The sequence below is a fragment of the Paenibacillus sp. FSL K6-1318 genome, assembly GCF_037976905.1.
GTDB classification, from domain to species: domain Bacteria; phylum Bacillota; class Bacilli; order Paenibacillales; family Paenibacillaceae; genus Paenibacillus; species Paenibacillus amylolyticus_A.
Genome location: NZ_CP150270.1, coordinates 4,179,430 through 4,237,100 on the forward strand (window position 1 = coordinate 4,179,430; position 57,671 = coordinate 4,237,100).

The 57,671-nt window shown below is 47.1% G+C and carries 65 protein-coding genes (2 of these 65 only partly in view); 2 read left to right on the forward strand and 63 right to left on the reverse strand.

Annotated features, from left to right (window positions below; translation table 11 throughout):
• The 18 genes from NYE45_RS18370 to NYE45_RS18455 form a co-directional block, all read right to left on the reverse strand.
• On the reverse strand, window positions 1-742 hold the start of the coding sequence (locus NYE45_RS18370; RefSeq protein ID WP_264927401.1) for an AAA family ATPase. It extends 761 nt beyond the left edge of the window; 742 of the gene's 1,503 nt are visible here — the first part of the coding sequence; it begins with the start codon at window positions 740-742; its stop codon lies off the left edge, out of view.
• Window positions 735-1,262, reverse strand: coding sequence for a hypothetical protein (locus NYE45_RS18375; protein ID WP_062835160.1), 528 nt, complete (start codon window positions 1,260-1,262; stop codon window positions 735-737). Before NYE45_RS18375 ends, NYE45_RS18370 begins: the two co-directional genes overlap by 8 nt.
• Window positions 1,263-1,684: 422 nt before the next feature.
• Window positions 1,685-2,215 (reverse strand): DUF5590 domain-containing protein, encoded by a 531-nt coding sequence (locus NYE45_RS18380; RefSeq protein ID WP_076331409.1) that lies wholly within the window; start codon window positions 2,213-2,215, stop codon window positions 1,685-1,687.
• A 39-nt stretch (window positions 2,216-2,254) separates the two neighbouring features.
• The gene (locus NYE45_RS18385) at window positions 2,255-3,559 is read right to left on the reverse strand and encodes an amidohydrolase (RefSeq protein ID WP_340013554.1); all 1,305 of its coding nucleotides are present in this window, start codon (window positions 3,557-3,559) and stop codon (window positions 2,255-2,257) included.
• Window positions 3,546-4,199, reverse strand: coding sequence for a redox-sensing transcriptional repressor Rex (locus NYE45_RS18390; RefSeq protein ID WP_062835163.1), 654 nt, complete (start codon window positions 4,197-4,199; stop codon window positions 3,546-3,548). The genes NYE45_RS18385 and NYE45_RS18390 overlap by 14 nt, the downstream gene beginning before the upstream one ends.
• A gap of 218 nt (window positions 4,200-4,417) precedes the next feature.
• A complete protein-coding gene (dinG, locus tag NYE45_RS18395; RefSeq protein WP_340013555.1) occupies window positions 4,418-7,279 on the reverse strand; it encodes an ATP-dependent DNA helicase DinG in 2,862 nt (953 codons plus the stop codon).
• Between the two features lie 142 nt (window positions 7,280-7,421).
• On the reverse strand, window positions 7,422-8,045 hold the full coding sequence (locus NYE45_RS18400; protein WP_340013556.1) for a tetratricopeptide repeat protein: 624 nt from the start codon (window positions 8,043-8,045) through the stop codon (window positions 7,422-7,424).
• Window positions 8,046-8,162: 117 nt separating this feature from the next.
• A complete protein-coding gene (panD, locus tag NYE45_RS18405) occupies window positions 8,163-8,546 on the reverse strand; it encodes an aspartate 1-decarboxylase (protein WP_017687742.1) in 384 nt (127 codons plus the stop codon).
• Window positions 8,539-9,435 (reverse strand): pantoate--beta-alanine ligase, encoded by an 897-nt coding sequence (gene panC, locus NYE45_RS18410; protein WP_340013557.1) that lies wholly within the window; start codon window positions 9,433-9,435, stop codon window positions 8,539-8,541. Before panC ends, panD begins: the two co-directional genes overlap by 8 nt.
• Window positions 9,432-10,310, reverse strand: a complete 879-nt coding sequence (gene panB / locus NYE45_RS18415; RefSeq protein WP_062835166.1) for a 3-methyl-2-oxobutanoate hydroxymethyltransferase — start codon at window positions 10,308-10,310, stop codon at window positions 9,432-9,434. Before panB ends, panC begins: the two co-directional genes overlap by 4 nt.
• Window positions 10,311-10,655: 345 nt before the next feature.
• Window positions 10,656-11,633: a biotin--[acetyl-CoA-carboxylase] ligase gene (locus tag NYE45_RS18420; protein ID WP_340013558.1), complete on the reverse strand. Its 978-nt coding sequence runs from the start codon at window positions 11,631-11,633 to the stop codon at window positions 10,656-10,658.
• The gene (locus NYE45_RS18425) at window positions 11,620-12,918 is read right to left on the reverse strand and encodes a CCA tRNA nucleotidyltransferase (RefSeq protein WP_340013559.1); all 1,299 of its coding nucleotides are present in this window, start codon (window positions 12,916-12,918) and stop codon (window positions 11,620-11,622) included. Before NYE45_RS18425 ends, NYE45_RS18420 begins: the two co-directional genes overlap by 14 nt.
• 63 nt (window positions 12,919-12,981) lie before the next feature.
• Complete coding sequence (gene bshA, locus NYE45_RS18430) at window positions 12,982-14,142, reverse strand: N-acetyl-alpha-D-glucosaminyl L-malate synthase BshA (protein ID WP_340013560.1); 1,161 nt, start codon at window positions 14,140-14,142, stop codon at window positions 12,982-12,984.
• A gap of 100 nt (window positions 14,143-14,242) precedes the next feature.
• A complete protein-coding gene (gene bshB1 / locus NYE45_RS18435) occupies window positions 14,243-14,941 on the reverse strand; it encodes a bacillithiol biosynthesis deacetylase BshB1 (RefSeq protein WP_340013561.1) in 699 nt (232 codons plus the stop codon).
• Complete coding sequence (mgsA, locus tag NYE45_RS18440) at window positions 14,938-15,378, reverse strand: methylglyoxal synthase (protein WP_017687735.1); 441 nt, start codon at window positions 15,376-15,378, stop codon at window positions 14,938-14,940. The genes bshB1 and mgsA overlap by 4 nt, the downstream gene beginning before the upstream one ends.
• 11 nt (window positions 15,379-15,389) lie before the next feature.
• Complete coding sequence (gene dapB, locus NYE45_RS18445; RefSeq protein WP_339166306.1) at window positions 15,390-16,193, reverse strand: 4-hydroxy-tetrahydrodipicolinate reductase; 804 nt, start codon at window positions 16,191-16,193, stop codon at window positions 15,390-15,392.
• 82 nt (window positions 16,194-16,275) lie between these two features.
• A complete protein-coding gene (locus NYE45_RS18450) occupies window positions 16,276-16,800 on the reverse strand; it encodes a tetratricopeptide repeat protein (protein WP_340013562.1) in 525 nt (174 codons plus the stop codon).
• A 50-nt stretch (window positions 16,801-16,850) separates the two neighbouring features.
• Window positions 16,851-17,180: a nucleotide pyrophosphohydrolase gene (locus tag NYE45_RS18455; RefSeq protein WP_017687732.1), complete on the reverse strand. Its 330-nt coding sequence runs from the start codon at window positions 17,178-17,180 to the stop codon at window positions 16,851-16,853.
• Between the two features lie 172 nt (window positions 17,181-17,352).
• Here NYE45_RS18455 and NYE45_RS18460 point away from each other — a divergent pair, with 172 nt between their 5' ends.
• On the forward strand, window positions 17,353-18,222 hold the full coding sequence (locus NYE45_RS18460) for a YitT family protein (protein ID WP_340013563.1): 870 nt from the start codon (window positions 17,353-17,355) through the stop codon (window positions 18,220-18,222).
• Between the two features lie 111 nt (window positions 18,223-18,333).
• On the opposite strand, the gene NYE45_RS18465 is transcribed toward NYE45_RS18460, so the two are convergent.
• From NYE45_RS18465 to mtrB, 32 genes are all read right to left on the reverse strand, one after another.
• Window positions 18,334-19,203 (reverse strand): sporulation protein YpjB, encoded by an 870-nt coding sequence (locus NYE45_RS18465; protein ID WP_340013564.1) that lies wholly within the window; start codon window positions 19,201-19,203, stop codon window positions 18,334-18,336.
• 66 nt (window positions 19,204-19,269) lie between these two features.
• The gene (locus tag NYE45_RS18470) at window positions 19,270-19,896 is read right to left on the reverse strand and encodes a DUF1405 domain-containing protein (protein ID WP_340013565.1); all 627 of its coding nucleotides are present in this window, start codon (window positions 19,894-19,896) and stop codon (window positions 19,270-19,272) included.
• Window positions 19,897-20,006: 110 nt separating this feature from the next.
• Window positions 20,007-20,891, reverse strand: a complete 885-nt coding sequence (locus NYE45_RS18475) for a c-type cytochrome (protein ID WP_340013566.1) — start codon at window positions 20,889-20,891, stop codon at window positions 20,007-20,009.
• A 21-nt stretch (window positions 20,892-20,912) separates the two neighbouring features.
• Window positions 20,913-21,584, reverse strand: coding sequence for a cytochrome b6 (locus tag NYE45_RS18480; RefSeq protein WP_017687726.1), 672 nt, complete (start codon window positions 21,582-21,584; stop codon window positions 20,913-20,915).
• 15 nt (window positions 21,585-21,599) lie between these two features.
• Window positions 21,600-22,142: a ubiquinol-cytochrome c reductase iron-sulfur subunit gene (locus NYE45_RS18485; RefSeq protein ID WP_062835174.1), complete on the reverse strand. Its 543-nt coding sequence runs from the start codon at window positions 22,140-22,142 to the stop codon at window positions 21,600-21,602.
• A gap of 193 nt (window positions 22,143-22,335) precedes the next feature.
• Window positions 22,336-22,758 (reverse strand): DUF2487 family protein, encoded by a 423-nt coding sequence (locus tag NYE45_RS18490; protein WP_340013567.1) that lies wholly within the window; start codon window positions 22,756-22,758, stop codon window positions 22,336-22,338.
• Window positions 22,759-22,910: 152 nt separating this feature from the next.
• Window positions 22,911-23,090 (reverse strand): IDEAL domain-containing protein, encoded by a 180-nt coding sequence (locus NYE45_RS18495; protein WP_017687723.1) that lies wholly within the window; start codon window positions 23,088-23,090, stop codon window positions 22,911-22,913.
• 23 nt (window positions 23,091-23,113) lie between these two features.
• Window positions 23,114-23,620, reverse strand: a complete 507-nt coding sequence (locus tag NYE45_RS18500; RefSeq protein WP_340013568.1) for a gamma carbonic anhydrase family protein — start codon at window positions 23,618-23,620, stop codon at window positions 23,114-23,116.
• A gap of 44 nt (window positions 23,621-23,664) precedes the next feature.
• On the reverse strand, window positions 23,665-24,783 hold the full coding sequence (locus tag NYE45_RS18505) for a hypothetical protein (RefSeq protein ID WP_340013569.1): 1,119 nt from the start codon (window positions 24,781-24,783) through the stop codon (window positions 23,665-23,667).
• Between the two features lie 278 nt (window positions 24,784-25,061).
• Window positions 25,062-25,661 carry a histidine phosphatase family protein gene (locus NYE45_RS18510; protein WP_340017398.1) on the reverse strand — a complete coding sequence of 200 codons (600 nt, stop codon included), beginning with the start codon at window positions 25,659-25,661 and terminating at the stop codon, window positions 25,062-25,064.
• A 43-nt stretch (window positions 25,662-25,704) separates the two neighbouring features.
• Complete coding sequence (locus NYE45_RS18515) at window positions 25,705-26,343, reverse strand: zf-HC2 domain-containing protein (RefSeq protein ID WP_062835179.1); 639 nt, start codon at window positions 26,341-26,343, stop codon at window positions 25,705-25,707.
• Window positions 26,340-26,933: a sigma-70 family RNA polymerase sigma factor gene (locus NYE45_RS18520; protein ID WP_062835180.1), complete on the reverse strand. Its 594-nt coding sequence runs from the start codon at window positions 26,931-26,933 to the stop codon at window positions 26,340-26,342. The genes NYE45_RS18515 and NYE45_RS18520 overlap by 4 nt, the downstream gene beginning before the upstream one ends.
• Before the next feature lie 740 nt (window positions 26,934-27,673).
• Window positions 27,674-28,768, reverse strand: a complete 1,095-nt coding sequence (locus tag NYE45_RS18525) for a prephenate dehydrogenase (RefSeq protein WP_340013570.1) — start codon at window positions 28,766-28,768, stop codon at window positions 27,674-27,676.
• Window positions 28,769-28,794: 26 nt separating this feature from the next.
• Window positions 28,795-29,895 (reverse strand): histidinol-phosphate transaminase, encoded by a 1,101-nt coding sequence (gene hisC, locus NYE45_RS18530; RefSeq protein WP_145148808.1) that lies wholly within the window; start codon window positions 29,893-29,895, stop codon window positions 28,795-28,797.
• An 86-nt stretch (window positions 29,896-29,981) separates the two neighbouring features.
• Complete coding sequence (gene trpA / locus NYE45_RS18535) at window positions 29,982-30,788, reverse strand: tryptophan synthase subunit alpha (RefSeq protein WP_340013571.1); 807 nt, start codon at window positions 30,786-30,788, stop codon at window positions 29,982-29,984.
• Window positions 30,785-31,984: a tryptophan synthase subunit beta gene (trpB, locus tag NYE45_RS18540; protein ID WP_340013572.1), complete on the reverse strand. Its 1,200-nt coding sequence runs from the start codon at window positions 31,982-31,984 to the stop codon at window positions 30,785-30,787. The genes trpA and trpB overlap by 4 nt, the downstream gene beginning before the upstream one ends.
• A complete protein-coding gene (locus tag NYE45_RS18545; protein WP_340013573.1) occupies window positions 31,981-32,682 on the reverse strand; it encodes a phosphoribosylanthranilate isomerase in 702 nt (233 codons plus the stop codon). Before NYE45_RS18545 ends, trpB begins: the two co-directional genes overlap by 4 nt.
• A gap of 35 nt (window positions 32,683-32,717) precedes the next feature.
• A complete protein-coding gene (trpC, locus tag NYE45_RS18550; protein WP_145148812.1) occupies window positions 32,718-33,506 on the reverse strand; it encodes an indole-3-glycerol phosphate synthase TrpC in 789 nt (262 codons plus the stop codon).
• Window positions 33,496-34,536, reverse strand: a complete 1,041-nt coding sequence (trpD, locus tag NYE45_RS18555; RefSeq protein ID WP_153028249.1) for an anthranilate phosphoribosyltransferase — start codon at window positions 34,534-34,536, stop codon at window positions 33,496-33,498. The genes trpC and trpD overlap by 11 nt, the downstream gene beginning before the upstream one ends.
• Window positions 34,537-34,604: 68 nt before the next feature.
• Entirely contained in the window at window positions 34,605-36,173 is a 1,569-nt protein-coding gene (gene trpE / locus NYE45_RS18560; RefSeq protein ID WP_340013574.1) for an anthranilate synthase component I, read from the reverse strand.
• Between the two features lie 698 nt (window positions 36,174-36,871).
• On the reverse strand, window positions 36,872-37,249 hold the full coding sequence (aroH, locus tag NYE45_RS18565) for a chorismate mutase (RefSeq protein WP_047843558.1): 378 nt from the start codon (window positions 37,247-37,249) through the stop codon (window positions 36,872-36,874).
• Between the two features lie 5 nt (window positions 37,250-37,254).
• Window positions 37,255-38,349 (reverse strand): 3-dehydroquinate synthase, encoded by a 1,095-nt coding sequence (aroB, locus tag NYE45_RS18570; protein ID WP_036607679.1) that lies wholly within the window; start codon window positions 38,347-38,349, stop codon window positions 37,255-37,257.
• A gap of 1 nt (window position 38,350) precedes the next feature.
• Window positions 38,351-39,520, reverse strand: a complete 1,170-nt coding sequence (gene aroC, locus NYE45_RS18575; protein WP_062835188.1) for a chorismate synthase — start codon at window positions 39,518-39,520, stop codon at window positions 38,351-38,353.
• 178 nt (window positions 39,521-39,698) lie between these two features.
• Entirely contained in the window at window positions 39,699-40,493 is a 795-nt protein-coding gene (locus NYE45_RS18580; protein WP_340013575.1) for a protein-glutamate O-methyltransferase CheR, read from the reverse strand.
• A gap of 25 nt (window positions 40,494-40,518) precedes the next feature.
• Complete coding sequence (ndk, locus tag NYE45_RS18585; RefSeq protein ID WP_017687704.1) at window positions 40,519-40,962, reverse strand: nucleoside-diphosphate kinase; 444 nt, start codon at window positions 40,960-40,962, stop codon at window positions 40,519-40,521.
• Window positions 40,963-41,116: 154 nt separating this feature from the next.
• Window positions 41,117-42,091, reverse strand: coding sequence for a polyprenyl synthetase family protein (locus NYE45_RS18590; protein ID WP_017687703.1), 975 nt, complete (start codon window positions 42,089-42,091; stop codon window positions 41,117-41,119).
• 343 nt (window positions 42,092-42,434) lie between these two features.
• Window positions 42,435-43,055: a flavin prenyltransferase UbiX gene (locus NYE45_RS18595; protein WP_339782981.1), complete on the reverse strand. Its 621-nt coding sequence runs from the start codon at window positions 43,053-43,055 to the stop codon at window positions 42,435-42,437.
• The gene (locus NYE45_RS18600; protein ID WP_340013576.1) at window positions 43,056-43,922 is read right to left on the reverse strand and encodes a UbiA-like polyprenyltransferase; all 867 of its coding nucleotides are present in this window, start codon (window positions 43,920-43,922) and stop codon (window positions 43,056-43,058) included. It abuts the gene before it with no gap.
• Window positions 43,915-44,643 carry a demethylmenaquinone methyltransferase gene (locus NYE45_RS18605; RefSeq protein WP_062835194.1) on the reverse strand — a complete coding sequence of 243 codons (729 nt, stop codon included), beginning with the start codon at window positions 44,641-44,643 and terminating at the stop codon, window positions 43,915-43,917. The genes NYE45_RS18600 and NYE45_RS18605 overlap by 8 nt, the downstream gene beginning before the upstream one ends.
• A gap of 15 nt (window positions 44,644-44,658) precedes the next feature.
• Window positions 44,659-45,522: a heptaprenyl diphosphate synthase component 1 gene (locus NYE45_RS18610; RefSeq protein WP_062835195.1), complete on the reverse strand. Its 864-nt coding sequence runs from the start codon at window positions 45,520-45,522 to the stop codon at window positions 44,659-44,661.
• A 101-nt stretch (window positions 45,523-45,623) separates the two neighbouring features.
• The gene (locus NYE45_RS18615; RefSeq protein WP_169482451.1) at window positions 45,624-46,175 is read right to left on the reverse strand and encodes a hypothetical protein; all 552 of its coding nucleotides are present in this window, start codon (window positions 46,173-46,175) and stop codon (window positions 45,624-45,626) included.
• A gap of 121 nt (window positions 46,176-46,296) precedes the next feature.
• On the reverse strand, window positions 46,297-46,518 hold the full coding sequence (gene mtrB, locus NYE45_RS18620) for a trp RNA-binding attenuation protein MtrB (RefSeq protein WP_017687697.1): 222 nt from the start codon (window positions 46,516-46,518) through the stop codon (window positions 46,297-46,299).
• 147 nt (window positions 46,519-46,665) lie between these two features.
• Here mtrB and NYE45_RS18625 point away from each other — a divergent pair, with 147 nt between their 5' ends.
• Complete coding sequence (locus NYE45_RS18625; protein WP_167350886.1) at window positions 46,666-46,827, forward strand: hypothetical protein; 162 nt, start codon at window positions 46,666-46,668, stop codon at window positions 46,825-46,827.
• Between the two features lie 66 nt (window positions 46,828-46,893).
• Here the strand turns inward: NYE45_RS18625 and NYE45_RS18630 are convergent, their stop codons facing one another.
• The 13 genes from NYE45_RS18630 to der form a co-directional block, all read right to left on the reverse strand.
• Window positions 46,894-47,166: an HU family DNA-binding protein gene (locus NYE45_RS18630; protein WP_024630670.1), complete on the reverse strand. Its 273-nt coding sequence runs from the start codon at window positions 47,164-47,166 to the stop codon at window positions 46,894-46,896.
• A 217-nt stretch (window positions 47,167-47,383) separates the two neighbouring features.
• Entirely contained in the window at window positions 47,384-48,370 is a 987-nt protein-coding gene (locus tag NYE45_RS18635) for an ABC transporter permease (RefSeq protein ID WP_062835197.1), read from the reverse strand.
• Window positions 48,367-49,884, reverse strand: a complete 1,518-nt coding sequence (locus NYE45_RS18640) for a sugar ABC transporter ATP-binding protein (RefSeq protein ID WP_340013577.1) — start codon at window positions 49,882-49,884, stop codon at window positions 48,367-48,369. The genes NYE45_RS18635 and NYE45_RS18640 overlap by 4 nt, the downstream gene beginning before the upstream one ends.
• 114 nt (window positions 49,885-49,998) lie before the next feature.
• Complete coding sequence (locus tag NYE45_RS18645) at window positions 49,999-51,096, reverse strand: sugar ABC transporter substrate-binding protein (RefSeq protein ID WP_340013578.1); 1,098 nt, start codon at window positions 51,094-51,096, stop codon at window positions 49,999-50,001.
• Between the two features lie 219 nt (window positions 51,097-51,315).
• The gene (gene spoIVA, locus NYE45_RS18650) at window positions 51,316-52,794 is read right to left on the reverse strand and encodes a stage IV sporulation protein A (protein ID WP_036607700.1); all 1,479 of its coding nucleotides are present in this window, start codon (window positions 52,792-52,794) and stop codon (window positions 51,316-51,318) included.
• Window positions 52,795-53,248: 454 nt separating this feature from the next.
• Window positions 53,249-54,028, reverse strand: a complete 780-nt coding sequence (locus NYE45_RS18655; RefSeq protein WP_340013579.1) for a hypothetical protein — start codon at window positions 54,026-54,028, stop codon at window positions 53,249-53,251.
• A gap of 46 nt (window positions 54,029-54,074) precedes the next feature.
• Entirely contained in the window at window positions 54,075-54,425 is a 351-nt protein-coding gene (locus NYE45_RS18660; protein WP_340013580.1) for a 2Fe-2S iron-sulfur cluster-binding protein, read from the reverse strand.
• Window positions 54,426-54,442: 17 nt separating this feature from the next.
• Entirely contained in the window at window positions 54,443-55,060 is a 618-nt protein-coding gene (locus NYE45_RS18665; RefSeq protein ID WP_340013581.1) for a hypothetical protein, read from the reverse strand.
• Between the two features lie 83 nt (window positions 55,061-55,143).
• Window positions 55,144-55,323, reverse strand: coding sequence for a DUF2768 family protein (locus tag NYE45_RS18670; RefSeq protein WP_017687688.1), 180 nt, complete (start codon window positions 55,321-55,323; stop codon window positions 55,144-55,146).
• 173 nt (window positions 55,324-55,496) lie between these two features.
• A complete protein-coding gene (locus tag NYE45_RS18675; RefSeq protein WP_017687687.1) occupies window positions 55,497-55,772 on the reverse strand; it encodes a stage VI sporulation protein F in 276 nt (91 codons plus the stop codon).
• A gap of 103 nt (window positions 55,773-55,875) precedes the next feature.
• Window positions 55,876-56,916, reverse strand: coding sequence for an NAD(P)H-dependent glycerol-3-phosphate dehydrogenase (locus tag NYE45_RS18680; RefSeq protein WP_062835202.1), 1,041 nt, complete (start codon window positions 56,914-56,916; stop codon window positions 55,876-55,878).
• A complete protein-coding gene (gene plsY / locus NYE45_RS18685; protein WP_062835203.1) occupies window positions 56,909-57,532 on the reverse strand; it encodes a glycerol-3-phosphate 1-O-acyltransferase PlsY in 624 nt (207 codons plus the stop codon). The genes NYE45_RS18680 and plsY overlap by 8 nt, the downstream gene beginning before the upstream one ends.
• An 11-nt stretch (window positions 57,533-57,543) precedes the next feature.
• On the reverse strand, window positions 57,544-57,671 hold the 3' portion of the coding sequence (gene der, locus NYE45_RS18690; RefSeq protein WP_062835204.1) for a ribosome biogenesis GTPase Der. It continues 1,195 nt past the right edge of the window; 128 of the gene's 1,323 nt are visible here — the last part of the coding sequence; its start codon lies beyond the right edge, outside the window; the stop codon is at window positions 57,544-57,546.

Genomic DNA, 57,671 nt, shown 5'->3' on the forward strand with positions numbered 1-57,671 from the left:
TATCTGGCAAGTCCACCTGAATATGACGGTCAAAACGTCCTGGACGTGTCAGAGCGCTATCCAGCATTTCTTTGCGGTTCGTTGCAGCGATAACCAAGATTCTTGGCGTATCAGAAGAATAGATTCCGTCCATTTCCGTCAAGAGCTGATTCAACGTCTGATCATACTCGCGCTGTTGACCGCCTTCACGTTTACCCCCAATGACATCGATCTCATCGATAAATATAATGGCATTTTCCTTATTTTCCTTGGTCGCACGGGTTCTCGCGTCCTTGAACAAATCCCGAATTCTGCTGGCACCCACACCAACATACATTTCCACGAACTCACTACCTGATGCTGCTACGAAAACAGAATCCGTGTAATGGGCAGCAGCCTTGGCCATCAACGTTTTCCCAGTCCCTGGAGGGCCCGTCAGCAAGATGCCTTTTAACGGACGAATCCCGAACTTCCGAATTTCTTCATGTTTGATGAGAAAGTCAAGTGCTTCACGCAATTCTTGCTTGGCACTGTCCTGTCCTCCAATTTCTTCAAATGTAAGTTTTGAAGGTCCTTTTTTCTTCCGTTTACGCTCCTGTGCAGCACCTACGGTAATCCCGCCGCGCATTTGCATCATGAACAGCAAAGCTCCGACAAGCACCGCTGCAATCAGAATCGGAACAATATTAACACCAGTAAAAGCAAGGAAAATAATCAACACGGGAAAAAATCCGATGGCAACTTCTTTTGTCCACTTAGGCATTAGGCCACACTCCTATCTGACCGGGCACACGCGGCAGAATAATAAACTTGCTGGCATCTCCGTCTCTGAGACTGACATATACATTGTTGTCATCCATCGCTGTATTTACCTTAATTCCATTGGTCGCCATCTTGGACAGCGTCGGTGTAATCTCGGTGTACTGCTTGTTCTCCATCGCCTGAGCTACGGTAAACATCGCATCCCCCCACCAACTCTCCAGTGCTTCACTGGAATGATCCACGACATCCAACTTAAGTGAACGTGTTCCAATTAGGGTCTGTCCTTCTTTGTGAATATATTGTACCAGTCTGCCCAGATCAACATCCGGTTGCAGATCCAGTTTCAATTGTACGTCATTGCGGTTAATAGTTAATTGAACGTCATTGACTCCATCGTACTGGGTAACCATCTTTTCAATCGGATTCTGCATAGCCACCTGACGATACACAAACCAACCTCCAAACAACACAACGGCTGAAATGACGGCAGTTAAAGCAATAGGCAATACTTTTAGCTTCAAGTGAATTACCCCTCCCAGATATTGGCCTAACCTACTGGCTTATTGGTATAATACGAATATGTGCACATAGACTCCTGCGAAAATTTCGACAGGATTATTTGTTTGAAATGTAACTTTGAGTACATAACTGAGTATATCACATCGTATATACAATTTCGAAGGCGAAAATATGAATAAATTATTAATTTTAACTATTTAAATCTTTTTCATAACTCACTAAACATAGATATTTGTAACTAGATATAGACAAATTGAATCGTTTTGATCTATATCTACCCTTGATTGAAGCAGCTAAAGGTATTATAAAATTGATTAATTTAAATCAAATATGTCTACAGACAACACAAAGAACCGGTTCAGTCGGAAATCCGTCTGCCGGTTCTTTCTAATCATTAATTCATTAGCTAATCACTCTATGTGTTCTAGCTGTTCGGGAGAGTATAGACCAGGTCCACCTGTTCTCCATTGCTAAAACGATAAAAGCGATAGTGGTTATGCGTGCCGTCCTTATAATATACTTGCCACACATATATCCCATTCACAACTCCGGGCATGATTCGCTTAATCTCACCGGCAGGAACTTCAGAACTGAAGCGATTGCGTATTTGCGTTTCGGACATGCCGTTCTGCAGCAGCTCGCTGTGTATAGCGTTTGCCCCTGTAGCAGGTTGATTGTTTGCGTCGAATTTAACCCAGACCATCACATCCTGGTTATCCTTGTTTTTGCCGATCAGGGTCCAGTAGATGTTATCAGAGCCTTCTTTATCTCCCCAGATGTACTTTCGCAATTCATCATAGGATGTAATGCCCAGTTGCTCCTGTGCTGCCTGTATGGCAAGTGCTTCTTCCTTGCGCTGGTCCTGCGTGACATAGACGTAATAACGCTGAAGTCCAAACAGAATCAGAACCAGTGCAAGTAGCGAAATCCATATCCACTTCTTTTTTTTCTTCAAAAGCCGAACTTCCTTTCCCTATGATGCGCTGTGCTGCAATTAACGAGCAAGCAGACCATCAAATGCCAATTGAGACTCACGCAAAATGCGCTCTTCATCCAACGTCAGACATTCGCCATGTTTAATCACTTGTTTTCCATCCACCCATACGTGCTCCACATCTTTGGCAGAAGCCGAGTAGATCGTATGTGAGATCAGGTCTGTATGCGGATAGAAATGTGCCTGTTCAATGTCCAGAGCGATAAAATCAGCCTTCATGCCTACCTTGAGTGCTCCGGTATTATTCAAGAAAATGGATTTGGCGCCATATGACGTTCCAAGCAATAGCGCTTCGCCTGCTGGTACTGCAGTCGGGTCACCGGACACGCCTTTGTGGATCAATGCAGCCAGTCTCATTTCCTCGAACATATCCAGGTTGTTGTTACTTGCCGGTCCGTCTGTTCCGAGTGACACAGTAACTCCTGCTTTCAGCAAATCAGGTACCCGCGCAACACCGGAAGCCAGTTTCAGGTTACTACCCGGGTTATGGGATACAGCGACATCATGACGGGCCAGAATTTCAATCTCTTCGTCATTCAGATGCACCGCATGTGCAACCAGGGATGGACGGGAGAAAAAGCCCAGTTTCTCCAGATGTGCCACAGGACGCAATCCGTAGTCTGTAACGTTCTGCTCGACTTCACGAAGCGTTTCCGACATATGTGTATGAAGGGGAAGGTTTAGATCGTTCGCGACCTGTACAAGCTTCTCTATGTAGTCTGGAGGGCATGTATATGGTGCGTGTGGCGAGATTACGGTTGTAATGCGACCATCGGCCTGTCCATTCCACTCACGTGCAAACGCAGCCGACTCCTCCAGCTTCCGCAATTGTTCTTCTTCCGAACACAAACCAATTACACCGCGTGCCAGTGCTGCTCTAACGCCGGATTGTTCCACAACTTTAGCCACTTGGTCCATGTGATCATACATGTCCAGAAAAGCTGTAGTCCCGCCTTTCAACATTTCAAGCACCGACAGTGAAGTTCCCCAGTATACATCTTCCGAAGTCATTTTCGCTTCCATCGGCCACATTTTTTCCTGCAACCAAACTTGTAACGCAAGATCATCTCCATGACCTCTGAGCAGCGACATCGCTGCATGACCATGCGTATTGATCAGACCCGGCAGGAAGAACAGTCCTTTTCCATCCACTTTGGTACAGTTTTCGTCTCCATCCGGCAATGTCTCACCAATATGCACAATCTTGTCATTATCAACAACCATGTAACCTTGAACGACATTCCATGTTGCGCCTTCATTAACGGCAAATTTGCCGTTGTGAATTACCCATCTATTTGTTGTCATCTTCCTCGTCGTCCTTTCCAGTCTCCAAGTAATAGGCCAAACTAAGCAGATCCGTCGTAAAGTCAGCATGATGAATGCGGATATGCGGCGGTGTTTTTAGAATTGTTGGTGCAAAATTGAGGATCGCTTCAATTCCCGATTCAATAAGCTGATCGGCTACATTTTGGGCTTCCGTATCCGGAACCGTGATAATCCCGATGCGAATGTTATCCGTTTTCACCGCTTCCGTCAATTCATTCATTGGTTTCACTGTCAAACTGTTGATTTGACTTCCAATCTTCGGTCCGTATGCATCGAATACAGCCACAATCTTCATGTTGTCTTTCAGATAAGCGTTGTAGTTGGACAAGGCCTGTCCGAGATTACCCGCTCCCACCAGAGCCACATTAATTTGCTGATCGATTTTGAGGATGTGACGAATTTTCTCGATCAAGTAGGATACATCATACCCGATCCCTTTTCGACCAAAATCACCGAAGTAAGCCAAGTCTTTACGAATTTGGGCCGGATTCAGATCCAGTCTCTGTCCAAGCTCTTGAGAAGACACCGTAGCCACCTCACGCTGATGCAACTCGCTCAAATAACGCAAGTATACAGGCAGACGTCGTACCACCGCTTCCGAAATTTTATCTGATTTCATTCTTGCTCCCCCTTACCAAGCCCACGATAAAATAATAGATGAAAAGATGAGCATTCTGTATAAATTCAAAGATAGAAGTGACTTTTTATACAGAATGCTCCTTGTAATTTAGGTTATAAGTTCTTACGTGCAACTGCTTTATTCGCAAACGGAAAGATCTCATAAAGTTTAACGCCAAACTGTAGCGTCATGCAATGATATAACGAACAAAACAACTATTATTCTTGTTCTTTAGCAGGTTTTTCCAACCATTCGGTAATTCGTGGAACCATTTGCTCTGTGAGCATATGCTCCATTTTGGGACCAGGTAATGAATATAAAAAGAATTTGCCATAGTACGCTTCAATTACGCGTGTATCATAGACAATCACAATTCCTCTGTCCTTCGCGGTACGCACCAATCGGCCAAATCCCTGCTTGAAACGAATGACCGCTTGCGGCACGGACAATTTCATGAACGGATTTTTCTTTTGCTCCTGGAGCAACTCACTCTTGGCTTCCACCAGCGGATGATTCGGTGGCTGGAACGGCAATCTTACAATAGCGAGGCAGGTTAGCGCATCACCCGGGATATCTACACCCTCCCAGAAGCTGCTTGTGCCCAGAAGTACCGTAGCTTTGGCATCCTGGAACCTGCGAGTAAGCTTGGAGCGGCTTCCACTGTCCACGCCTTGCCCCAGCAACGAGATGTCGTTACCAGACAGCGCCTCCTTGAGCGGATCATAGACCTGTCGCAACATCTTGTATGAAGTAAACAGAACCATCATGCGTCCACGGGTGGCAATTGCTGTCTCTGCGAGGGATTGCACCAGCATATTAACAAAGTGCGCATCACCCACACTGCCCTTCACACTCGGGAAATCACGCGGAATCACCAGAAGTGCCTGATCACGATAGTTGAAAGGTGATGGCAGCATCGACGTTAACAGCCGATTATTATCGGCGGCTTCCTGCAAGCCAAGCTGCTCAATCATGAACTGGAATGACTTATCGACAGAGAGCGTAGCCGATGTAAGCACAACGCTTTTCTTTTTGTCAAAAAACAAATCCTTAAGTTGTGCACTGACATCTACAGGTACAGCATACAGCTGAAGCGATTTGCTGCGGAACTGGCCGCTGGCTTCCATCCAGTACACCGTTTTGGCATCATCCATACGCATGAAGAACCGTAGATTCTCCTTCAACGTGGTCAGATCTTTCAGCAATCCTGTGATGTCCGTGATCAGGCTATCCGATTGATAATCATCCTGATCTTCCTTCACCTCAAGCAACAATTTGTCCCCTTTGCGAACCAAATCGCCCAGTGTCACATAGATCTGGTTCTCCAGATCCTGCAACTCCTGCCATTTCGCAGGTTTCTGAGAAGCCTTCAGTCGCAGGGAAAATTGCCCCGTCTCTCCCGGTGAAGCATCACTTCGTTCAGGCAACAGCCCGAACAGGGCATCGCTCATGCGATCCCATAACTCCTTAACCTCAAGAGCGAGTGGGAACATCTGATCCACCATGGAGCCCCATTGCACCGAATTTTCATGCCCGGATAACTGCGAACGAAGCATAGGCAGCTGACCATTACGACTGTCTTTAAACAGACGGGTCAGTGTATGAACCAACGTGAAATATTTCATATGCATTCCAAGATGCTTACCAGCTACATCCTCCAGATGATGGGCCTCATCGATCACCAGACTCTCATAGGCTGGCAGCAGCTGATGTGCTGCTTTGACATCCGTAAATAATTTGGAGTGATTGGTGATTACAATATCAGACAACCCGGCCTCATGTTTGGCACGATGATAGAAACATTTGCGGAACCATGGACAGGATCTTCCCAGACATGACTCGGATTCGCTCTGTACGGTCTCCCAGAAGTCCCCACCGCGTCCGCTAAGGTTAAGTTCCTCATCATCTCCAGTTTCGGTCTGCGTAAGCCAGACGATCATCTGAGCGGCTGTGAAATAATCCTCTTTGGGTGTGGCGAATTCACGTTTATTGATTTTGTGTTCAAATTTGCGCAGGCACAGGTAATGTCCACGTCCTTTGAATACAGCAGCCTTAAACGGAAACGGAACCACTTGGGTCAGCATTGGAATGTCCCGCTCTCTCAATTGCTCCTGCAGATTGATCGTATGCGTACTGACCATGACTTTCTGTTCTTGCTTCACACTTTCGTAAATAGCAGGCAACAGATACCCCAGAGATTTACCGGTACCTGTTCCAGCCTCGATCAAGAGATGCTTCTCTTCGTCCAAAGCCTGCCTTACACTGCTGAACATCTGAGTCTGCGCTTCGCGCTCTTCATAATGATCCAGCGTATCCTTCAGGTTCTCCCGAACCTGGTCCATAAACTGTTCGAAGCTTACACCATCAAGGGGGTTACCCTCCCGTTCATCACGTGGTGCACCAATATCCGTCCAATCACTCACATTGAGAGCAAGCTGACGATAATAGGTATGTCCATCCAGGTCCTGAATCGGCTCTGCTTCCTTCTCACTGCGCATTCCGTCCAAGAACCAACCCAAGTCACTGTCTTCTGGTGCGAACAGGTCACTGAGCCGCTGAATCGTTATGAGCGGTAATTCCTTTAACTCATCCAGACATTTGAGCAACACATAGGCTGTCGCCAGTGCATCACTGTCTGCCTGATGAGGGCGATCATGCTGAAAACCAAATTCTGAAGACACATAACCAAGTTGATAAGAACCAAGTGATGGGAACGTAATCTTCAGAAAATCAATCGTGTCCAGAATACGGCCAGTGAACGGCAAATAACCGCAACGGTCCAGAGCATTCTGTAAAAAGTGAAAATCAAAAGCAACGTTGTGTCCAACAAGAACCACATCGTTAAGCAGCGGAACCATCTCCATCATCATCTCTTCGAGTGAAGGAGCGTCCGCCACATCGGCATCGGTAATACCCGTTAACCCCGAAATAAACGGGGGAATCGGTACACCAGGGTTCACATAAGAACTATATATTTGAGTTATGCTGAAGTCATGATCTATGATGGCAAGTCCGGCCTGTATAATCTCACCGTCGGACTGCGTGCCGGTTGTTTCGAAATCCAATACGGCAAATTTCATTGCAATGTACGGTCCCTTCCATTCCAGTCTATGTTACAGCATAGCAAAAAAAAGGGGATTTGAAAATTAACTGACAAAAAAGCGGTGTTCCCACCGCTATGCCAAAGGAGGGAACACCGTTTTTTTGTCGCCGAATTCCCGCTTAATGAAGGGTTGTCAGCTGATTCGCATATTGCAATTTTCCCCTGTTCAACCTGCAAGCTTCCATGTTGTACAGTGGTTCGGTCAATGTTGGGTCATACTGAAGGGCCTGTGCAAAGAGTGAACATGCAGCTTCCGGATTCGCAAGTTTGGCTTGAATACAGCCCAGAGCGTTACATACAAGCCCTTTTAAGCGAGGTGAACCCTTAAGGTACATGATCTGCTGCAAATGTGTCCCGGCTTCCGCCATTTGTTCCAGATTCAGATATGCGAGCGCCAGGTAAAAACGAGTCAATGCACTCTCCGGATGGTCGGTCACAACCCGGGAGAACTGCATAATCGCCTGCCGATACATCTGTAATTTGAAGTAGCCCTGACCCCGACTGAAATATTCCAGATGGAGTTCAGGCAGAGCGGTAACAGCTTCCTGTTCCGGTTCAAGGGAAGCGGGCTTATCCAACTCCCGCTCCCTTACCTGGCTCATTTTTTCTTCAAACATCAGCCATTCATCCAGCATTCCGTCACTCATCCGCTTAAGCAAGTTCCACTTTTGCAGCAATTCCTGTTTGTTCAGGCCTTCAGCGGAAGGATAGCTCTTGATAATTTCATCTAACATGTCGTTCATTTCTGCGAAAACATGCTGGAACATCGATGCATCCCCACCCTTGAAAAAATGGATTAGTGCAGTGACCTGTACTCATTTTTTGCTTCAAGGGCCGATTTCATTCTCCTTACCATTCGATTACATAATCGTTGCGTGCACTTCCTGCTTCATCGTTTGTACAGGTTTATTCTGTCCATCTACAAATACAACCGTCGGTTTGTGAGTATTTGCCTCTTCTTGAGACATCATGGCGTAAGAAATGATAATGACGTTATCTCCAGGCTGTACCAGACGTGCAGCTGCGCCGTTAAGACAGATGACCCCGCTTCCGCGCGGTCCTGGAATCACATAAGTTTCCAGACGTGCACCGTTGTTGTTGTTCACGATTTGCACTTTCTCGTTTTCCATCAAGTCGGATGTTTCCATCAAGTCTTCATCTATGGTAATGCTACCCACATAGTTCAAGTTGGCTTCCGTTACCGTAGCCCGGTGAATTTTGGATTTCATCAGTGTTCTAAACATGGGACAGTACCTCCGATTTTTGCAACCTAATATTGTCAATCAATCTTGTTTTTCCGAATTTCACCGCAAGTGCGATGAGCAGATCGTCACGTCCTTGAACTTCTTCCTGATCTGCGAGCGGCTCAAGGCTAGGAAAAGCCTGAATCTCGGCATAGTCAATAATGGCAAGCGGTGAGCTTGTAATATGCTCGCGCAAGATGCGACGGATATCTGCGGCTGTAGTAACTACACCTGTATCTGCAGCTTCCTGAGCTGCGCGCAGTGCCTTCGACAGAACCAACGCCTGTGTACGCTGTTCTGCGCTAAGATAGACATTACGTGAACTGAGAGCAAGACCATCCTCTTCCCGAACAATCGGACAAGGCACAATTTCTACAGGCATATTCAAATCATTCACCATCTGTTGAATAACCGCAACCTGCTGAGCGTCTTTCATCCCGAAAAATGCACGCTGTGGTTGTACGATGTTGAAAAGCTTGGAGACTACAGTCGTTACACCGTCAAAATGTCCCGGGCGGGAAGCGCCACACAAGCGCTCCGTCAGTTGTGAGACAGATACTGTCGTTTGCGTTGCCTGTGGATACATCTCTTCAACAGAGGGAATAAATACAATATCTACCCCTTGTGAGCGTGCTGTCTCCACATCCCTGGCTTCATCCCGCGGATAGCTGTCAAAATCTTCATTGGGTCCAAATTGAATCGGATTAACGAATATGCTTAATACCACGATATCGCTCTGTTGTTGGGCTGCTTGCATCAAGCTTGCATGACCGTCATGAAGATAACCCATTGTCGGTACCAGACCTACAACGGACGCATTGGACCGAATCGCTTGACGCATCAAGCTTAGCTCCTGTCTTAACTCTGCGATTGTCCGTAATACTTTCATGAGTTACTTCCCACCTTTTCCTTACGTTGTCCATAAAGTTGATCCAAAACGCCAGCATCCGTAGCATTAAACACGTGCTCTTGGGCCGGGAAAGAACGATCTTTAACTTCCTTCACGTAGGCTTCAATGCTGGTTCTGATTAATGCACCCACATCTCCATAGGTTTTGACAAAACGTTTAGGCGTATACGGAGAAGCATACTGAACCACATCGTGGAACACCAGCACCTGACCGTCACAGCCTCGTCCTGCTCCAATCCCGATGGTAGGGATGGATAGTTCCTCCGAGATCGCCCGAGCGACTTCTTCCGTAACCAGTTCAAGCACTATGCCGAACGCGCCTGCAGCTTCCAAAGCTTTGGCTTCGTCCATCAGACGTTTCGCATCCGCTGCATCCTTGCCCTGAATACGGTAACCACCAATCTGATTAACGGATTGAGGTGTCAGTCCGATATGTCCAAGAACAGGCACACCTGCTTGCACGACTGCTCTAACGGTGTCCGCTATTTCGACTCCGCCTTCCATTTTAACCGCATGGGCATGCCCCTCTTGCATCAGTCGACGTACACCCTTAAGTGTCTCATCCACGCTGCCATGATACGTCATAAAAGGCATGTCAGCCACAATAAATGTCTTCTCAGCCCCACGTACTACGGAACGTGTATGGTACACCATGTCGTCGATGGTCACCGGAAGAGTTGAGTTATAACCGAGCACAACATTGCCGAGTGAATCACCAACCAGGATCAGATCGATACCTGCTTCCTCCGCAAGGAGAGCTGTTGGATAATCGTAAGCCGTAATCATACTGAGCGGCACGCCATCCTGCTTGTATTTTTTCATTTTCACAATATTCATCGCTTGTTTGTTCGCCATTTTCTGTCATGGCTCCTTTCTTCTTTTCAAATAAAACGCAACAAAAAAACCTTTTAGTTTTCCACTAAAAAGTCCCGAAAAGTCAAAAAAGAGTCACTTGCGATCGTCCCTTCTGTCTCGGTCCTCTTCGGCTCAGAGCAGAATCCAACAACTCACTTAAACGTATTTCATTCTTGCACTGCGGTCTGCTTATACGAAACAAATCAAAGCAGAACAAAGGCTACTGTTACGGGAGTGCAATTCGGTCTGCATTAGCCGATATCGCCTCACGAACACAGTATACCAAAGTTCTGCTCAAACTTCACGTCTTATGTTCATTTTACCAGTGAAAATTCGACAAATTGCTTACGATTTCCAGGAAATCTCACCAGAGATGACTAGTGTATGTTCTCCATCGTGCTTTTCAACCACAAGTGCTCCGGAAGGGTCAAGACCGATCGCCGTGCCTTCAATGACACCATGAGGATTCGTCACTGTAATCTCTCGATTCATCGATACGGACAAAGCCTCCCAAAGGGCTGAGATGACGCCGAATCCTTCTTTTTGATACAAAAAATACAACTGTTCCAACTCCGTCAAAATGGCAGCTGTAAGCTTGGTGCGATCAATGGGTTGCCCCGTCTCCATCTTGAGCGAAGTTGCGATTGTAGTCAGATCTTCGGGATAATCCTCAGGATCAAAGTTCACGTCCACACCTATACCCGCAATGCAGTACCTGACTTCATGATCTTCTACTGTGGATTCAAGTAATATGCCACATACCTTGCGTCCATCAATCAACAGATCATTGGGCCATTTGATGCCTGCATCAGCACCTGTACAAGCTCGAACGGCACGACATACAGCCACCCCTGTTAATAAGGTTAATTGCGGCGTATGCTGAAGTGGTACATCAGGACGCAAAAGGATGCTCATCCAGATCCCCTTACCCGGAGGAGAGAACCATTTTCGACCAAAACGTCCCCTCCCTCCGGTTTGTTCTTCTGCAATGACTACAGCGCCTTCGGCCTGCCCCTGCTCAGCTAACTTCAGAACATCCCCTTGCGTAGACAAGGTCGAAGTCAGCAGAACAGCCTTGCGGCCAAATACGGTTGTATCCAGTGCCAATTGGAGGGCCGTAGCATCAATGCTGTCCGGCTTCGTTACGAGACGATACCCTTTGCGAGAGACGGCTTCAAACTCATAACCCATGTCACGCAACTTGTTCACATGTTTCCACACAGCGGTTCGACTAATGGACAGATTACGGCTGATCTCTTCACCCGATACGAATTGTCCTTCTGCATTCAATAACATATGTAACAGATCCTCATGCTTGGTCATCTGCAACCACCCGCTTCACTTCTGCACTTAGCGCTTCATGCTGATTCGCTATCGTTCCAATCGCCGCTTCTCTTAACAAACGTTTCATGAGTTGTCCCAACCATGGTCCGCCTTTACGCTGCACCATCTGCAACACTTGTTCCCCTGTGATATTCAATTCTTTCAAGTCATGCACTGGGATCGATTGACTCCATTCGACAGCAAGGTCTTGAACCAAAACGACCTGTAATTCTGCATGGTCAGGCTGATTGCGCCATCCTGCTGGCAACAGCGATTGTATCCGCAGCCAATCATCCGCAGCCTGAACGCCACAAGCCAGAACAGTAACGATCCAATCAGAACGCAGACTTAGCGTATCTTTCTGCTCCTGAACGGAAGTATGAATCAACTGCTCCACCTGAAGCACCCCTGTTATGCGGGAACGATGTTCATTGGAGAATGTCCACTGACGTAGTAGAACGTCTGCTTCATTCTTGCTATACCCGCCAGCGATCAGGAGGAGTGACCAACGAAGCAATACATGCTCATCTGACAATTGTTCCAGATTGGATAACAACGTCTTGTTGAATCGGCCCGAACTAACCGGGGCTTTGACGTGCGCAAGCGCGTTACTTCTGTATAACAGCTCCAACCCTCTTAAGGGATGCGGTCCCGACATCATTTTTACCATCTCGGTCCGTACTCGTTCCATCGCTATATGTTGAAGCAGGTCTCTCTGTCTTACAAGACCCTTCCACGTATTATGAGCGATTTTGAAATCAAATACCGAAGCAAAGCGAACACAACGAAGCATCCGCAGTGCATCTTCACCAAATCGTTCCACCGCAGAGCCCACACATCTGACTCGCTCTTCCTTAATATCTGTCTGTCCACCGAACGGATCAACGATTGTCCCAGTGACGTCCATGGCAAGAGCGTTCATCGTGAAGTCACGCCGCTGTAAGTCTTCCTTAATATCCTGGACAAATTGAACTGAAGCAGGTCTGCGGTTATCCTGATATTCGGATTCTGTTCGGAACGTGGTCACTTCAAAGTAATACCCGCCTGAACGCACGGTAACCGTCCCGTGTTGCAGACCTGTAGGAATGCAATCGTTGAACAGTTCCATGACTTGCTGAGGAGAAGCGGATGTCGTAATATCCATATCGTCTACAACTCGTCCGAGCAATTCGTCACGCACACAACCGCCTACCCAATATGCCTTGTAGCCATGTTCGTTTAATGTTGTGAGTACGTTCTCACTTTGAATTGCCATTTCACGATCTACCTGTGTCCATTGAACCACTACATATCACCTCTTCTCTTGCCTGTTGTGGTATGCACAGTATGATTTCGCCTAGCAAAACGGTTAACCGCAAACCGGATTCAGATTCGGAACTTCCCTACCCAGCACCCGATAATAAATCTGTTCATATTCATGCCGAATGGCATCATTGCAAAAATCATGATGCGCGCGATGGAGACACGCTTCCCTGAACTCCGCAGCCAAACGATCGTCCGTCAACAAACGGATCGTGTTCTCGGCCATGGATTGTGTATCCCCGATTGCGGATAAGAAACCTGTCTTACCATGCAAGACCAGTTCCGGAATTCCCCCGGCTTGTGAACCGATCGTTGGTACACCGCAAGCCATTGCTTCGAGCGCAACTAGACCGAAACTTTCCTTCTCTGATGGAAGCATCAACACGTCAGCCATGGAGATCACTTGAGCAATGTCATCCTGTTTGCCAAGGAAATGAACTTTATCATTCAAGCCGAGATCATTAATTTTCCACTGCATCTTCGGCAAATCAGGCCCTTCACCGACAAATAACAGTTTGGCTGGAACCTGCTCCTGTACCTGACGGAAGACCTCTACCACATCCTGAGTTCTCTTCACCGGTCGGAAGTTGGAAATATGCATTAATATTTTTTCATCAGGCGCAGCGAAGTCTCTTCGCAGACTGGCAGCATCCCGCGGATAATATATTCGTTTATCAATAAAATTATAGGTTAAATCGATTGGACGCTGAATATCCAGCAGTTCAACCGTTTCCCGAATCAAATCTTGGGATACGGCAGTAACCGCGTCACTTTCATTAATGGCAAGACGGATTAGATCCTTCAGAGATTCATCCTGAGCCAGAACCGTAATATCCGTTCCATGTAACGTGGTGACCACTTTCAGGCCGTCCCCTACCATCTGTTTCGCGAGAAAAGCACATACTGCGTGTGGCACGGCATAGTGAACATGCAGCAGATCCAGCTGCTGTGACTTAGCCACCTGCGCCATCTTCGTTGCCAGTGACAGGTCATACGGTGGGTAACGGAAAACATAATAATCATTTACTTCAACTTCGTGATAGAAAATATTTTTCTGGAACGTACCCAGTCTGAACGGGATACTGTTGGCAATAAAATGAACCTGATGCCCCTGTTCGGCAAGCAATTTGCCCAACTCCGTTGCGACAACGCCAGACCCTCCGAGGGACGGATAACAGGTGATGCCGATTTTTAGCTTTTGATCCATCCGGTGGACGCTCCTTTGATCTCCCGCTTCATGCAGGTTGATGTAATGCAACGGAATAATGAAACGATTCGTCTCATTAACACGTAAAATGTGAAATCGTTTATTGGGCAGCTGCACCAAATTGATGAACAACGTATGGTGTAATTGTAGCAAAACCTTCTGCAAACGGGATGAGACTGCGTTGTCCGAGCAAGGAATCACGGGCTCTTACACGTTCAATATACCCTTGATTCAATGGAGTCGAGACTACACCCTCCCCGAGTTCGAATTGGGAACGATAACAGCGCAATGAAGTTTCCTTTTGCTCATAGTGTTCCGAAATATCCACAATCAAATCCGTAGGTCCAATGTCATTAATAAAGTAAAAATAAAGTTCCTTCACTTGCACGGCAGGCATGTCCGGCATGTAGTTCCGAAGCTTGGCATTAAATACAGCTTCCTGCACAAGCTTACTGCAATTGACATGATCCGGATGACGATCTTCCCAATAGGGTGCAAATACCATCCGAGGAGCATGACGCCGTATTTCAGCTGTTACCGCCTGTACATGTTCAGGAGTAAGGTACAACCCGCGATCAGGAAGACCCAGATTCGTTCGACACGAAAGACCGAGGACGCGGGAGGCTTGCTCCGCTTCCTCGGTTCTGCGCTCTACTGTTCCGTTGGAAGACATCTCAGCACGAGTCAGATCACACACGCCTACTTTCAAGCCGGCTGCGGTATGTTTGGCAATTGTTCCAGCCATACCAATCTCCGCATCGTCCGCATGTGCTCCAAAAATGAGAATATCCAGACTCATTCGGAATCACCCGAATTCAATCCAGCCTCCGGTTTGTATTTATGTACCAGCTCTCTCCAGGCAAAATCGCCACGATCCAGAGCCTTAACCAGAATCTCAGCGGTTGCGATATTCGTGGCAAGTGGAATTCCCTGCACATCACAAAGACGTAACAGCGCATTAATATCCGGCTCGTGAGGTTGTGCCATCAGTGGATCGCGCAGAAAAATAATCAGATCCATCTCATTTTGGGCAACCAAAGCTCCAATCTGCTGATCTCCGCCCAATGGGCCTGATTCGAATCGATGAATCTTCAGAGACGTTCCTTCCATAATACGAAGGCCTGTTGTTCCTGTAGAATACAATTGATGGTCCGTAAATACAGGCTCATATGCCGTCACAAAGTTAACCATCTCTTCTTTTTTGCGATCATGGGCGATAAATGCTATTTTCAACATGACAATCTCCTTTAGTCGATAAAGTGATCAAATCCGTAGATGAGTCCTGTATATTCCATAACCTTTTGTACACCAATTTTAACACCAGGCATATAACCTGCACGTTCATAGGAGTCATGCCGAATTTTGAGCGACTGTCCATAGTCTCCGAAAACAACTTCCTGCTGCGCGAATACACCAGGCAACCGTACACTGTGAATTCGGAATCCGTTGTAATAACCGCCGCGTGATCCTTCAATGGTTTCTTCCTCATTCGGATTACCCTGACGAAGTTCCTCCCGATTGGCAGCAATCAGTTCGGCTGTTTTGATCGCTGTTCCTGAAGGAGCGTCCAGCTTCTGATCTCCGTGATATTCGATGATCTCCACATTTGGCATATGCTTGGCAGCCTGTGCTGCGAATCGCATCATCAAAATGGCACCGATCGAGAAGTTAGGGGCAATAAGCCCACCGATTCCTTTGTCCTTGCACTGCTTGTCCAACTGTTCGATCTGCTCCGGCGTGAAGCCGGTAACACCCATGACAGGTCTGACTCCATGACGGATCGCGATCTCAGTATGTGCAAACGCAAATTGTGGCACTGTAAAATCGACCATAACCTGCGGTTTTGTTTCGGCAAAAGCCATTTCAATATCATCAGTCACCAGTACTCCACACTCTGGCAAACCAACAAGTGTTCCAGCATCCGTGCCCGCTCCGGAGCGGTTAACTGCAGCTGCTAGCTCCAGTTCCGGGTCCTGAAGTACCAATTTCACGACTTCACGGCCCATTCGACCAGCCGCTCCGATCACGGCAACTCTAATTATTTCACTCATCTTGACTGCATCTCCTCGCTATGTTAGATCGTATCGTCGAATCCATTTCAACTTAACTTGGATATCGTTGTGAAATGAATTCTTACTGTATGGATTTCATACGTTGCTTGATTTCCTGTAACATCTGATGCAGTTGCCCGTTCTGCGGGTCCAACAAAATGGCTTCACGTAACGCTTTTATTGCACAATCAAATTCATTCAAGTCACTGTAAGCGAGTGCAAGCATGACATGAGCTTCTACGGAAAGAGGATCCAGTCTGACCGCTTCTTTCAAAAGCGTAGACGCTTCCACATAACGCTCCTGTGTTGCAATACCCGCCTGCTCCAACAGCAACTTGGCTCTGGAAGTCAGTTGTTTCGCTTCCAATGTCTGCAGGTGCAAAATATATTCTTCTGTGCCTGCCGACAATTCAACCGCCTTACGCGCATATTCAAGCGCCGGAACCAGATGTTTGCTACGGGCATGCGTAATGGAACAGCGATAATATAATTCCGCATGTTGCGGATGAGCATGAATGGCTGATTCGAACCAACGAATGGCCTGCTCAAAATCATTTTGCAATATACAGCGATAAGCCTGCTGCATATATTCTTCCGGTTTCATCATCAAGCTGACCCTCCCCGATCGGGTGATGGTACAGCATATGTAATCTACGCCTAATCGGTGTTTTTGGGAGTCCACCGATTGGCATCGCGGGTGTTAAATTTATGCATGACTTTATCGTGCGCCTCAGCCAGATCAATACCCAGCGAGTTTGCAAAACAAATCGTGATAAATAAAATATCTCCAAGCTCAAGCTCAATGGAATTGGCGGCTTCGGAAGACTTCTTCGGCTTCTCACCGAACTCGTGATTCACTTCCCTGGCAAGCTCCCCAACCTCTTCAGACATCCGGGCCAACATGGCCAGAGGACTGAAATAGCCCTCCTTGAACTGGGAGATATACTGATCAACCTCACGCTGCATTTCTGCGATGCTTTTCTCCATGAGAACGGATTCTCCTTTTGAAATGATGTCGTATTTGTTCCTAATAATATCAGTTATTTAGATTCACTTCCACCATCATCAGTGACAAATCATTTTTAAAGAATCAATAAACAGGTATACTAGATGGGAATGATTGCTTCTTCATTCTAATTTATCTACAGTGAGGGATCTTATGAGCACTGCCAAAACCTGGGTTCAAGTCAAACTGGTTCTGCCCATCCTTCTGGGTACAGCCTTATATGCCTTTGGGCTTCTCTATTTCATTATCCCCAATCAACTTATGGAAGGTGGCCTCACAGGGGTTACGGTGCTGATCAATTACGCATTCGGCATCTCACCTTCACTTACGACCCTGATTCTTAACGTTCCTCTCTTTCTGATCGGGCTCAAAATTTTGGGCGGCAGACAGATGATCTATACGGGTATCGGAATTGGGGCATTGACCGTTTTCCTATGGTTATTCGAAAAGTTGATTCATCTGGGCTGGATTGAACCACTACATACTGAAAATGACCTCCTGCTCGCAGCCCTGTATGCAGGTGTTACGCTTGGAGCCGGTCTTGGCATCGTATTCCGTTGGGGCGGCACAACGGGCGGGTCAGACATCATTGCTCGCATTCTTAACCGCAAGTATGGATGGAGTATGGGACGGGTATTGCTGGGCATTGACTTCGTCATTATCGGGCTCTCTCTCATCTACATCCCCAAAGAAAAAATTCTGTATACGCTCGTAGCTGTATTTATCGCTTCCAAAGTTATCGACTTTATTCAAGAAGGTGCATATTCTGCCAGGGCATTTATGATCATCAGTGACCACGCACCTGAGATTGCGGATCAGATCACACGGGATATGGATCGTGGTGTCACCCTCATTCCAGCCATTGGCGCGTACTCCAAACAAACCAAGCACATGGCTTACTGTGTTATTTCCAGGCAAGAGTTCAGGCGATTGCAGACGATTGTACGTTCCATTGATCCCAGAGCTTTTGTCATCATCAGCGATGTTCATGATGTACATGGAGAAGGTTTCAAAGAAAGTTGATGTTACTATACAGAAACTGCAAAAAAACCACTTTTCACATGAAGCCCCGTTAGCGTGGCTGTTTATGTGGAAAGTGGTTTTTTTATATACAACGATCAGGACAATAAGCCATTAGCGCCGAAAAGGAAAAATTCCCTGCTGCTGCGCACGATACTTACGGTATCCGGCGTAACTTAGTGTCGCCACAATGACCGAACTGATGAGCAACCCAGCTGCTCTGCGATCCGGACCCTGTACAAATGGTACGAACGCACTCTCATCCTTCTCCCGACCAAATAACTGGTTCACCAGTTCCTCACCATGGCCCACCATGCTTTTTAACTGAGCCAGATTTGGCTGCTTTGCAGTGGTGAGCCCTTTGGTATGAGATAACCAGGCGTCCATCTGAGCAATTTCATACGGTTCACGGCGAATCATTGCGGCAGGACGAATCGTCTCATAATGCTCCTCCAAAACGGCATAGCGGTTTGCCAGTACGGCCGCAGTTTGACCCTGATTTGTAGCATCGGACAAAGCGTCCAGATCGTTTTTCACGATTTTATAATATTGAAGCCATAAAGGCTTGGTAGGATTGGCAAGACTATCTGCTGCAAGTCTGAGTTTGGCAGAGGACTGCTGAAGAGAAGCATCGTCATTTTTCACCTTCACAACCGCTTGTTTCACTTCAACTATGGTTTCGGACAAGGCATGAATGCCCTCAACTGTCGTTTGTCCCTCAAAGGAGATATGCTCCAGACTTTTACTGATGCGCAGAATGCTTCCTCGTACTTCTTCAATATTATTCTCGAGCGCCTGACGATACAAAACGGCTGCTTCTTCATTCAGTTGTGCAATTGAATTGCTTGTGGACACTTGCTGATCTGAATTCGAATTCAATCCTTCACTTTGCGCGGATACACGATATGCTAAGTTTGTCCAGAGCAGCAGAGCCATGAACGATACCACCAATAAGCCAGTTTTGATCCTGAACGTTCTCTTCATGGACATCCCTCCCACCATCAATGTATGGCGGGGCGCAGTTCCTTAGAACAAGCTCAAGATCGGATATCAGGTTCGTTTCGCTTGTCTGAGCGCAAGCCATGCACACAGAATACTCACCAGCGTCAGTCCGAATGTGAAATTGCGCACACCATCTACATGATCGTAGAGGGAGGCAGGTAACCAAGGGTAAATATCATATGTATAATCCATCGTATCGTTCAACAACGTCCAGAGACCTGCAACGACAAGAGCAGCCCATTTGAATCCGAAAAACCGTACATAGATAAGAGCTTCAATCGCCATCGCACTATGCGAAGCAATCAACATCCAGTCTTGCCAGTGCTGTGTGCCACCCTGCATCCAGCCAGCGAATATAATCGATACGGCCCACACGCCATATTTCACAGATGTGACCACGGCAAGCGCCTGAATTACATGTCCAATCCGTTTAATTATGATAGACCGTGGTGGGTACAAGATCCATAACAATGCTAAGGTGAAAAACAAACTCGCTGTTGGACTATCCGGCACAAACACGACCTGCCACACCGGCTGCTCTGCCAGCGTCATTTTCATTTGCTCTCCGTACCAGATGTATCCGTATACCGTTCCTACTGCATTACACCAAAACAAAAGCCACAGAAAATAACGATTGGTCAGAAATTCCCTACTCCAGAAAAACGATAAAGCCACGTTCCCTGCCCCTTCCTTTGTCACATGTTGTACACGATAACGTGCTGCCCCAAAAACATTTCAAAAAACCTGACCGCATAAACGATCAGGTTTCATTGGTTATTTCGATTTTACTGTTCTGCTTTCTGTTTCGCAAGCCATTCGGTCAGATGATTAATTTCTTCATCCGTGACGCCTTGAGCAATGGCATTATTGTACTGAGGTTGCATTGCGTTGTAACCTTCTTTGATAATAGTCAGAATCTCTTCCTGGCTATGTTTGTCACCGACACCTCGAAGTGAAGGTCCACTTGCGCCCTTCATATCAGCCGCATGGCAGCCAATACAGCCGGCCTTCTTGTACGTTTCCATTGCAGGGTCATCCTGATCCACGATGGCCACTTCCTGTTGCTGTCCAGGTGCATTAGAAACTGGTGGAAGCCCCTGTTCACGCCTCTCCAGCGCTTCTTCTTCACGTTGAATATGTTCAGGCTTCTGTCCGCTTGCTTCCAACTCATGTTCGTAGTGCGTCCACGCTACATTCGTCAGGTAAAATACAGCAATGACCGACAAAATCATCAACGATGAAGCAATGGGACGTTTATAGAAACGTCGCTCCTTACCTGTGTCCAGGAACGGTGCAAGCAGTAAAGCTCCGAAAGCGACTCCACTGACTCCCAGTACCCCGAGCAGGACGTAATCGCCTGATGCGTATGGATACTTCAAATACTGATACAGAAAAAGGAAGTACCAGTCCGGCATGGGAATAACGGATGCGCTCGGATTGGCCGGATATCCCAAAGGTGCAGGTTCTGAGATCGTCAGAACCAAAATCCCTACCAATACAACGACACCAACCATCCATTCTTTCAGCAGGAAGTTGGGAATAAAGGCTTCTGATTTGCCGGGATACGCCGTGTAATCAGGCGGGGTAATAAATCCCGCCCCTTTACGTACGCGTGAATCACCGACAAAGATAACCTTTTCCTCATCATCCTTCTTATGTCCGTGAGCCATTGCGATTCCTCCCTTCTCAGTTTATAGTGGTCCCGAAATGCCCTGTCTGCGGATCATGATAAAGTGTCCGACCAGAAGCACCAGAAGCACCGCGGGGAGGAAGAATACGTGCAGGGCAAAGAATCGGGTTAGTGTCTGTGCACCGACAATCGTACCGCCTTGCAGGAATTCTTTAATGATTGGTCCCAGCCAAGGAACCGTATTGGCAATCTCCAGTGTTACTTTTGTTGCAAAATAGGCTTTGTTGTCCCATGGTAGCAAGTACCCTGTCAGCCCCAGGCCCAGCATGACGAAAAAGATCAGCATGCCGACAACCCAGTTCATTTCGCGCGGTGCTTTGTAAGAGCCTGTAAAGAACACACGCATCGTATGTAAGAACATCATTACGATAACCAGACTGGCTCCCCAGTGGTGCATGCCGCGAACAATTTGGCCGAAGGCTACTTTGGTTTGCAGGTACTCCACACTTGCGTAGGCATTGATAATATCAGGTACGTAATACATGGTCAGGAACATGCCTGACAGAATCTGAATAACAGTAATAAAGAACGTCAATCCACCAAAGCAGTACACGAATGCGGAAAAGTGATGAGCCGGATTTACATGCTCTGGAACTTCATGATCCGCAACGTCCCGCCAGATTGGCGTGATGTCAAGACGCTCGTCAATCCAGTCATAGACATTTTTAAACATCTGCGTTCACGCCTCCTAATTCACTCGGGTGTTCGGAACAATGTCGCCCAGATATACCCAACCCTGCTCTTCCTTGACTACGTACTCATCCAGCGGTTTGGGGGCTACGGCAAGATTCTTCCCTTCCTTGTCATAGTGCGCGCCATGGCAGGGGCAATGATACTCGTCTGGATAACTTTTGTCACTATTCCAGCCTACTGTACATCCTAGATGTTTACAGATAGGTGAGAGCGCATAAATTTTACCCTGCTCGTCTTTGCGAATCCACGCCACTAACGATGCATTACTCAGATACCAACCATCCTGTTGTTGAAGTTCAAAGGTGAATTCTTGAGGCTCATTCGTAATTTTGCTGATTTCAGCTACTTTGACAGAGGTGCCTTCTCCCTTATGCTGCAAAATCGGGTCCACCGCAAAACGGACCATGGGAAGGATTGCACCGGCGGCCATGTAGGCTGTAGCTCCACCAAGCGTGTACGTCAAAAACTGCCTGCGTGACATCTCCATGCGGCTTGGCAATTTCAATGAAGCTTCGTGCTGGTCATGCTCACTGCTCATACTGTCTCCAACCCCCTTTTTCAGCCAACTCTCTCAAACGTTTTCATTTTCAGAAATTCCACGACTTACTAGAACATACATAATCATATAGTAGCCCTAGAACACCGTCAAGAATTTGTCACACATTTTTAAGGTTCAATTGTAAGCGTTATTAAAAAAGTGTTGTAAAATTGTCACATTTGTCACACGAAACTCATTTTTTCCACAACTCTCGTATTTTCTCCCCGACAAATCTCGCAATTCCCTCTTCACCAACCTCACGCGTTAACTCTAACCGACTCAAAACCAAATCAGCAGATGCAATTTCCACCCCATCAAACTGACCATCTGATGACATAATAACCACATATTTGAATCCTGAGGATTTGAGCTGAGCGGACAAGGAATTTAATGTCATTGACATTTCCGAATTAGCATAATGAAAGGCTGGATACGTCATGATTCTCCCTTTGAAAGGGATCTCGACCATATCCAGAAAATCTCTCAGCCGCTCCAGTGCTTCGGTAGCTTCAACTGGCGACTGCTCACCGCTAAGAGCCGTGTATGGAATAAGGCATGTATCCAGATAGAGTTGCAGTTCAGCCCAGCTGTCTTGAGTCATCTCACTGAATTTCAATTCCCTATATCCCCTTTCTATCCATTTTATTCCCATATTATATATGAGCATATCTTATAAATCCAGACATTCATTTTGGAATTACACATATCAAAAAAGGAAACACGCATCTGCGCATTCCCTTTTATATCAGAAAAGATGTATGGTGCCCATCAGTTTATGGTCCTCAGTTCATCCGTCAGACTCCGGAAAGCTACTTCGTCTCCGGTAGCTAACGCTTTATCGATTTCCAAATAGAGCTTCTCGCTGCGCTGTTTGCGAAGCGCTTCGTCCCACACCATCTCAGCTGCCAGCCCCAACATGACTTCATACGTAACTTTCATTTTATCCAATAGGATGCACCTCCAAAACGGATTTAAGAGCTCCTATATTCTTTTCCTTTGGTAACATAACCCAGTGAAGTTCTCGACATCCGCTCTAGATCCGCATCAGTCAGCTCACGTATCACTTTGGCAGGTGTCCCCAAGGCCAGAGTATAGGGCGGAATTTTACTATTCTCAGTAACAACTGAACCGGCCCCAATCAGCGTATATTCGCCTATGTCGGCTCCATTCAACAGAATGGCTCCCATGCCGATTAATGATCCTGTTCCAATACGACAACCATGAATGATCGCTGAATGTCCTACCGAAACATCGTCTCCCAAAATCAAAGGTTGATCTGTGTTGACATGTCCGACAGCATTATCTTGAATATTACAGCGGTTTCCAATGATTATGGGAGCCAAATCGGCTCGCAGGACTGCATTGAACCAGACGGAAGATTCTTCTCCCATTCTCAAATCACCGATCAGTTTTGCACCTTCAGCCATATATACTGAAGGGTGTAACAGAGGTTGTAGACCTTTGTATGGAATTATCATCGATATCACTCCTTAATTTGGGAGTGATTTTAGCAACTTGTCCTTCACTTGTCAAACATAATAGGTGTAACGTCTCCAGAGATGGAGCGACAGGATGCAGCAAGTCGTGTGCCCCAGGCTGTCATTTGTACAGTCCGGCCTTCCTCATGTTCGCCAATGCGAACCATGCCAAGATGCAACATCATTTTAACAATTCTATTATCATAGATGGCCTCGGCCGTATCATAATAGAACGGCTGAATAAATGGACCGATCTGACGAAACAGCGATTCGGCGGTTGACCATTCCGAGGCACATTCGCCTGTCCAATACACAATTGAGGACAGATTGGGAATAGCACCTTTATACAATCTTAACCAAAACCTAAATAGCTGTATCATTTCGGCTGTTTTCTCAGCCCCCAGCTTGTCTTCTCCAGCTGGTGATAACCTTAGCGTACCTTGCTCCTCGTGAACCAGCCGATGGTGAAATGCATAGTCGTAGAGGAGAGCGAAGCGATCCGGGTAATCCTTGAACGAACGGCCATATCCGAATCTCCAACCGGCTTTGCCCACCAATTCCTCACTGATGTGTAGATGCTCCATAATCTGCTGTTGAGAGCGACGGTACATCATGCCTTCAGCGTTAAGGGCAATTTCATGCTGCTGGACAAACTGCAGGAACAATTTGAGATCATCCGCTAATAGATGATACTCATCCCGATACATGGGCGGTTCCGTCGTTTTAGTAATCCCTGCTCGCAAATGTGTGGATAACACATCCCTGAACCTTAATTTCAGATCCTGAGGTACCTGATACAGATATCTGGTCTGCTGCGTCGTCCCATTGAACAACCATCCGCTCTTATTGAAGCGAACGATGAGGTCACGTGGACTAGCGCCAGCCTCACTCTCCTTTTTGTCCATCGATTGACGGGCTATGGCAACGAGTTCTTCCATACCATAGTACTGGCGAGGATCAAACAACAAGTTGTTCAAGAAGCGCTGATCTGCTTGATTCAGTTGACGTACCTGCTGCTCAAAAAAGGGTCTGCTGCCCAATGTAGTGAGAATACTCTGGATGAGTTCATGTTTGGAGTTGGGCTTGCATTCACATTGGTAATAGTCTGCTATTCGATTAAGCTGGCCAATATCGGCAAAAGTAAGCATATCCGCTAGATTCATGGGTCCATCGCCTCGCCCGTTAACTACTTCGACCGCTGATTCGAAGCCTGAAATAGTTTGGTTTTGTAAACATCGTTGACGGAATTCCCACAATCTAAACCTCTTTTTGGAAATCTTTTATGTTTGAATCCATTTCATAATATCTTTAGTGAATTATGAAATTAATTCGTTAATCATACTATGCCTCAAGTTGGTCAATCAGAAGAAAAATGAGAGGTTTGAAATCATATAAAGTCTTTCTTTCCCCATAAAACGCAAAAAAAACAACCCAAGTTGGATTACTCAGGTTGTTTCGCTGTGTCCAAAGACAGATGTCGTGTGCAATTATATAACAGCGGACTCCAGTCATCACGTTCCTTTTCCAGGATCGTCAGTGACAGGTTTCCAATCCGTTCGGTATACCGATCTTTAAACAAGGCTGTTAACAGGTTGGCCAGAAAAGCTCCATGAGTGACAATGAGTACGTTCTGGTCCGGATAGGCAGACCATAGATCTTCCAGAAACGCCAGTGCACGAATCTGGATATCCGCTATCTGCTCCTGTCCCAAGTCCAATGTCTCCCAGGATTTTCCCCAACGGGCAACCCGTTCATCTGAAGTCAGACCTTCAATCTGACCAAAAGCCCTTTCTTTCAACCGTGCGTCCGGCTCCAGCAAAGGTACATTCAACAGCCTGGAGATGATCTCCCCTGTTTCCTGTGCCCGCGATAATCCACTTGTGATGATATAGTCCCATTGGTATTCTTCCGTCAGCAGACGTCTACCCAGGCGTTCTGCCTGTTCACGACCTTCTCCATTCAGAGGAATATCCGTCTGACCCTGTATACGGCCCGCCGCATTCCAGTCTGTAAGACCGTGACGAATAAGCCCGATTCGCACTTTCATCCCTCATTTCTCCACACGGCGAACGAAAGGTTATTACCTATGCACGCGCACCTTGTTGTTTACGTTTATTCGTTGTTCGATGCATACGTCCAAGAGAAAATAAAGCCATCCCTATTGCTAATAAAGACAGGGCCATCCAATACTGAGGATAAGCAGGTCCCATGCTCACAACAAAAGGTTCAATGATGCTTCCTCTGTCCGCTCCAGTCATGTTGTACTGATACAATCCAGAAGATGATGGTCCGCTTCCGGCAACCCCTGTCTCCAGAATACCCGTAGCAACAACCTTGGTTTGCTCAGCTTCTGATACGTCTGGCTTAAACATGGCCATGTACAGAAAACTGCATAAAAAAATAGCCAGGAACGCGGCAATCCACAAAGACATATGTTTGCGGATCGCAGCAGAGAAACGATTAACCTTTGCCTCTTCCGGCAATAGCCATGGAGACTCCGCATAGATCCGGTCCATAACGTTACGGTTGACTCTCTCTGCCTGTTGTTCTGTCACTGGAACCGGGATGCTGTGCAGCAAGATCTGGGCTTCTTCCCAGACCTCAAACTGCTCGGAGCACTCTTCACAACCAGCGAGATGAGCATGAAATGCAATCCGCTGAGGATGAGCTTCCGGTAAGTCCCAGACCAGTGCAAACAGTTCCTGGGCTTCATTGCAATTCATCGGTTCTTCATCCCTTCATATGGCTCGTACACCGGTTCGAAGAAATAAGGTTCCAATTGAGTTTTTACGCTTGATCTTGCTCTGAATAATAACGATTTCACAGAACTGACGCTCTGCCCAAGAATATTCGCAATCTCTTGGTAGTCTAGTTGATCATACTCACGGAGTATAATCGCAGAACGCTGCTTCTCCGGCAAATTGTTAATCGCATCCCTAACCAGCATCACCCGCTCGCTGCGCAGAACAGCATACTCCGGTGCATTTTCCGAAGGAGCAACAGGAACGATCCCGCTCTCTTCAAGTGGGACATTTCCGCTGCGCTGTTTGCGAAGCTCACTCAGTACCGTATTTCTCGCAATGGTATATAACCAGGTTGAGAATGAGGCATCTACCTCACGGAAAGAGTGCAGACTGCGGAACGCCTTATAGAAAGTCTCAGAACAGAGATCTTCCGCAAGCAGCTCCATATTGGAACTTTTCAACATATGATATACGAAAGCCAGTATTTTACGCTGATAACGACTCATCAGCTCGGAATATAACTCCAGGTTACCTTCCTTGATCTCTCGAATCAACTGGGAATCCGTCATTTGAGTGCGACCCCTCCTCGCCCATCCATGTGCTTCTCCCCGTTCGACTCTATCCATGTATTACCGAACAGGCACAAAAAAGTTGCGGTTCTCACCGCATATAAACAGCGTTCAGAGCCATAACCGGCCTTCCCGCCAAATTCCCCTATGTAATGGCAATTTCCCCAACGTTTCTACATTAACAGTATTTATTGTACAACGGTCTGCATCATCCTGGCAAATCCAATGCGATCCACAGAAACCCGACCTGTCATTCATATGCGGTCATTTTCACGTTCATGACTTCTTTTTGGACCTTTTTGACAAGCCTTTTGTATATAGACGAGCGAAGTTTTGAAAAGGTTACAAAAATGTGATATTTTTTTTCGATGAAGGTATTTGTCCAGGTAATTGAGTTGAGATGTAAGCAGATAAATGAGATGGGATAAATAAAGAGGATGTACATCTTAACATACCGTTGATGGGTCACTAACTTTAAAGACAAAAAAAAGACCGCTTACATAAGCGGCCATTGCTCACGTGGAGCAATACAGTTATTGGATAGGAGTGGAGAGAAACCATACTGTACCCTTATTATATGTATACGTTTTCATTTTGTCAACACTTTAAGTAAAATTGTTTGAGTTGATTATATCTTTCGGAAATTCAGGATAATACATCCTTTTTTTGTGGACGAAAATTAAATGAACAATACCAATATAACCTCACAAAAAAAGAGGGCTTCCGCCCTCCTTCTCATCTTATATCCACACCTGATAACCTAAGGAATCCAATAACGTCTTGGCTCGTTCCATATCTTCTTCCTGACGGAAGGACAGACGCATAATGCCTGGCACATCCACCCGATTCTCGATAATCTCCAAGTTGCTCAAGTTGATGTCATTGGCCCCAAGCTCAGTTGCGATCTTACCAATCATACCAGGTGCATCCTGGACATCGGTATAGAGGTCAAATAACGGCGAAATCATGCCTTTGCGTCGTTCTGGCAATACACTGCGGAACTCGCGGGCCTGACGGAATGCTTCCTCAATGCCTTCACCATTCTTATGCTCCAGCATATCCGTGAAGGCCGTCATTTGGCTGTTCCAGTCCTTAAGCAAACCCAGCAGTACATCCCGGTTGCTAAGCAAGATATCTCTCCATACAATGGCGTCACTGGATGCAATCCGGGTAATATCCCGAAAACCGCCTGCAGCCAGCATTTTATACAGCGGATTCGACTCATTATATTCACGCACCTGATTTACCAACGCAACAGCAATAACATGTGGCAGATGACTAATCGCCCCCACAATGTCATCGTGCAGCAAAGGCTCCACACGCACGATCTGTGCCCGCGTATACGCAAGCAGCTCAGACAACCTGCTGTACGCTTCCTCAGGCACATGTTCTGAAGGGGTCAAGACGTAGTATGCATTCTCAAACAACACGGCTGAGGCCGCGTCTACGCCTGCACGCTCCGATCCTGCCATAGGATGACCACCAATGAAATAAGCGTCAGTCAACCGCACATGCTCAGCACAAGCGGCAATGGAAGCCTTCGTGCTTCCTACGTCAGTGATAATACATCCTTTTTTCAATGGCAGCTTGGAGAGCTGCTCGAAATAGGATTCAAGTAAACCTACGGGAACGCACAAAAAAATAAAGTCGGCATCCTCTACCGCTTCTTCCAGAGAGAGCGTAGCATCATCCACTACACCGCTCGCTATGTACTTGTCCTTCAGTTCATCCAAGTGGGCGTAGCCCATCACGGTTACACCTGGCTTGCCTTTGAAGCACAGCGCAAGTGAACCGCCGATGAGTCCTACACCGATCATTGCAATTTTTAGTCTCATGGGTCCTCACTCTTTCATCGCCAGAATTAAGGGCGTGCTACCGCCTTCTCAGCCAGCGTGTTCTCCAGTGCCGTGACAAATGCACGGTTCTGTTCTGATGTTCCGACGGACACACGAATGTATGTTGGGTATACGTGGAATCCCGGGCGAACGATAATGCCTTGTTTAAGCAAGGATTGGAACGCCGTTGCCGAAGGCATGTTCAGATCAACCATAATAAAGTTACCCTGGGAAGGGAAATACGACAATCCCAACCGTGTAAATTCATTTTGCAGGAAATCCCGATCCGTTGCATTCCGCTTCGAGCACTCTTGAACAAACTCCTGATCGAGCAGTGCAGCCGTTGCTGCGACCTGTCCAAAACGCGAAGTGTTAAATGGCTCACGTACACGGTTAATCAAATCAATAATTTCGGGACGAGCAATACCATATCCAATACGGAGCGAAGCCAAACCGTAAATTTTGGAGAATGTGCGCAGAATAACCAGGTTCGGATACCGTTCGATCAATGGCACACTTTGCGGATATGCTTCATCGGTTACGAATTCATAATACGCTTCGTCCAGTATGACCATCACATGAGCAGGCACGCGATCCATAAAGGCTGTAAGTTCCTGCTCGGAGATAATCGTACCTGTCGGATTATTTGGATTACACACCCATACTGCTTTGGTTTTGTCGCTGATTTGTGCGAGCATGGCGCTCAGATCATGAGTCCCATCCTTCAGAGGTACTTCAATGGTAACGGCACCCTCAATATCTGCATTGCTTTTGTATACGGAGAATGTCTGATCAGCCATGATGGTCTCGTCGCCCGGTAAGAAGAAAGCTCTCGTAATCAAAGCAATGATCTCATCGGAACCACAACCAAATATCAGATTGTTCCGTTCCACGCCAAGATGGCTAGCAAGAACTCCTGTCAGCTCAACTGAGCTACCATCCGGGTATATGCTTATATTAGTCATTTCTCTCGTAATGGCTTCCAGAGCGGCAGGAGAACTGCCGTACGGATTTTCGTTGGAGGCCAGCTTGATGACTTGATCAAGCCCCAGTTCACGTTTCACTTCTTCAATCGGTTTGCCCGGCTGGTACACAGGCAGATTGACAATCTGGGATTTCGGTTTCAACCCAACCGCCTCCTGTTATTAAAATATTGTTGAACACGGATCAGCATGTACCTCACGTATCCAAAGGATGTACTTTCAGGACATCCCTATCCCTTTAATTGTGCCACAAAGTTGCGAATTTGCAACAGTCCCGCTGCACGCGTATCCGGATTTTCAAGCAGAGGAATCGCGTCTTCCACTTGACGAACGATGGCGCTACCGACAACAACGCCATCGCAGATGCGGGAGAAATGTGCAACCTGCTCATGGCTGGAGATACCGAAACCTACCGCTACAGGGAGGTCTGTCAGACTTTTCACCGTCTCAATGAAGCTCTCTACGCCGTCAAAGAAAGAAGCTCTCTCTCCGGTTACACCAAGGGAAGATACACAATAGATAAAGCCACTCGCTCCCGTCACAATCCGCTCAATCCGTGCATTAGACGTTGGTGCAACAAGCGGCACCAGATGCACACCGGCACGATTTGCACGTTCTCGCATCTCTTCCGCTTCCTCAATCGGCAGGTCCGGAATGATCATGCCACTAATATCATGTTTGATCAATTCATCAAAGAACACATCCAGTCCTGTCTGCAATACCGGATTATAATAGGTGAACAGTACAAATGGCAGTTTCACACCTGCCTTACGAGCTTTTGCAGCGGTTTCCATCACAGTACGAATGGTAATCTGGCTTTTCAGCGCACGTTCGGAAGCACGCTGAATGACTGGGCCATCTGCAAGCGGATCGGAATAGGGAACACCCAGTTCCAAAATATCCGCTCCCGCCTGTTCTAGCTCCTTGATGATATCGATCGTTGTGTCCACATCCGGGTCTCCCACGGTTAAGAATGGAATAAGTGCCGTGCGATTCTGTTCCTTTAATTGCTGGAAGGTCTGGTCCATCAGATTCATCCCAAGTCACCTCCCGTGTATTTCATGATGGATTCAACATCCTTGTCTCCACGTCCCGACAGACAGATGACCACAATATCGTCCGCTGTGAGTTCAGGCGCCAGTTTAACAACTTGGGCGACCGCATGTGCGGACTCCAGAGCAGGAATGATACCTTCTGTCCGGCATAGCAATTGCAGGGCATCCAGTGCTTCCTGATCCGTGATTGGTACATATTTTGCCCGTTCAATATCCTTGAGATAGGAATGCTCCGGACCAACACCCGGATAATCAAGCCCGGCCGAGATGGAATGTGCTGGCTGAACCTGTCCATACTCATCCTGCAACAGGTAACTCATAGATCCCTGGAATACACCATGCGTGCCTTTGGTCATCGTCGCCGCATGATACTCGGTTTCGACCCCTTTGCCTGCGGCCTCAACACCAACAAGCTTCACATCCTGGTCACCGATAAATGGATAGAACATCCCGATCGCATTACTTCCTCCACCAACAGCGGCTACAATCACATCCGGCAGACGTCCTTCGATCTCCTGAATCTGACGACGGGTCTCATCACCGATCACACGTTGGAAATTCCGCACCATCATCGGATATGGATGAGGACCAACCACGGATCCGAGCACATAAAACGTATCCTCCACATTGCTGACCCAGTAGCGAAGTGCTTCATTACCAGCATCCTTCAATGTCCGTGTTCCAGACGTCACCGGAATCACTTCTGCTCCGAGCAGCTTCATCCGAAATACGTTTAGCTGCTGACGTTCTGTATCTTCTTCACCCATAAATACTTTACATTCCAGTCCGAGCAATGCGGCTACTGTGGCCGTTGCAACGCCATGTTGGCCTGCACCCGTTTCGGCAATAACTTTCTTTTTGCCCATCCGTTTCGCAAGTAAACCTTGTCCAATGGCGTTATTAATTTTGTGCGCACCTGTATGATTCAGATCTTCACGTTTCAGATAAATTTTCGGTCTGCCCAATCGGCGTGATAATTGCTCTGCATGATACAATGGCGTTTCACGTCCAGAATACTCGCTCAGCAGATAATTCAGTTCCTTGTTGAATTCCTCGTCTTCAGAGAAGTGGCTATATGCCTCCTCCAGTTCAATGAGTGCGTTCATTAGTGTCTCAGGTACAAAGCGGCCTCCGAAGTGACCGAAACGCCCGTGTTGATCCGGCAATTGATGTGTCATGCCTGCTTCACCCTTTCTACGAATGCTGTAATTTTAGCAATATCCTTCACACCTTCTGTCTCCACGCCGCTGGATACATCGACGCCGAAAGGTGCATATGTCTGTATCAGTTGTTGTACATTGTCCGGCTGCAAACCTCCTGCAACGAACAAAGAGATTCCATGACTGGTCGCCCAATCGGCATAGGCAGGAATACGCTCCCAGGCAAACGTTTTGCCGGAGCCCCCTCCATATAGAGGATCATAGGTATCAAGCAATATCGCATCCACGAATTTATCGTAGGCATCAAGAGCCCTTATGGCTGCATCATCAGCTTCCGGACCCGTTTCATCTTTGGGAAAAGAAAAAGCCTTAAATACTTTGGCATTCCACCGCTGCTTCACCTGCTGACAAAATTCCGCAGTCTCCTGTCCATGCAGTTGAATAACATCGAGGTGAGCAACCTCCATAATATGTTCCAGCTCTTCGAGCGTAGGATTCACAAATACACCCGCAAGCTTCGGTCGTTCATAGGCCGACCATTCGAATAGTACCGTTCTTAATGCAGCAGCCTGCTCGGGTTCGATTCGACGGCGTGATTTGGCAAAAACAACACCAATGTAATCCACAGGCAAGTTTATCATCGATTTTAGCACTTCAACGTCCTGAAGTCCACATATTTTTACGGCCGCTGGCAGCGGGTTTCTGTGTTCTGACATACTGTCGCCTGTGCCATCGCATATGGAAGTATTCATCATTTCGGTCCCATCAGATCATATACAGCTGCCTCGACATCATCTTTGCGCATGAGGTGCTCACCTACGAGAATACCGTGTACACCGGCTTGGATCAACGGTACTGTTGATTCTGGTCCATCAATACCACTTTCGCTGATTAAGGTGACACCACTTGGAATCAATTCCATCAAATCCAGTGTCGTGTTCAGACTGGTTTCGAATGTTTTCAAATTACGATTGTTGATACCGACAAGGGTTGCCTGCGGAATTTCCAATACCTGCTCCAGCTCTGTCCGATCGTGGACTTCAATCAAGGCGTCCAACCCCAAACTTTTGGCGAATTCCAGATATTGACGAATTTGTTCTGGAGTCAGAATGCTGGCAATCAGCAGTACCGCGTCCGCACCCAGCAATCTTGCCTCGGCGATCTGTCGTTCATCTATAATAAAATCCTTACGCAATAGCGGAATGTTCACAGACTGATGAATAGCCTGCAAGTACTCGTTGCTCCCTTGAAAATACGATACATCCGTTAATACGGAGATGCAGTCTGCACCCGCTCGTTCATAAGCAGCAGCAATCTCTACCGGATGAAAATCCGGACGGATCAATCCTTTGGACGGCGAAGCCTTCTTCACTTCAGCAATAAGACCGAGATTGCGATTTCGTCCGCTCGATAATGCTTTTTCAAACCCCCGGGTTGCGGGTAATTGTTCGATTTTTTGGATAGCCTCATCCATGCGAAATGTTTGTGCCAGAACTTCAACTTCTTTATGTTTGGTTGCAACGATTCGATCAAGATACATGACTGTACGCCTCCGTTGTATGAATTAACTGTTCAAGCTTCCCGGCAGCTTTGCCCGAATCTACCGCTTCTGCGGCAAGTGTCACCCCTTCAGCAATGCTATCTGCAAGACCGGACACATAGATGCACGCTCCGGCATTCAACAGAACGACATCACGGTAGGCACTCTGCTCACCCTGGAAGATCCTCTTAATAATTTCGGCATTCTGTGCCGCATCTCCTCCAAGTACCGCTTCGAGCGGATGCAGAGACAAGCCCATATCACGTGGATCAATATCATAGGTGTGCACTTGACCATTGCGAAGTTCAGATACCTGCGTTGGCGCCGAGATACTGATTTCATCCAGACCATCATGGCTGGCCACAACCAACGCTCTTTTGAGACCCAGACGATTCAGCACTTCAGCAATCATTGGCGTCCGGGAGCGATCATACAGGCCAAGTAATTGGCGATCTGCTCCGGCAGGATTCGTTAAAGGTCCGAGCATGTTGAAAATGGTACGCACACCCAGCTCTTTTCTTGGCCCTGCCGCATGTCGCATGGAAGGGTGATATACCTGGGCAAAACAGAAGCAGATTCCGATATCATCCAGACATTGTCTGGCCTGCTCGCCGTTCAGATGGATATTTACACCGAGTGCCTCCAATACATCTGCACTTCCCGCTTTGCCTGAAGCTGAACGGTTGCCATGTTTGGCGACCCGAACCGAGACGGCCGAAGCAATGATGGCAGATGCTGTAGAAATGTTAAATTTGTGAATACCCGATCCGCCTGTTCCACACGTGTCCAGCAAGCCACTGCCATCCGTGAGGATTCGTCCGCCCTGACCACGCATGGCTTCAGCAAAACCGGTGATCTCATCCACCGTTTCCCCCTTCATCCGCAGCGCCATCAGCAAACCTCCGATTTGAGCCGGCGTTGCCTCACCTCTCATGATCGAGTACATCAAATCTCGTGCTTCGGCTTGCTCCAGATGGCTACCCTCCAAAATCTTCGCCAGGCCATTTTTCATGCCTTCCTCACGAGTAATCTCAGCAATAGGGGTTACAAGGTTCTCATTCATTATTGGGTTTATGTTCATCTCCGGTCTCTCCTCTCTCAGTTCTTAGCGGCTGCTGGTGTGACAAAGTAGTCTGCATTCGCCAGTCTCAACGTGTTGTCCTTGTCTTTGGCAGGAAACATTGCTTCTGCTGTTCGAATCGCCTTGAGCAATGCTTTGGCTTTATTAACCGTTTCTTCATATTCATTCTCAGGCACAGAATCCCATACGATTCCCGCTCCGGCCTGTACATATGCTTTTCCTTTTTTGAAAATAATCGTACGAATCGTAATACAGGAGTCCATGTTACCCGAGAAACCGAGGTATCCGATTGCTCCTGCATAGGCACCACGTGCCTCTTTCTCCAGTTCCGCGATGATCTCCATTGCACGTAATTTCGGTGCACCGGATACGGTACCTGCTGGCAAGCATGAAAGGAAAGCATCAAAGAAATCCTTGTCTTCTCTTAACTCACCCGTAACGTTGGACACCATATGCATAACGTGAGAGTAACGTTCAATCTCCATGAACATGTCACACTTCACACTGCCGAAGCTGGATACCCGTCCCAGATCATTACGCCCAAGATCAACCAGCATCAGATGCTCCGCACGTTCCTTCTCATCCTGGAGCAGATCCGCAGCGAGTGCACGATCTTCTGCTTCTGTTGCTCCTCTTGGACGTGTACCTGCAATGGGTCGTGTCTCCACACGACTTCCGTCCACCTTGACCAGCGCTTCTGGCGAAGTGCCAACAATAATCTCATCATCCATTTTGAGGTAGTACATGTAAGGAGATGGATTCAGCGTCCGAAGCACACGATACACGTGAAGTGGAGAAACCTCCGTATCAATGTGGAAACGCTGGGATAGGACCACTTGAAAAATATCACCTGCGCGAATGTACTCTTTGGCTTGCTCCACATTACCGATAAACTGCTCCTTCGTGAGATTGGAGCGGATATCCCCCAGCTCCACATCTCCCGGGATAGAGCGCGGATTCAGGTTCTCCCCTGGTCCTTGCTGCTGCAAACGTTCTGCGGCCTGCTCCAGCTTCTCTGAAGTCACTGCATACGCTTGACGTATCTCATCATCCGTTGCGCCGTCTTTGACGTGTACATTACCGACCAGCAGCATTTGCTGCTTCACATGGTCAAACACGATAATCTGGTCACAGAACATAAAGCGAATGTCATCCATATTCAGGTCATCCAGCGCGTGAGGTGGAAGCTTCTCATAATAGGACAGCAGATCGTATCCGAAGAACCCAATTGCCCCACCTGTGAATGGTGGCAGTTCATCATCTTTCGGGCTGCGGTACTTACGTAGCAATGCTTTCAGTTCTTCAATCGGTTTGCCTGGCAATTCACGGGTCTTCCCTGCTTCTTCTACAACAATCCGGCCTTTCTTCGCCGAAATCATCAGGAACGGATCTGTACCGATGAACGAGTATCTCGCCCATTGGATACCACCCTCTACACTTTCCAGCAGGAATGCACGGTCGTTGTCAGCATAACGGCGGAATATTCGAATTGGGGTCTCCATGTCTGCCAGAATCCGTTTGACTACCGGAATCAGATTATACTCATTCGACATTTTCAGTACTTGATTAACGTTTGGCGTTATCATCAGATCACGTCCTTTCAGATTTAGGTAAGTTCAACTAAAGATTGTTTACACTGAGCACTTCGATGACCGAACAACCTTCCGATCACTGTTATCCCCAGATTTTTTTTGATTCCCTTTCAAAAGGTAAAATCCGGTGATAAATGTGAACGCTCCGCTTCTTCAGGTTATTTCTGTCCTCTCCGTTTTTGTGTAAAAGTTTAGTTGAACTTATAGGGGTAGAAGAAGCAATTCAATATACGAAAAAAACCTCTACCATCAGGTAGAGGTTTGGTTATAAGCTGTATTTAACAGGGTGATGCTTCATAAATAACAAGTCCCTATACTTCGCTCTCGAATTATTCACAGGTTACTGAACTGATGCATCTCACATCATCCAATCGGGAAAAATAAATCAGTTATAACACTTCAACCAACTACTCATTCCAATATTTCATAAAATACGGGAACGTGCGTTATTCGTGCTATATCCAAATATATCAAAACAAAACGTGTCCCAAGACACATTTGCTTCCCTGTTCCTGTTACCTATTCCGTAGCACGACGTACCGTGAATCAGTTGGCCGGTTTCTGTTGCACCGGTTACCACCCACTGGACTCTGCTATATACTCCACTAGCTCAGCTGCTCTCAGCTCAATCTCTACTCTACTCAACTGGTTCTCACTATACATCATTATGATCGGTTTGACAACCCACTTGCTTAAGAGCCAGAAGGTGCTGCCAAATCCGGACGTAATGCCTGTGCACCGTTCAGATACACATGGTTGATTTCATTCTGAGCTTTGTTCGTATTCACATGCACCATGAAACGAATACACTGTGCCAAGGCACCTTTAACAGGAACCTCCAGTGCACACATTAGTGGTACCAGTTCCCAGCCATCCAGTTGGCGAATAGCTTTTGCCGGGAAAGCAGCATCCAGATCCCCGGTTAATGTAATCCACACACTGCAGATATCTTCCGGTTGGATCTCATTGCGATCTACGATCTCCTGCAACAATACAGCCGTTTCCTTCAAAATCTGTTCTTCGTTGTTCTGCGTGACTGTTGTAGCCCCGCGAATTCCCCGTGTGACCATTGCTGTTATTCTCCCTTCCTGAGCATTTCAATGACGTCCCGAACTGCCGACACAGGTACGTCCTTCACAATTCTTGCAGCCCCAATCCGATCAGGAATGATGAACACCATATGACCTTCACGGAACTTTTTGTCATGCATCATCGCTTCCATTAATGCATCCGTGTCAAGATGTGCAGGCATCGTTGTTGGAAGGCGAAGTGACCGCAACATGCGGACTGTATCTTCATAGAGCCCTGCTGGCGCACCAAGCTTCTCACCAAGCAATGCTGATCCAGCCATACCTATGGAGATCGCTTCTCCGTGCAGGAACTCTCCGTAGCCGGCAATCGCTTCAATGGCATGACCAATCGTATGTCCCAAGTTCAACAACGCACGTTCTCCATTTTCACGTTCGTCTCTGGATACAATCTCCGCCTTAATACCACATCCACGCTCCAAACCGTATCCCAGTGCTTCTGGATTAAGCGCAAGCAACTCTTCCGCATGCTCCTCACACCAATGTGCAAAAGCCTCATCACGGATCAGTCCGTGCTTCAGCATCTCTGACAAACCTGCCGAAACATCTCGTGGCGGCAAGGATTGAAGTGTATCCACATCGTAGAGTACAAGCTCGGGCTGGTGGAATGCACCGATCATATTTTTGGCCAGCGGATGGTTGACAGCTACCTTGCCGCCCACACTGCTGTCATGCGCCAAAATCGTTGTAGGTACTTGAACAAACTTGATTCCACGCATATATGTAGCGGCAACAAAGCCAGCCAGATCACCTACGACACCCCCACCCAGGGCCAAAATCGCAGAACTCCGATCCAGTTTGCCTTCGATAGCGACAGTCATCATATCCTGATATACCGAAAGGGATTTCGATGTTTCACCAGAGGGGACAACCGCCGATACGACTGTATAACCAGCCGTACGCAGCGTTTGCTCCAAACCTGACAAGTATTTGGGAGCCACATTTTCGTCTGTTATGATGAGTAACGGGCTTTTCTTGGTCAAGCCATATTGCTCAAAATATTGAGGGGCTTGCGCCAATAGGCCGCTACCAATCAGAATCGGATATGAGCGTTCCTCCAACTGTACCGTCAGCTGACGCATATTAGTAATTCTCCAGTTGAGCGTTATAGCTGGCAACGTTCGCACGGATCTCTTCCATGGAATCCCCGCCGAATTTCTCCAGGAATGCTTTGGCAATTTCCCATGCTACGACATGCTCCATAACCACACTCGCTGCTGGTACAGCACAAGCGTCTGAGCGCTCAACCTGAGCCGTAAATGCTTCTTTCGTATCAATATCAACACTTTGAAGTGGCTTATACAACGTTGGGATCGGCTTCATCACACCACGTACAACCACTGGCATCCCGTTCGTCATACCACCTTCGAATCCACCCAGACGGTTGGTTGCCCGGTGGTAGCCGCGCTCATCCGTATGCATGATTTCATCATGTACCTGTGATCCACGAATGACTCCGGCTTCGAATCCGATACCAATTTCTACACCTTTGAATGCATTAATGGACATTACGCCTTGTGCGATTCGTGCGTCCAGCTTGCGATCGTATTGAACATAACTTCCCAAACCAACAGGTACGCCTTCAACGATACATTCCACTATTCCTCCGATGGAATCGCCTTCTTGTTTAATCTGGTCGATGTAGGCTTCCATCTTCTTCTCTGTCTCAGCATCTGTGACACGTACTGAGGAAGCTTCTGTCACTGCAATCAGTTCATCAATCGGAAGGTCCTGATAAGGAGCTTCAATCTCTCCAATCCGAAGTACACGCCCAGCTACCTTGATTCCGAATTCAGCCAGGAACTGACGTGCAATGGCACCACATGCCACGCGTACCGTTGTCTCACGCGCACTGGAGCGCTCCAGTACGTTACGCAAGTCTTTGAGATTATACTTGAGTCCACCGTTCAGATCGGCGTGTCCGGGACGCGGACGATGAACGCGACGTTTCTCTTCGTCACTGCCTTCAATTGGCTCAATATTCATAATGTTCTGCCAATGTTTCCAGTCGTTATTTTGAACAACCAGCGCTACTGGAGCACCTGTTGTATATCCGTGACGGATACCACCAACGAAATTGGCCTGATCCTTCTCGATCTGCATCCGGCGTCCACGACCATATCCCTTTTGGCGGCGGTGAAGCTGGAAATTCAGTTCTTCAAAGTCAATCGTCAAATTACTTGGCAAACCTTCAATAATAGCGGTCAATTGGGGTCCGTGCGTCTCCCCTGCGGTTAAATAGCGTAAACTCATAATACGTTCCCCCTTTAAACTGTTAAACTTCACATTGCTAAAATCCCATAATTTCTTTGCTTATTATAGTATAGCTGACCGGCTTTGACAAGAAAGTCGGCTCTTTCTTGTACTTGGTATACAAATAACCGCCTGAACACATGTACATGTGCTACAGACGGCTCAACAACCATTATCATTATTTTTTCCGATAGAAGAATGTCTCTGCTGTCTCCAGACCATATTGTCCCGGGGAGAAGATCTGCTCCGTACTACCTACAAACAAAATACCGCCTGGACGCAAACTTGCTGCAAATTTGTGATACAACAGGTTTTTGGCTTCTTCGGTAAAATAGATCATGACATTTCGGCACACAATCAGATCGTACCCATCGTCGAAACGGTCCACCAGCAAATTTTGTTTCATGAACTTGATCGAATTTTTGAGTTGCTCATCAATACGGTATACCAAGCCATCCTGCTTGAAGTAACGGTTCGCCGTTTCCTTTGGCACATCCTTAAGTGAGCGTTCCATATAACGCCCTTCCTTGGCTTTGGCCAATGCACCTTCATCCAGATCACTTGCCGTAATGGAGCTGTCCTTCAAAATGCCCATCGTGTCCAGAATCATGGCAAGTGTATAAGGTTCTTCACCTGTTGAACAGGCTGCACTCCAAACTTTAGCACGACGCTTGGGCCCCAGCAGCTCAGGCAGAATCTCGTCCCGCAGCACTTCCCAACGATTGGGATTACGCCAGAATTCCGACACGTTAATCGTCATACGATCAAGGAATTCGTAGAACAATGATTTATCTTTCTGCATAGCTTCAAAAAAGTTAGAAAATGTATGAAACCCGTTTTTGTTGCGAAGTGTGGTCAGCCTTCTTTTCATCTGGCCTTCCTTGTATTGAGCAAGATCAATGCCTGTGCTCTCTTTGATTTTACGAATGAATCCGGTGTAATCCGGGTCTAGTAGTTGTTCTTGCTCCAGCATCGTGTATCACCCTTTTGGCTAATAATTACAACCAGGCTGCGATGCTCTTGTCGTATACCACCAGTTCATCTGAAGCAAAGAAATTTGCTGCTTCACGGGAAGCACTTTCCGGTGAATCCGCCCCATGAATCAGATTATGTGGTGTGTGGCTGGCGAAGTCTCCGCGAATGGTACCCGGAGCTGCTTCCTTCACATTGGTTTTTCCGATGACGATGCGCGCAAGCGCCACAATATCGTCGCCTTCCCACACCATGGCAAATACAGGCCCCGATGTGATAAAACGAACCAGATCATCGAAAAACGGTTTGCCCTCATGTTCAGCATAATGGCGTTTTGCCTGATCCTCAGACATCTGCACCAATTTGCCTGCCACCAACTTAAATCCTTTGTCTTCCAGACGGCTAATAATTCGACCGATCAATCCACGCTGCACACCATCCGGCTTCACCATCAAAAATGTACGATCCATCAGCTCACTCCTCACTCACGGTTCAAAGTTAATCACTATGTAAACGCAATCCCTCTGATTGTAACATACATGTCCAAATCCTCCCAATGAGGAATCTCACAGTTCTGTTCATCTTAGGGTATGAGCAATCCGAGAGTCGAAGGTCATACAAAGTTTAATGCGTACGTTTAACCACAAAATGAGCGATATCACGCAGGTTTTTGGTCGTCTTGATGTTAGGTAGCTGATCGAGAGCATCGAGCGCTTTCTTCATATATCGGTCAGCAAGGGCTTCAGCTTTAGCAATTCCTTGACTTTGTCGAATCATTCCAATTGCATCCGATGCACTTGCCCGTCCTTCTTCATGCTGGACACGGGAAATTTCCTTAAGCAAGGGTTCCCGCAGATCGGATTCTTCCAAGGCATAAAGTACAGGAAGAGTTATATTTCCTTGCTTCATGTCACTGCCAGGTGGCTTGCCAAGTTGTTTCTCGGTACCTACCAGATCAAGTACATCATCTTGAATCTGGAAAGCCATCCCCACATTGTATCCGTATGTATACAGCAGGGAAGATACATGCTCAGGCGCACGTGTAGCCAATGCCCCTAACTGACAGCTAACCGCAATCAGAAGTGCTGTTTTGCGGCGAATCCGCAGCAGATAGTTACGAACACTTTGTCCCGTATTGAAAAAGTCGCGAATTTGCTCCATCTCACCAATGGACATCTGTACCATAGCTTTGGCAAGGATACGATGAATAGCTGGATCGGATAATCCGGCAGTCATTTCAAGTGCCTTACCATAGATATAGTCTCCAGTGTACATGGCAATCCGATTATCCCATTTTGACTTCACCGTAGGTTTGCCTCGGCGGGTCTCCGCATTATCAATAACATCATCATGAACGAGAGATGCGGAATGAATGAGTTCCAGCGGAACCGCAACCAACTTCAGACGTTCAATGTCGTATGTACCAAATTTCCCACCAAGTAACACAAAAACGGGCCGCAACCGTTTTCCTCCTGCTTTGAGCAAATGAAGTGACGTTTCACTCAGCAGCTTCTGTTCTCCTCGAACACTGCGATACAACTCTTTCTCGATGTAATCCATGTCCTTTTTTAACAACCCGAAAATATCCAATAGTTTCATTCGTTCACCCGTATCAGCGTATTGTCAGTCCATAAATTCATGCTTACCTTCCCCTCCAGCAAGTCGGGCCTGCAGTCATTACGAAAAACCCGGCTTACCGTTCTTGCTTGTGTTGTTCTATAAGGTAATCTAACGTGTTTTTCTTCTCCGAATGTCATAGCCAACACCCGAAAATTAAACTCTGCGACTTGTTCTGAAACAAAATACAGAAGTTGCCGGAGCATGGGTCAAGACTGTGGTTCATGAAGACTCACCATCAGTGCTCACCAATACCCCGGGATTCGGGGGACAAATAAACCGAGCAACACTTTGGCAAAAAACAGCCTTGTATCGAACTCAGTCGTTATCCCCGTTCATCCGGTTCTCCCCATCTTGTAAACAGTTGATGTGGGATGCGCAAGCTATCCAGCACTTTCCCCACCAAAAACAGAATCAACTCATCCATAGTCTGAGGTTTGTAATAAAAAGCAGGCATAGCCGGTATCATTCGTACACCAAGACGAGAAAGCTTCAGCATGTTCTCCAGATGGATTGCATGAAGAGGCGTCTCACGTGGTACGAGGATCAATGTTCTTCCCTCTTTCATCATAACATCGGCTGCGCGAGACATCAGATTATCCGACGATCCCTGCGCGATGGACGAAAGAGTTCCCATCGAACATGGCATGATAATCATGCCATCGGCCAGATAAGAACCACTTGCAATGGAGGCCCCTATATCACTCACAGGATGATAGATCAGAGAACCGGCACGGTTGCCGAATTTTTCTTCCAGCACCGCGTCCCGATTCGTCACATCCCAGTCCAATTCTTCTTTCAGTACACGCCACCCTGCATTGGATATGACCAGATGAACGTTATATTCCAAATCAAGCAGCGTTTCAATTAATCGAACGCCATATATGCTGCCACTCGCTCCGGTAATTCCGACAACCAGTCGTTTATTGTCCGGCTGCTGCACCATTTATTTCACCGCCAGATCAATCAGAGTGAACGTAAATACGATTAAACTAAGCAAACTGTTCATGGTAAAAAACGCCGTTTGAACACGGCTCATATCATTAGGCGATACAATATAGTGTTGGTAGAACAGAATTCCATACGTCACCAACATGCCTGCGCCATACCACCAGCTCAGATCTGTCATCAACAATAACGCAAGAAAACCAATTGCAGTAATCACATGGAAGAACTTAGCGATCTGCAAGGATTTAACCAGGCCAAAACGGGAAGGTATGGAGTGAAGACCCTCTCCCTGATCGAATTCCAGATCCTGACATGCATAGATAATATCAAAGCCCGCTGTCCAGAACACAATCGTAACGTACAGCACAATCGCTGTCCAATCCATCGTTCCTGTTACGGCTACCCAGCCACCAAGTGGTGCCAAACCAATCGTCATTCCAAGAACGATGTGGCATAACCATGTGAAACGTTTGGTGTACGAATACAGTACCAGCATAAACACAGCAATAGGCAACAGCTGCATGGATAATACATTAAGATTGGATGAGGCCCAGAATAACAATATAAAAGAGATAATGACGAATATAACAACTTCCCCATTTTTCAACAGTCCTGCAGGGATCGCTCTCATCGCGGTACGCGGATTTTTGCCATCAATCGCTTGGTCAATAATTCGGTTCAAACCGAAAGCCGCACTACGTGCGCCGACCATCGCAAGCAATACCCACATGATCTGCATCCAGCTTGGGAAAGTATCATTCACTACCATGGAGCCGAGAATGGCCCCCATAAATGCAAAGGGTAAAGCAAAAAGCGTGTGTTCAATCTTGATCATTTCTAAAAAAATGCGAATTTTCCTAAACATGCTGATTCTCCTTGGTTCCAATATGCAGTGCCGCGATACCCCCGGTCAGAGGGTAGGCCTGCACCTGTTGCAATCCAGTTTCTGCAAAAATGTCTGCCAGTTCCTTCCTTCCCGGAAAAATGGCCAGAGAGTCCGGCAGCCATTTGTACTGCTCAAAACTTTTAGCGAACACTTTGGCAAGATTCGGTAAAACCTTCTCAAAATAAAAATAATAAATGCCTTTGAACGGTTGCCATGTTGGCTTGGACAATTCCAGGCACACAACCATACCGCCCGGTTTTACTACACGTTTCATCTCAGACAACACCTGTCTGAGATCAGGTACATTGCGCAGCCCGAACCCGATCGTCACATAATCGAATGAATTGTCTTCAAAAGGAAGTGACATGGCATTTCCCTGTGTCAGGGTAATCTGCTTCTGACGCTGCACGGCATTAATCTTCGTTTGGCCAACTTCAAGCATGTTGCTGCTGAAATCAAGCCCATGCATGTGCCCCGTTTCACTTGCCTCTGCCATGGCGAGCGTCCAGTCACATGTGCCGCAGCACAAATCGAGACCGGTGTCGCCTTTGGACATGTTCATCTTTTTCATGGTGAATTTGCGCCAAGCCTTATGCCTGCGGAAACTTAGAATATCATTCATGACATCATATTTTCCGGCTATACTCTGAAAAACCGAATGGACATATTCTTCTTTCGGTTTGCTCTCTCCGCTCCCCATTCGTCTGTCTCCCCCTCAATCTTCCCTTACTGCCGCATGTGAAGGCTGCAAATATGTTAAGTACGGCTCAAGAATTGCATGTATCTCATGCAAGCCCATCCGCCCTTCCTCGTCTTGCAACAACAGTTGAATGCGGTGTGTACATTCGCGAAGCTTGTCCAGCAGAACCTCGCCAACCCTATGCTTCAGCACCATAGCGTTCCATACACGTGCATCTGGTTCAGACTGACGCAGCACACTGCGCTCATCGTCATTACCGTACTCGTATATGTGCCAGTATGCATAGCTGTGAAGAAATTGTTGTTCGTCATTCATCCGCTTCAGTTCTTCCACGATCGTTTCGCAGGAGCTGAATTCGGTCAACAGGCTGTTCCATAAGGACTCTTCCTTATCTTGAATCATGCCTGTAAATGAAAGAAACAGCTGCATCCTCAGCTGTACCGTTTCACGCAAGTATTCATCAGCCGAAACGAGAAGCTTCTTCATCCGTTCATACAGCGTCATCTTGCGTGCGTTCACTTCGGATACAGCAGCACTGAGTTTGCCAATCATTTCAATTTTGCCTGCATGGGCAAGCAATTGATAGAAACGGCTACTTAAATAATCTCCGGCGAGCACATTCAGCTGGCGTGAACGCATCTCCTGCTCTCTTCGCTCACCGGAAATGGTATCGATTCGATCATGCGTATCCATGGCCAACTGAACGAGCGAAGTTGCAAGAGCATATAGCTCTTGATGCACCTTTTCGTCTGTGCGGCCCACAAAAACCTGCAACAGACGTGCCCGGCTATCCGGAAATGATGGGATTTCCGTATGTTGTCGAATCATGTCGTAATCCGTATATTTCTTTGCTAGTTGGGGTACGCGATATGAATTCATTCTCAGCCTCCGAGCCTTAACATTGTTAAACCATTTCTGCACTACAATCTTATATATTATAGCATATGTTGATCGGGCACGCACTGAATCCTGCTATTCTATTACCCTTGACTTGTCATTTCGAATTGCTTCTTCCAGAGTTCGGTCTCCATCAAATGAAACCAGTCCTTCAATTCATCCGAAAAGGCCGCACTTTTCCAGTTCCGTAATGTTTCAATCGCATACAGGGGCCATTCTCCACGCCGAATATCAGCAGCAAGCAACAGATGTCGTTTATGCATCCATTCATCTTCTGCCATCACACGCAGCAGCACCTGATCCACATTGTCCAGACTCCGAAAGCCCAGATCCGCCACAGCTGCCATATTCTCATAGATTTCAGTGTAACTCGTAGCCGTGCCTTTAACCTTGAGGTCCAGTCTCAAAATGGACTGTTTCCATTCCACTCTTGCAATGGGTGTAGATAGTTGCATGGAGCTTAGCACGTCAACCAGATTGTCATCCGTTAGCTGGACTGGATGATGTGATGCAGAGACAGGTTGTACGTTTTCCCCGCCCCATGTACGCATATGTAAGGTTTGTATCGCAACAAGCAGAAAGACCGCCGCAACCGTTGCCAGCATTGAAGCAGTAACAATCATCCGCGGTTTCATATACGCCTCCCTGCCTTTACCTGTTAGTGTAGTCTGTCCGGTAAAGGCTCATACCTCATTGTACAATGAAAAAAAGCAGGCTATGCCTGCAATCTTCATCTGAGCGTATTCAACCTGTGCATTACTCCGATTCAATCTGTCCATGCTTGGTAATCAGCGTGGCTTTGCCCCGGATTTTAATAGCTGAAGTATGGGTGGTAAATTGGGCAAACATCACTTCACCCTTGTCCAATTTCTCGGTGTGGTGAAAACGTGTATCCTGACCTCGGGTTAATCCGATCACCTGGACACCATTTTCCTCTGCCTTAATTACAATATAATCATTGCCGGTTGGATGATCCATCACGCATGTCCCCTTCTTTCGTTCGATAGCGTTAATGATGATTAAGATTGTTTCATTTGTCAACCAGCGCCTTATACGAATGAACCGCAAGAATCGGCTATCGTCGGGTCATACTACAGTTGTACAGCCACAGAAAGGAGAATCTGCATGAGATACACCCCTGCTGCACTTACAGACGAGCATATTCATCAGTTAAAAGAAATTGAACAGCATCTGTCTGCAGCTGCTGGCGAAGAACTGATTCTCGTTGCTTATGCCGGGCAACCGGATGATCCTGAACACTCGGATAACCAGAAGAATCATCGTTAAAGGGCAAAAGAAAAGGCCGTGAACAAGTCACGGTCTTTTTGTCGACATATGGAATATGTAGAAATCTTATTTAATTCCGTCTTTGAGCGCTTTACCTGGTTTGAATGCAGGAATTTTGCTCGCAGGAATTTCGATTTCTTCACCTGTTTGCGGGTTGCGTCCTTTACGTGCAGAGCGCTCGCGAACTTCGAAGTTCCCAAAACCAACCAATTGTACTTTATCTCCGCTTTGAAGAGCCTCAGAGATTGCTTCGAATACGGCATCAACCGCTTTCGTTACATCTTTCTTGGACAATTCAGTCGCTTCGGATACGTGTGTAATCAAGTCTGATTTGTTCATTTGTTTTTCACCTCCTGTATCAATGTCCTGAATGTTATACTGTGTTTCCGTTTTATAGCGAAATATACGTTCATACGCAAAAAATCTACGTACATCTTGAGCGATGAACACAAATCTCCGCCTGCGGTCAACAGTCATTTTCGGCAGAATGTCGCCTGAAACCACAGGGATTTCAGACGCCGAACAAATTTCATACTAATACAGACAGCCCACAATTTCAAGTCCGGTTGCGGTTTAAGACGTAAAATGTAACCGCCAGGGCGAGCACGAGAACCCCACCTTTTACAATATCATGTGTGAAATACTGTACGTTCATCATCGTCAAACCGTTCACAAGTACACCAATTAGAACCGAACCGATGAAGGTTCCGATGACATTCGGTTTACCCGCGCCAAACACAGAGAAACCGACAAATACAGCGGCTACGGATTCCATTAACAACGGTGATCCCGCATCGATTTGACCAGACCCTACTTTGGAAGCATAGATGATACCACCGATTGCCGCAAACACTCCAGCGGCTACATAGGCGAGTGTACGCACCTTTTTCACCTTGATTCCGGACAGACGTGCCGCTTCTTCATTACCGCCCGTAATGTACATCTGGCGCCCGTATTTCGTATACGTCAAAAAGATATGCACACCGATGACCGCAATAAGCAGTAGAATGACAGAGATCGGCATACCCAGCCATTTACCCTGCCCTATAAGCAGGAATGTCGGGTCCATCTCTCCCGCAGCTTTGCTTCCATCAGGGAACTGCATGTGATTGTAAATGGTATATCCCTGCGCATACGTTTTGTGAATGCCCCCGATGATGTACATCGTGGCAAGGGTCGCCAGCAGATCCGGAATACGCAATTTTACGATCAGTAAAGCATTCAGTAAACCAATAACAGCCCCGATAATCAGTGGCACGATAATGACAATCGCTAGTGGCTGCTGATACCAAATCATTAACGAAGCAGTGACGACGGTGGTCAATGAGACGGTCGCCCCCACCGAGAGATCGAATCCATCAACAATGAGAGATAACGTAACACCAATCGCTACAAAGGTAACGATAGAGATCGAGCCCAAAATATCGGTCAAGTTACTGTACGTAAAGAAATAAGGCAATTTAATGCCGAAAAATGCGATAACACCTATGATGACAATAATCGCCCCGTAACGGAACGCAAAATCCAGTGATTTATCCTTCATGATTGCACCTCTTGTCCACCGCTTGCATAGTATAGCAGCTGTTCTTGGTTAGTCTCGCCCCGTTTGAACTCTTTAACGATAACACCTTCGCACATAACGGCAATACGGTCACCGATCCCCATGCCTTCATCCAGTTCACAGGTGAAATAGATTACGCCCTTACCCGCCAAGGCCAGTTCATTAATGATGCGGAAAATGTCACTTTTCGCCCCAATGTCCACTCCCTTGGTTGGCTCATCAAATATAAATACATCCGCATCCGCGTTAAGCCATTTGCCAATGGCCACCTTCTGCTGATTACCACCACTTAGATATTTCACTTCCTGTTTCACGGACGATGTCTTGATTCCGAGCTGTTTCACCAATGATTCGGCATTCTGACGCTCCCGCTTGCGGCTTACGAAACCTAACGTACTGAGGCGACTAAGCAAAGGCAGGCTTAAATTCCGTTCCACGTTCTCCTGGATCAGAATTCCCTGTTTGCGTCGCTCCTCCGGTACAGAAACGATCCCCAGAGCCGCCGCATCCGCAGGCTGAGACAGGCGGAGGTTACGGTTGTTAAGCCGGATCTCGCCTCCCTCCAGTCGATCTGCGCCAATCAACAAACGAGAGCTTTCTGTTTTTCCAGCGCCTACCAGACCCACGACAGCGAGGACTTCACCTCGGCGTACTGAGAGATCAACACCTTTGACCTTCACTCCACGACGTAGCCCACGCGCTTCCAATAGCAGCTCTCCCACAGGTGCTTCTGTCTTCGGAAACTCTTCTTCAAACGGCTTGCCCAACATCTGTGTGACCAGGTCGTTAATAGTCAGTCCTTTCGCTTCACCGGTAAATACATGTTGCCCATCTCTCATGACCGTAACGCGATCACAGTGACCCGTCACTTCAGCAAGGCGGTGGGTAATGAAAATACAAGCTACACCCCGCTCCTTCAGCAGATGAACAATGCGGAAAAATGCATCCGTTTCTTCCTGACTGAGCGGTGCAGTAGGTTCGTCAAAAATGATGACCTTGGCATCCTGAATCAAAATCCGCGCCAGCAATATCATCTGTTTCTCTGCAAGCGTCAGATCAGCCACTTTCTGGTGAACGGATATGTCTGCTCCTAATTGCTTCAGTGCTTCAACCGCACGCTGTTGCAGCTTCCGCGGACTCTTCCACCAGCCTCCAGCAGATGAAGCCAACTGATCCAACATAATGTTCTCCGCAGCCGTCAACTGTGGCACCAGTGCCGCATCCACTTCCTGATACACACAGTGAATCCCACTTGCCTTCGCGTCTCCCGGGGAACTCAAGTGAAGCGCTTGTCCACTCAACTGAATCGTACCCTGATCCAATTGATAGGCACCGGACAAAATCTTCATTAATGTGCTCTTACCGGCACCATTGGCACCCAACAGCGCATGAATCTCCCCGCCTTTTACAGAGAAATCCACATCCTTCAGTGCAGGAATGCCTGAAAACTGCTTGTGGATATGTTGCATTTGAAGCAGAATTGGTGCAGTACTCATGATGTTAACCTCCAATCGTTCCCTTCCGGGAGTATCCATTTTCTCATCCATATCTCACGTGTCTTTATTATGGTTGGAAAAAGCGCGCCTTGCGGCGCGCTTCCCTTACGCTGCTTATTTAGCAGTAATACCGTATTCGCTCATCCAATCCTTGATTCCTTGTGTACTGCCTCCCCAACCTTCCACGAACTCCGACAGCTCTGAAGTGGAGATTTGTTTATCCGGCAAGGCTTCACGTTGAACATAGACCGGGTTAAGCACTACTGCATCTTCCGTCTCATCCCCGTTCAGTTTCTGATAAGCATAACGAACTTGTACACGTCCGATGTCTGTAGGATCAACCGCAGCGGAAGCAACCCAAGGGTTTTTCGGGTCCTGAATCATTTGCAGATCCTCATCACTCATATCAATACCATACACTTTGATCTCGTCACGTCCGGCTTGTTGAATGGCACGTGCTGCACCTTTGGCGAACTCATCCCATGCAGCCCATACAGCTGTAATTTCACCTTTTGGATATTGCTTGAGAATAGCCTCCATTTTGGCTTGAGTATCCAGCGCCGGGTTCTGTGCAGAACCAAATGTCGCTATTTCCTTGATGTCCGGATTTGCTTTCAGGAATTCACCATATGCGATCTGACGGCGTTCCATCGGCGCGAAACCAGCTACCCATACTTTAACGATGTTGCCTTGTCCATTAATATCTTTTTTCATTTGCTCCAGCGTGAGCTCAGCCATCTTTTGGTCATCCTGCGACAGGACTGTTGCTCCTGGAACACTAATGGCTGCGTCGAACACAACCACTGGAATGTTCTGTTCTACTGCCTTCTTCACACCTGGCTCCAGCAGGGAATCCCCGTGATCCGTCAGAATGGCATCGAATTTCTGATTAATTGCGCTATCGAGCAAGGATACCATCTTCGCTTTATCATTATCGGCAACAAATGTAGTCAGTTCTCCACCGAATTTTTCGATTTCTTCTTTGACACCTTGTACATATTGCTGCGAGAAAGTACCTGTATTGAATTCCATAATAAGTGCGATACGTTTGCCGCTCAGAGGGCCTGTGACTGCTTCCGTTTTCGGTGTATCACCAGATGCACCCGAAGCCGGAGTTGCTGCCGGTTCTTTTTTGATTCCGCAAGCGGACAGCGCCAATGTAAATACTAATAGCACACTCAACCATACCCATTTTGTCTCTTTTCTTTTCATCTCTGTTTCCCCCTGTTCCACTCTCTGTGATCTCGATCACAATAGTTGAATATTAATATAACGGCTAATCCCTAGTATGTAAATGGGTTTTAGTAATTTAAAGCTAAAACTCGCTAAGTTTTTTTGAAAGTTACATTCTTCCTATCCATTTCATCCAAAATCAAGAAATCAAACTAAAAAAGACCGCGAGGGGATGCCCCCTTACGGTCTTTTGATGTCTTACAGAATGATGGCGATCAAGCCGCCTGAACCTTCGTTAATGATTCTTCCCAGCGTCTCTTGCAGTTTGTATCTTGCATTATCCGGCATCATGGCAATCTTGCCCTGAATCCCTTCTCGCACAATAGAGTGCAGAGAACGACCAAACATGTCTGAATCCCATACCTTGATCGGATCGTTCTCGAAGTCCTGCATCAGGTATCTCACCAGTTCCTCACTTTGTTTCTCCGTACCGATGATTGGAGCGAACTCCGATTCCACATCAACCCGGATCATGTGAATGGACGGTGCCGTTGCTTTCAGACGTACGCCAAATTTGGTGCCCTGACGAATGAGCTCAGGTTCATCCAGAGCCATCTCGGCAAGAGATGGAGCAGCAATGCCGTATCCGGTCGTTTTGACCATCTCCAGCGCTTCTGCAAAGCGGTCGTATTCTCTCTTCGCATGCGAGAATTCCTGCATCAATTGCAGCAGATGATCCTTACCGCGAATCTCGATGCCAACCACTTCCACGAGAATCTGATCATACAGCTCATCCGGTGCGTACAGGTCAATCTCGGCTACACCCTGCCCCATATTCATGCCACTCAGGCCTGCGCGATCAATAAATTCATATTCCATGAACTGAGCGACAACCCGATCCACATCACGAAGTCTGCGAATATCCTTAACGGTATCCCGTACGGAGTTTTCGTAGTTGCTACGCAGCCAGTGAGTCTCATTGAGTACCATAACCCAGCTCGGCAAGTTTACATTCACTTCATGCACAGGGAACTCATAGAGCACTTCACGAAGTACACCCGTCACATCATCTTCCGTCATGGTTGCTGCACTGAGTGTCATCACCGGAATGTCGTATTTGGCAGCAAGCTCACTACGCAATTGCAGGGCTTCTTCACTGCGAGGACGAGTGGAGTTGATGACCAGGACAAACGGTTTACCCACTTCTTTTAATTCCGCAATGACGCGTTCTTCGGATTCCACATAGGAACTACGGGCAATTTCGGCGATTGTGCCGTCTGTTGTTACCACAACACCCAGTGTAGAATGCTCCTGAATGACTTTGCGAGTACCAATCTCGGCGGCTTCCTGGAACGGAATTGGCTCCTCGAACCAAGGCGTGGAGATCATGCGTGGACCATTCTCATCCTCGTATCCCTTGGCTCCTTCCACCGCGTAGCCTACACAATCCACAAGGCGCACATTGACATCAAGTCCTTCTGCCACCTTGATCTGGACTGCGTTATTTGGTACGAATTTTGGTTCGGTAGTCATGATGGTTTTACCTGCTGCACTCTGTGGAAGTTCATCCACCGCTCGACCACGGTCAGCCTCGTTAGTGATGTTTGGCAACACAATGGTTTCCATGAATCGTTTAATAAATGTTGATTTTCCCGTCCGGACTGCGCCGACAACCCCGAGATAAATATCCCCTCCGGTCCGCTCAGCTATGTCCTTAAAAATGTCCACTTTCTCCAATGAAATCCCCTCCCTAAATTACTCCGAAGGAAAAATGCTAAAGAGCATCCGCTTCGTTTTTTCAATCAGAAGACTGAAATCCCTGCAACGGTAGAGCCGCCTTTGTGAGTGCCCGGAAGTCGTCCGCCGCCGAACGTTGCATTCTGATGAAACCGGCGAGAGCGGCGTTAACTCGTACATGCAATTGGACTAGTATCATCTTATGTATCCGTATGCGGCAATATGACGCGTATTTTTGTTTTTTTATCTTATGGTGATGACATTAGGAGAATCCCCCGATCTCGGACTGCGCGTCTTTATTTCAATCTACTTTATGTGATCCGCGAAGCTTTTATGACGGTTATTGCTCATACTGACAAAAGAAAAAAGAGATATCCCTTATTTGGAATATCTCTTTTTGAACCATTAGAGCCATGGTGGTTATACAGCTAAATCATTTGAATGGCAACCATGCTTATTTTATGGGCTGGGCAACCGGCGCATTATTTTTCCAAGCGTAGAAAACCGATTTTACAGGTACGAAGTAGGAGTGTTCCACCAGCAAATCCCGAACATCTTCAGTCTCTGCTGGAGACACGTCAGACTTTTCCACTGCCTGCATAATATCAAAAGCATAATCCACATAGACCTTGCCTTCGTCATCCATCATAAAAGGTAACGCCTGACCCGAATATACACTATTCAGCGTAATGGAAGGAGTACCTGCCTGAGCAGCCTGCTCCATATCCACAGCATATAACCCCGGATACAGTTCTTCCCCGCTTGGCAGCTTATTGTTATGTACGGACTTATATTGATTAACCATTCGTTGCACATCGTTTACTTTCTGTACGGTCAGAAGATCCATCACTTTAACGGTCGGATTCACTTCTTCGTCCTGAATAAGGAAGTAAGCGCTCCCACCACTTTCAAAAGCAGTACCCGGTATTTCATCCAGATACCCCAGTTGTTTCAACTTGGGCAAATCCACTCTGAACTTTTCATATTTTGGCGTAGTCATATCTGCATTGATGATTGGCAAAATCCCCTCATCTTGCTGGAATGTCTCTACCGCACTCTGGATACGACTCACACTTTCCCGATAGGCGATCTTGGGGTCCGAATTGCTCTGGGATGGATACATACAACCACTTGCTGTAAAAGCAAACAACAGGAATAACAGCAGACCGCCCATCTGATGCATATGACGCTGCCGTCCGCTTCCTTCAACACAACTTGGCTTGTTCCTAATCATCCGTATCCTCCTTGAATAACTCATTAGAGAATCAATTTCATAACGCTCAGAACCAGTCGTCTTCCTGTTGCTGACGTTCCAGTTGTTTCCGAATGGCTGCCTTCAGCGGGTCCTCAGGAACATGAACCGATAGAGATCCACACACCTTGGCCTGACAGGACAGTCGTGTACCTGCTTCCAACAGAGAACCCAGCTTACGCTTTTCTGCATCAGTTGGTGGATACAGTTCCGCCTGATGTTCTTCGTCCACGTTCACTTTGCACATCAGGCAAGCCGCTTTACCATCACAACGGGTCGTAATCTTGACTCCGGCACGTCGTGCTGCATGCAGAAGTGTTGCACCTGGTTTGAGCGCTATCGATTTGTTCATAGGTAAAAAAGTAACTTTATATTCCATTATTTTCCTCCCTCAACCTACTGGGACCATGCAAAGCCGACGAGCTCTTCCACTTCGGCTCTGAAGCGGCTTGTCCATACATTCTGCTGACTTAACAGTGTCATTATAGGTTGATGTGCATGTGGTTGCTCACGCATATGTTTAGCAATGGGTACATACCGATCTTCACGACCTCGCAGCAGATTAAACAACAACTCATGCGCAAGCGGCATCAGTCGCAGGGTATACGAACCCACTTGTGCTACTGGTGCATGCAGAGCAAGTACATGTTCAATCTCGATACGGTACCAGCTTTTGCGAGCCCAAATTTCGAAACCACCAACCAGTTCCAGCGCACATGCACCAACCTGATAGTGGCTAAGTAGAGAAGCATAAGGTCCTGTCTTATCCACTGTAGGCTCGTCAAGCATTTCCCCCGGAGCGAATCGGTGAAGTTCCTTAGCAGCAGCAACATCCGCATAGATATCAATATCTCTGGGAGCCTGTTGCAACTCCACCCCCTGAAGCAGCAACCCACAGCTTCCTCCAAGCAACCATGTCTGAGGCTGCGTGTTCCAGGCTTTGGCCGTTTCCAGCAAAGCCGCGTGTAATTCCGGATAACGCTCTGTCCGACCCTCCGTATCATGCGGCCCCATAGGCTCACACTCCCCTCATCCGTGTTCATTGTGTCAGTTCTTATGATGTGCTTATGCGGATGTTATCCTTCAGGCATAGGAAGTCAGGTCAGAGATGCGATTCCCCCGAAAAAGCCAATCAGCATAATCAAAAATGCAATCAAAGAAAGGATCCCCCGTACAATGCCTTTTGTTTTGGCACGAGCAAACGTAATCAGGAATACAGATAGTCCCATAATGAGGATGGCGACCAATGACAGCCACATCTTGTCCATTGCGCTCATAATCCAGCAGTCTCCCCTTCAGTCCGATATTCATCACTGACACTGTGACAATTGCAACCATTATAACACGAAATTCAGCTTAACTTTCCAAAAAAAAGACAAAAAAGCAAGCCGGCAAAAGCCGACTCGTCTTTTTGTCTTACTGGATCACCTACACAAGCAGGCGTGATCTATTATTTTTTCATCATCATTTTCATTAACGATTCCATACTGCTCGGATTCAATCCGCTTTTCTTGACCGCACTCACAATATCCTTAACCGTATCCTCAGATACCGGAACTTTCGCCATGGCGGATACTTGTTTGATCAATTGGCGCAACTGAGCTTCATTCTGAATCGTCGTTGGTTTCACCGTGCTTGCCAATTTCTTGACGGCACCTTCTGTTATCGTTTTACCCGTTTTCTTGTTGATTGCATTCAGCGCATCTTTGGAAATGTTGTTACCCATTCGTCTCCCCTCCTCCGGCAATACTCATGTGTATAGTATGAGTCCGCGACAGAAAAGGTGAATAAGCTTCTTATTTCACAAGGTGCGTTTAGGATGAGTACAATCAGGAATGCCATTGCTCCCAGGTTTCAAGCTTCATGACTTCCATTTCAGTCTTCGGGTCACGTCCCATCAGGGCTTCAACCGCATCACGCGGCTGTCTCTCCTGGAATAAAACGTGATACAACTGATCCGCAATCGGCATTTGCACTCCGTATTTTTGCGAGATGAAATAGGCAGCTTGCGTGGTTCGAATGCCTTCCACCACCATGCCCATGGACTTCAGGACATCATCCAGCTTCTGTCCTTGACCTAACATGGAGCCTGCTCTCCAGTTCCGGCTGTGCTGACTTGTAGCCGTTACAACCAGATCTCCGATTCCGGCAAGTCCCGAAAACGTTAACGGATTTGCGCCCATCTCTACACCAATACGTGTGATCTCTGCCAAACCGCGAGTTAACAACGCTGCTTTGGCATTATCACCGAATTGAAGACCATCGGACATGCCTGCACCAAGAGCAATAATGTTTTTGAATGCGCCTGCCAGTTCAACACCAAGCATGTCCCGATTCGTGTACACACGGAAATAGGCATTCATAAACAAAGCTTGGGCCGCCTCGGCAGAGGCCTTATCCAGTGAGGCCACAACAACTGTCGTTGGGCAGCGCTTCACCACTTCTTCCGCATGGCTTGGGCCAGAAAGTACAACAACACGTCCTTCTTCACATTCCAGCTCTTCTGAAATGACTGTGGACATGCGTTTCAGGCTTTCTGTCTCAAAACCTTTGGTTGCATGAATGATTAACATCTCAGGCTTATAATACGCCTTAAGCTGATTCGTAACTGCACGCATGGCTGAAGAAGGCGCAACAATTAACACAGCTATAGCGCCTTCCACTGCAGCTTCCATATCATTGGTTGCCTGAATCCGAGGAGAAAGCTCCGCATCCGGAAGATAGCGAGTATTGGTGTGCTTGCTATTGATTTCCGTAGCCTGATCTTCACCACGTGTCCACATCATCACGTCCAAGTTATTGGCGGCGAGTACACTGGCCAGAGCCGTTCCCCAGCTCCCAGCGACCAGAACAGCAACTTTTTTAGACAACTCGTTTACCCCCTCCAGGGTTTTTCGATCCCAATTTATTTTCCTGTCCTTTGGCGAGCTTCGCAATATTGGTACGATGTCTCCAGAACGCAAACAGACAAATAATCAGACTCCCCCAGAAGATATTCATTGAATATCCGGGTAATACCAAAATAAAGATGGGTGTAAATGCTACAAAAATTAGAGACCCCAATGAAACATATCGTGTCAATACAATAGACAGAATGGCGATCACCCCAGCACATAACGCAGGCAGGAAAGCAAGACTTACGAGAACACCAATGGCTGTCGCAATTCCTTTTCCTCCACGAAAATGGAAGTAAAGAGGCCAGTTATGTCCTGCAATGGCTGCTATACCACTGAGTGCAGGAATCCAGGCAGAACCGTCGCCCAGCCAGATTCCAATCCATACAGCTGCAACACCCTTAAGTACATCAAGCAGCAGAACAGCAATTGCCGGTCCTTTACCCAAAATACGCAACGTATTGGTAGCTCCTGCGTTTCCGCTTCCGTGCTGACGAATATCGATCCCCCGTATCGCTTTTGCAAGGAGGACACTAAAGCTGATTGAACCGAGCAGATAACTCAGTACAATCGCTGCGATTTGTAGAATCACACACTTCTCCCCTAACTTTCGTCGGACTTCTTCCGAGTAAATATTCGAATTGGTGTTCCTTCGAAATCAAACGCTGCACGGATTTTATTCTCCAAATAGCGCTCATATGAGAAGTGCATCAATTCCGGATCGTTCACAA

Excerpts from the sequence above, each read along its gene's own strand:
- NYE45_RS18385 (WP_340013554.1), bottom strand. The coding sequence starts at position 3,559 with ATGACAACAAATAGATGGGTAATTCACAACGGCAAATTTGCCGTTAAT.
- NYE45_RS18390 (WP_062835163.1), bottom strand. The coding sequence starts at position 4,199 with ATGAAATCAGATAAAATTTCGGAAGCGGTGGTACGACGTCTGCCTGTA.
- dinG (WP_340013555.1), bottom strand. The coding sequence starts at position 7,279 with ATGAAATTTGCCGTATTGGATTTCGAAACAACCGGCACGCAGTCCGAC.
- NYE45_RS18400 (WP_340013556.1), bottom strand. The coding sequence starts at position 8,045 with ATGAACGACATGTTAGATGAAATTATCAAGAGCTATCCTTCCGCTGAA.
- panD (WP_017687742.1), bottom strand. The coding sequence starts at position 8,546 with ATGTTTAGAACACTGATGAAATCCAAAATTCACCGGGCTACGGTAACG.
- panC (WP_340013557.1), bottom strand. The coding sequence starts at position 9,435 with ATGAAAGTATTACGGACAATCGCAGAGTTAAGACAGGAGCTAAGCTTG.
- panB (WP_062835166.1), bottom strand. The coding sequence starts at position 10,310 with ATGGCGAACAAACAAGCGATGAATATTGTGAAAATGAAAAAATACAAG.
- NYE45_RS18420 (WP_340013558.1), bottom strand. The coding sequence starts at position 11,633 with ATGACCAAGCATGAGGATCTGTTACATATGTTATTGAATGCAGAAGGA.
- bshA (WP_340013560.1), bottom strand. The coding sequence starts at position 14,142 with ATGGATCAAAAGCTAAAAATCGGCATCACCTGTTATCCGTCCCTCGGA.
- bshB1 (WP_340013561.1), bottom strand. The coding sequence starts at position 14,941 with ATGAGTCTGGATATTCTCATTTTTGGAGCACATGCGGACGATGCGGAG.
- mgsA (WP_017687735.1), bottom strand. The coding sequence starts at position 15,378 with ATGTTGAAAATAGCATTTATCGCCCATGATCGCAAAAAAGAAGAGATG.
- dapB (WP_339166306.1), bottom strand. The coding sequence starts at position 16,193 with ATGAGTGAAATAATTAGAGTTGCCGTGATCGGAGCGGCTGGTCGAATG.
- NYE45_RS18450 (WP_340013562.1), bottom strand. The coding sequence starts at position 16,800 with ATGATGAAACCGGAAGAATATATGCAGCAGGCTTATCGCTGTATATTG.
- NYE45_RS18455 (WP_017687732.1), bottom strand. The coding sequence starts at position 17,180 with ATGGAGAAAAGCATCGCAGAAATGCAGCGTGAGGTTGATCAGTATATC.
- NYE45_RS18460 (WP_340013563.1), top strand. The coding sequence starts at position 17,353 with ATGAGCACTGCCAAAACCTGGGTTCAAGTCAAACTGGTTCTGCCCATC.
- NYE45_RS18465 (WP_340013564.1), bottom strand. The coding sequence starts at position 19,203 with ATGAAGAGAACGTTCAGGATCAAAACTGGCTTATTGGTGGTATCGTTC.
- NYE45_RS18475 (WP_340013566.1), bottom strand. The coding sequence starts at position 20,891 with ATGGCTCACGGACATAAGAAGGATGATGAGGAAAAGGTTATCTTTGTC.
- NYE45_RS18480 (WP_017687726.1), bottom strand. The coding sequence starts at position 21,584 with ATGTTTAAAAATGTCTATGACTGGATTGACGAGCGTCTTGACATCACG.
- NYE45_RS18485 (WP_062835174.1), bottom strand. The coding sequence starts at position 22,142 with ATGAGCAGTGAGCATGACCAGCACGAAGCTTCATTGAAATTGCCAAGC.
- NYE45_RS18500 (WP_340013568.1), bottom strand. The coding sequence starts at position 23,620 with ATGATAATTCCATACAAAGGTCTACAACCTCTGTTACACCCTTCAGTA.
- NYE45_RS18505 (WP_340013569.1), bottom strand. The coding sequence starts at position 24,783 with ATGAATCTAGCGGATATGCTTACTTTTGCCGATATTGGCCAGCTTAAT.
- NYE45_RS18515 (WP_062835179.1), bottom strand. The coding sequence starts at position 26,343 with ATGAATTGCAATGAAGCCCAGGAACTGTTTGCACTGGTCTGGGACTTA.
- NYE45_RS18520 (WP_062835180.1), bottom strand. The coding sequence starts at position 26,933 with ATGACGGATTCCCAGTTGATTCGAGAGATCAAGGAAGGTAACCTGGAG.
- NYE45_RS18525 (WP_340013570.1), bottom strand. The coding sequence starts at position 28,768 with ATGAGACTAAAAATTGCAATGATCGGTGTAGGACTCATCGGCGGTTCA.
- trpA (WP_340013571.1), bottom strand. The coding sequence starts at position 30,788 with ATGAATCTGATGGACCAGACCTTCCAGCAATTAAAGGAACAGAATCGC.
- trpB (WP_340013572.1), bottom strand. The coding sequence starts at position 31,984 with ATGACACATCAATTGCCGGATCAACACGGGCGTTTCGGTCACTTCGGA.
- NYE45_RS18545 (WP_340013573.1), bottom strand. The coding sequence starts at position 32,682 with ATGTCAGAACACAGAAACCCGCTGCCAGCGGCCGTAAAAATATGTGGA.
- trpC (WP_145148812.1), bottom strand. The coding sequence starts at position 33,506 with ATGTATCTTGATCGAATCGTTGCAACCAAACATAAAGAAGTTGAAGTT.
- trpE (WP_340013574.1), bottom strand. The coding sequence starts at position 36,173 with ATGATAACGCCAAACGTTAATCAAGTACTGAAAATGTCGAATGAGTAT.
- aroH (WP_047843558.1), bottom strand. The coding sequence starts at position 37,249 with ATGGTCACACGGGGAATTCGCGGGGCTACAACAGTCACGCAGAACAAC.
- aroB (WP_036607679.1), bottom strand. The coding sequence starts at position 38,349 with ATGCGTCAGCTGACGGTACAGTTGGAGGAACGCTCATATCCGATTCTG.
- aroC (WP_062835188.1), bottom strand. The coding sequence starts at position 39,520 with ATGAGTTTACGCTATTTAACCGCAGGGGAGACGCACGGACCCCAATTG.
- NYE45_RS18580 (WP_340013575.1), bottom strand. The coding sequence starts at position 40,493 with ATGCTGGAGCAAGAACAACTACTAGACCCGGATTACACCGGATTCATT.
- ndk (WP_017687704.1), bottom strand. The coding sequence starts at position 40,962 with ATGGATCGTACATTTTTGATGGTGAAGCCGGATGGTGTGCAGCGTGGA.
- NYE45_RS18590 (WP_017687703.1), bottom strand. The coding sequence starts at position 42,091 with ATGAAACTATTGGATATTTTCGGGTTGTTAAAAAAGGACATGGATTAC.
- NYE45_RS18595 (WP_339782981.1), bottom strand. The coding sequence starts at position 43,055 with ATGGTGCAGCAGCCGGACAATAAACGACTGGTTGTCGGAATTACCGGA.
- NYE45_RS18600 (WP_340013576.1), bottom strand. The coding sequence starts at position 43,922 with ATGTTTAGGAAAATTCGCATTTTTTTAGAAATGATCAAGATTGAACAC.
- NYE45_RS18605 (WP_062835194.1), bottom strand. The coding sequence starts at position 44,643 with ATGGGGAGCGGAGAGAGCAAACCGAAAGAAGAATATGTCCATTCGGTT.
- NYE45_RS18610 (WP_062835195.1), bottom strand. The coding sequence starts at position 45,522 with ATGAATTCATATCGCGTACCCCAACTAGCAAAGAAATATACGGATTAC.
- NYE45_RS18615 (WP_169482451.1), bottom strand. The coding sequence starts at position 46,175 with ATGAAACCGCGGATGATTGTTACTGCTTCAATGCTGGCAACGGTTGCG.
- mtrB (WP_017687697.1), bottom strand. The coding sequence starts at position 46,518 with ATGGATCATCCAACCGGCAATGATTATATTGTAATTAAGGCAGAGGAA.
- NYE45_RS18625 (WP_167350886.1), top strand. The coding sequence starts at position 46,666 with ATGAGATACACCCCTGCTGCACTTACAGACGAGCATATTCATCAGTTA.
- NYE45_RS18630 (WP_024630670.1), bottom strand. The coding sequence starts at position 47,166 with ATGAACAAATCAGACTTGATTACACACGTATCCGAAGCGACTGAATTG.
- NYE45_RS18635 (WP_062835197.1), bottom strand. The coding sequence starts at position 48,370 with ATGAAGGATAAATCACTGGATTTTGCGTTCCGTTACGGGGCGATTATT.
- NYE45_RS18640 (WP_340013577.1), bottom strand. The coding sequence starts at position 49,884 with ATGAGTACTGCACCAATTCTGCTTCAAATGCAACATATCCACAAGCAG.
- NYE45_RS18645 (WP_340013578.1), bottom strand. The coding sequence starts at position 51,096 with ATGAAAAGAAAAGAGACAAAATGGGTATGGTTGAGTGTGCTATTAGTA.
- NYE45_RS18655 (WP_340013579.1), bottom strand. The coding sequence starts at position 54,028 with ATGATTAGGAACAAGCCAAGTTGTGTTGAAGGAAGCGGACGGCAGCGT.
- NYE45_RS18660 (WP_340013580.1), bottom strand. The coding sequence starts at position 54,425 with ATGGAATATAAAGTTACTTTTTTACCTATGAACAAATCGATAGCGCTC.
- NYE45_RS18665 (WP_340013581.1), bottom strand. The coding sequence starts at position 55,060 with ATGGGGCCGCATGATACGGAGGGTCGGACAGAGCGTTATCCGGAATTA.
- NYE45_RS18670 (WP_017687688.1), bottom strand. The coding sequence starts at position 55,323 with ATGAGCGCAATGGACAAGATGTGGCTGTCATTGGTCGCCATCCTCATT.
- NYE45_RS18675 (WP_017687687.1), bottom strand. The coding sequence starts at position 55,772 with ATGGGTAACAACATTTCCAAAGATGCGCTGAATGCAATCAACAAGAAA.